We start from the raw sequence: 57,671 nt of genomic DNA, 5'->3' as shown, positions 1-57,671 counted from the left end.
GTGACTTTGGCGCGAATGCCATCCGGAATGGATTCGGACTGCATACGCAGCCCTTTGATCTCGTTGGTGCCAAGCACTTCGTTGCCGCTGACCAGTATGAGACCGTGGGTATCGTTTTTTAAATCCTGAACTTCACCGCCGCTTTCGGAGTAGGCTTCGGCCAGGGCTTCAAATTCACTGGTAAAATCAAACATTCTGTATCACCTCCTCGCGCGGATCGTTGACATGGGTGCAGGGTTGACAGTGATTGCGGAAAATACGGGTGACTTTTTCCGGATCGCCGGTGCGCAGAATACGGCCGCTGCACAGCGCCGAAGTCCGGTCGGCGATGGACGCGACGTCATCGTGATGCGTAATCAGCAGCACCGTCGCGCCGCGGCGCACCAGGGTCTGGATGACGGTTTTGATATAATCAATGGACAAAGCATCAATACCGGAATCGGGTTCATCTAAAATCGCCAGTCTGGGTGTCATGGCCATGACCGCGGCCAGTTCAATGCGTTTGCGTTCGCCACCGCTCAGGGTTTCATCGACAAAGCGGTCCAGGTACAATTCCGATTCCAGGCCCACCTGTTCCAGCAAGGTTTCGGGGTTGTCTTTGCTTCCGTTTGAAACGCCGAGCTTTAGATAATCACGCACCGAAATGCCTTCCAAAGCGTGCCGGCTCCTGCCAGGCCACGGTAATACCCAGCTTGGCGCGTTCGGCGATGGACAATCCGGTGATTTCTTTTCCCTTCCACAGGATTTTTCCGGTATCCGGTTTGTAATCGGGCAGTCCCATGATCACATAAGCCAGTGTGGACTTGCCGGTGCCGTTGCGGCCCAGTACACTGTGTATTTCGTTGGGATGCACCCGAAGATCTATGTTTTCTGATAATGGTGCTGTCTCCGCGTTTCAAAGAGACATTTTGCAATTCAAGCATGGATCATCTCCTTTTAAAGGATTTTTAATTTCAACCTATAATTTGCACATTTTTAGGCGGAGGAATCAACATTAATTTCCAGGGGACACCCACAGATATAATTCGAATAAGACGATTTAAATAATGTTTCCGTACTGGAACGAAAAAACGCAGATACCCTGTCAAATTCGGTGTATCTGCGTTTTTAAAGAATTCCGATTGGGCAGTGAGGTTTAACGTCCCATCCAGCCGCCGTCAACTGTGAGCACGGTACCGTGAACATAGTCCGAAGCCGCGGACGCCAGAAATACCGCGGCGCCGGCCATATCACCGGGACGCCCCAGCGTCGTGCCGGATGCGCGCCGTTATGGCGTTATAACGCTCGGGATTGTCGCGCAGGGCCTGGGTATTGTCCGTGGCCATATACCCCGGAGCGATGGCATTGACATTCACACCTTTGCCGGCCCATTCATTGGCCAGGGCCCTGGTCAGTCCGGCAATGCCGTGTTTGCTGGCCGCATAACCGGGCACGGTAATCCCGCCCTGATAACTGAGCAGAGATGCGGTAAAAATAATTTTACCATAGCCGCGCTCAACCATGTGCCTGCCGAATTCCCGGCTGAGGATAAACTGGGCGTTCAGGTTGACCTCGATCACCTTGTCCCAGTATTCATCTGAATGTTCGGCGGCGGGATTGCGGAGAATCGTACCGGCGTTATTCACCAGAATATCGATCTGATCGATATCTTTTTTCACCTGTTCGATAAACCCATACAGCGCCTCGCGCTCGGAAAAATCACAGGCATATCCTTTGAACCGGCGGCCTGTGTTTTCCACCTGTTCCTGAATCTCACTGCTTGCGGGGTCCAGGGTCGCGCTCACGCCCACGATATCAGCGCCGGCCTCGGCCAGACCCTGGGCCATGCCGTATCCGAGTCCGCGCTTGCAGCCGGTCACCAAAGCTGTTTTCCCGTCAAGCTTGAATTGGTCCACTATCATATCGTTTTCCTTTTATCTTGTAAAAATGAACCGGCGTTATGATCATGGCGCCGGTTCAGAGTTTAACTATTTGAGATCATTTAGCGTCAGGGCATCCATATCACTGAAATCCTGATTTTCGCCGCCCATGCCCCAGCAAAAGGCGTAATGACGGGTACCGGCGCCCGAATGAATGGACCAACTCGGCGACAGCACCACCTGGCGATCGGATATCACCAGATGCCGGGTTTCATCCGGCGCCCCGCAAAAATGAAAGACCTTGCCGTCTTCCAGACCGAAATACAGATACGCCTCCATGCGGCGTTCATGGGTATGCGGCGGCATGGTGTTCCAGACCGAACCCGGAGCCACAACCGTATAGCCCATCACCAACTGACAACTCTGAATGCCATTCGGGTGAATATATTTGAACAACGAGCGTTCATTGCAGGCCTCTTTGCTGCCCAGATTGGCCACTTCGGCATCCTCCTGAGCGGCCTTTTTCACCGGGTAATCGGTGTGCGCGGGATAGCTGAGCAGATAAAAACCGGACGGTTTTTTCGGATCAGCACTGGAGAACTGGATATCTTTCGAACCCCGGCCGATGTACAGGCATTCCAGGTTATCCAGATCATAGCTCGTGCCGTCCACCTCAACACGTCCGGCATGACCGACATTCAACACCCCCACCTCGCGGCGCTTGCAGAAAAATTCCGAGCGCATTTCTTCAGGCGCCGCCAGCTTTAACGGCGAAGACGTGGGCGTTGCCGCGCCGATAATCGGCGGTCCAGATCGGTATAAACCAGCTTGACCTGACCGGGCAGGAACAGATTGCGTACAATCAGGTTGTCCCGCAGCTCCCGGGTATCCATTTTCTTGAATCGAACCGGATCCGGTATATAACGTGTTTCCATGTTTTCTCTCCTTTTTATTTACCTTTTTTATAATTCACTTTATAAACTATTTAAATTTGGTTTATATGCTGCCGGTTGTTCTTAAAACCGGACCTTGTTTCTGGTTATTAAACAATATTTCTGCTTTTCATTCATCCGGTAAATCCTATATATCCCGTCTATTGTCTTTAATCATTCAGCTTGCTCTGCAGTCTGTCTGCAGCACGACGCACGTCATCATAGATCTCCCGCTCCATGCCCGGTTTAAACGATAAAGCCGGAGCTGTAATGCCAAGGGCGGCGATAACATTGCCATGCACATCAAACACCGGCACCGCCAGACAGCGGACGCCGGGATGATATTCTTCGTTATCCACGGCATAGCCGAGCCGCTGGACAAAATCGATCTCGCGCCGCAGTCCGTCCAGATCTGGTGATCGAATGGGGTGTGCGCGCTTCAAAGGAAATATGATCCAGCACATCCTGCACATGCTCACCGAAATGAAAGGTGAGCAGCACTTTGCCGGTGGCCGAATTGACCAGGGACGCGAGTGTGCCGGGACGTGAGGCCACGTGCACCGGATTGGGTCCGTCGCAGACTTCGAGGATCAAAGCTTGAAATCCTTTCAATACCGCCAGATGCGCCGTTTCTCCGGTGCGGTCCGCCAGCTCCTGCAGCACCGGCACCGCCAGTTTGCGCAGCCGTTCATTGCCGCCGCCGGAGGCGCTGCCCTGCAAAACCGGCCCCGGATAAAGCAGTCCCTCGCGTTTCTGCACCATGTTTTCGTGTTCCAGGGTTTTTAGTATACGAAACAACGTGCTCTTGGGGATATCCAGATCCTGTTGCAGATTGACAAACGAGCGTCCCTGCTCGCCGTGCAGCAGCAGGTCCTTGATTACCTGACAGGCGTTGCTTAAATTGGGGATGAGATATTTATTCATAGGTTTTTCCAGGTTTCATATATGGAATATAAGATTTATATATGAGAAAATCAAGGGTAAATTACCCAAAGCCTAAACAACACCTCTTCCCCTGTGCGGTCATTGCAGTCGGTTATTGGACAGGATCACAGGATACACGGGATTGACAGGATTAAAACTCGTAATTATTTTGATTCGACTGTTATAATCATTAAATTCAGGACTTGTAGCAAATCATAATGTTTGATCATTGAATCGTATAAAATTCGGTAAACCGATCCGATACAAAACCTGAAAGATGCCATGACACTGAAAAAAGGAAACGAGATCACTCTCAAAATAGACTCCCTGGCCTACGGCGGACAGGGACTGGCGCGTGCCGATGATTTTGTCATCTTTATCCGCTACGCCATACCGGGACAAACCGTGCGCGCCCGCATTGTCAAAAGACGCAAGAGCTATGCAGAAGCGCGACTCCTGGAAGTATTGAAAGAAAGCGAACACACCGTACAAGCGCCGTGCGAGCATTTCGGCGTGTGCGGCGGCTGCGCGTTTCAGCAGCTGGATTATCAAGTGCAGTGCCGGGAAAAAGGCCGCCAGGTGTTTGATTTGATTGAGCGCGTGGCCGGTCTGCACGAGTTTGAGCGTCATGACACGCTGCCCTCCCCGGATGTATTCCGCTACCGCAACAAGATGGAATTCTCATTCTCGGATCAGCGCTGGCTGACGCGGAAGGAAATTGATTCCGGCGCGGATATCAAAAAGGAACCGCTGTACGTGGGCATGCACGCGCGCGGGTTTTTCGACAAGGTGGTGACCATCAACGAGTGTCATCTGTGTCCCGCTGTCACCAGCGACATTTTGGCTCGGGTGCGCACCGTGGCGCTGGACAGCGGCCTCCCTGCGTATTCGACGCGCACGCACACGGGATTCTGGCGCTTTTGCGTGATCCGCACCAGCCACAACACCGACGATATTATGGTCAATGTGATCACATCGCGTCACGAACCGGAGATTGCCGACGCCTTGAAAACCGAACTCGAGGCCGTGCCGCAAATCACCAGTCTGATTAACGGCATCACCGCCAGCAAATCGAGTGTGGCCTATTGCACAACCGAGCATCTGCTCAAAGGTGAATCCGTGATCACGGAAAACCTGGGCGGATTGAGCTTCCAGATCTCCAGCAACTCGTTTTTCCAGACCAACAGCAAGCAGGCCGGGCAGCTGTACGCCATTATTCGCGAGACCGCTGATTTTACACCGGACGACACGGTGTTTGATCTGTACTGCGGCGCCGGGTCCATTGCCCTTTACATCAGCGACGATGTCCGGCAGGTCATCGGATTCGAGTCCGTGCAGGCGGCCGTGGACAATGCCGTGACCAACGCGCAGCTCAACAACATTTCCAACTGTGAATTCGTCTGCACCGATCTCATGCACGCGCTCAAAGACGCGGACGCGGTGCTGGAACGCTACGGTCAACCGGATGTGGTTATTCTCGATCCGCCGCGCGGCGGTATGCACCCCAAAACCGTCGAGGCGGTGCTGCGCTACCGGCCGCAGCGCATTGTACATGTGTCCTGTAATCCCGCCACCCTGGCGCGCGAACTGCAGACCCTGTGCGCCGAGGATTATCGTCTCATCTCCGTGCAGCCGGTGGACATGTTTCCGCATACCGCGCATGTGGAAAGTGTGTCGAGGCTGGAGCGGGTAATGGAATAAACGGACGGAATTGTGCGGAATCCTGTCCACCACGTGAATACCTTACCCGGAAACCTAATTGCCAACTTTTGATTTGGGAATCCATTGGGACGAAACGTTGTTTTGGCAATGCCCGGCAACAAACGTTTCAACATGATTGCCAAAACGCATTCACTCGTTTAAAGGGGGAAGCATCCCCCTCGCTACAGCCAGGCTGCCCACCCCGTGAGAGAGGTATTTGCTATAGTCGTAAAAGCGGCAGGAATATTTTTTTAAAAGTTTACAGTATCTCACGGGGCGGTCACCGCCTCACTAAGCCGGCATTTAAATAGTTATTGAAAAGCATACTCTCAGCTTGCCCATCAACCCACACACCGAAAATTCTTGTTAGCCGGTTTGCCGTCCTGCTGAAAAACGCAGGCCGGCCGCTCGGCTGCCTGTCTTCCGCTACCCCCTCTCTTTTCACATCCTGCAAGCACCGCAAAGGATACCGTCAAAATCATCTCAACACGTTGCGAATTCCCAAACCACAAGTTTGAAAGCTTATTTTTGCTTTGACATCCTGGTAGCTGCATTTACAATATTAATAACACCTTATTTCGGCCGAGCGGGAAGATATCCGGGGCGAACTTTGGCTTGCGCTGGTGTACCAATTGTCCAGCTGTTGGCCTTTTCAGCATACCCATTTCCGTTTAATAAGCTAATAAGCTTGAATTCAATGGGGTCTCCTGGCTACTAAGCTTAAACACCATGGAAATAAGGTTTTACAGAACCGTTTTTTACTAAAATAGTGTATTGCAACAAAATTTAGTTGGATTTATTGTGTTTTAGCAGATAAATATTTTGTTTGAAAGCAGAAATTGACTTTGGATAAGAAGTCACTTTTGCGAAGTATTGCTAGAGATTTTCTTGATATAAAATACTTTTTAGATGTTGATGTTGTTGTTTTTATATTTTCTCGAATTTTTTCAATATCAATTTTGGAAAATTCCTGAGCAATATTTTGTTTTTTCCTTCTCACGCCTTTTCTTGAATTGTTTTACATTGTTGTACGCCTGGTTTTGAGTTATCTTGAAATTGATTTTGGCTATTGTTTTCGTGGAACTATTGATAGGGAGTCGAATTGATGCGCACTGTTGATGTATAGTTTTGGTTTTATCACATTTCGACTTTCAAACCCATTAATCTTTGATTTTTCTCTTGTATTTACCTGAAATATCATTAAATTATGTTATGTTTATCATGAAAAGGAGGGTACAATGGCAAAAGTTGCTGTAATTGAAAAACCGTTGCGAGAAAAGTTGGGAGAAGAAGGCTCTCAAAGTCTTGTTAATTTGATGAATGTGAGTAAAGAAGAGCAAAAACAAGAGATGCTGACGATTGTTGAAGCCAAATTTGAGCATCGCTTGACCAAAGAAATCGGTAAATTCAATGAACGGATTACCAAGGAAACAGGAGAGCTTAAGCTTGCGATATCACAAACGGAACAGCGTCTGGATAACCGGATCACAGTAGAAATCGGCAAGGTCAACGAACGTATCACCATAGAAAGTTCCAAAGTCAATGAGCACATGACGGAAGAGATTGGCAAAGTTAATGAGCGCATGACAGAAGAGATTGGCAAAGTCAATGTCAATATCGCCCATGTAGAACGTAATATGATCCGCTGGATGTTCATCTTTTGGATCGGGCAGATCGGGGCGATTATGGGGTTGTTGTTCGCGTTTTTCAAATAAACTCGTTTGTAAACGGCTAACAACGTATAACATGATAAAAAATAAGGTAATAAGGTAGTTGATGCGATGTCTTGCAGCACCTAAGCTTGCAAAGATAAAAATAAGGTAAACACCCGGACAGGGGATAAAAAATGCAAAGGTATAAACTGTCGTTCCCCGATAAACATCTGCCGCTGTGTGCTGAAATCGTATTATTGAAAAGCTTATTTCAGGCGTTTTAGCTTGCAGCAATATCGCAAAACCTGTAAAATCAGATATGTACTGTGCTATAAATGCGAGGGGCAGAGGTGTCCGTGAGAATCAATAGCGGAACCTCGGAGAGGTTTAATTATTGTGTGCGGATACGGCACAGGATTGCCACCAGGGCCAACCGCCCACGAATGAATCCGTGGGCTCAAAGATGAAAGAGGGCTCAAGCCCCCTATGTTTGTATCGCATTTTGGAATTGTACGACGAGGTTGGCATATAGAGTTCAGTAGACGTGATGTTGCCGTGCAGAATCTGCAGTCAGCGGTACAATTCACCGTCAGAATCCGTGCTCTGTATACGCGGGGCTTGCGATGAATGCCGTCCATGAAAACTCGTGGATATTTCACTCCAAAACGGAACCGAATTTTTGACTTGCCGACCTTCTGACTTGAGCACGCCCAACAGGATTCGAACCTGCGACCCACGCATTAAAAGTCGGTTGCTTTGTTCCATATATCTTGCGCAAATATCACCCTGAAATATAAAAAGGCATATCTGCTGTTTGAGCAGATATGCCTTCTGACTTGAGCACGCCCAGCAGGATTCGAACCTGCGACCCACGCATTAAAAGTCGGTTGCTTTGTTCCATATATCTTGCGCAAATATCACCCTGAAATATAAAAAGGCATATCTGCTGTTTGAGCAGATATGCCTTCTGACTTGAGCACGCCCAGCAGGATTCGAACCTGCGACCTACGGATTAGAAGTCCGTTGCTCTATCCAGCTGAGCTATGGGCGCGTAACAATTACAGCGACTATTTTAAGCATTATTTTTCAAAATTTCAAGACTTTTGTTCGCAAAACAGTCTGATGGGTGAAAAGAATTTGGAATGTCCCCGGGTAGCCGATTGTTTTTAAAAAAAGAGCAGTATTGCAACCCAATGGTGATAGTATGGCACATTCTCAATATACAGCAGAGGCACAGCCTCTCACACAACAAGAAATCAAACAGCTGCCGAAAGACGGCGGGCAGCATTACAACCGGCTGATCTTTGAACAGAGTCCCTATTTGCTGCAGCACGCAGACAATCCTGTGGACTGGTATCCGTGGGGCGACGAGGCGTTTGAACGCGCCAAAGCAGAGGACAAGCCGGTATTCCTGTCCATCGGCTATTCCACCTGCCACTGGTGTCATGTAATGGCGCATGAATCTTTTGAGGACCCGGAGACAGCGGAACAGCTGAACGAGGCGTTTATCTGCATCAAAGTCGACCGGGAGGAACGCCCGGATCTGGATCAGGTGTACATGTCCTCCTGTCAGCTTATGACCGGCAGCGGCGGCTGGCCACTGACCGTGATCCTGACGCCGGACAAACAGCCGTTTTACGCCGGCACCTATTTTCCCCAAACAAACCGGTTCGGACGCATCGGGCTTTCTGAGCCTGATCGCCGGAATTACGGACATTTGGAAACATCAGCGCAATAAGGTGCATGAAAGCGCACAGCAGGTATTGGAACATCTGCACAAAAACAGTCAGAGTGCAACCGACACCACGCCTGATGAATCGACGGTTGACACGGCTTATAAGCAGCTGGTTAGCCGCTTTGACAGCACCTACGGCGGATTTGGTAACGCACCCAAATTTCCATCACCGCACAATCTGCTGTTTTTGTTGCGCCGCTGGCATCATACGGGAGATGCCCGGCTGCTGCATATGGTTGAACAGACCCTGCAGAGTATGCGGCACGGCGGTGTGTATGATCAGATCGGATTCGGCTTTCACCGCTATTCCACGGACGCCCAGTGGTTGCTGCCGCATTTTGAAAAAATGCTCTACGATCAGGCGCTGATGGCGCTGGCCAACATCGAAACGTTCCAGGCAACCGGGAAGGAGGAATACGCACAGACCGCGCGCCAGGTGTTTGAGTATGTACTACGCGACATGACGCATCCGGAGGGTGGATTTTACTCCGCCGAAGACGCGGACAGCCAGGGCGAAGAAGGGTTGTTCTATCTGTGGACACCGGAAGAAACCAAACAGGTTCTCGGTAAAGACAAAGCCGAGCTTATCAACGACATTCTGAATATCAGAAGCGGCGGTAATTTTGTCGACCAGGCCAGCCGCCAAAAAACCGGTCGCAGCATCCCACATTTCACCTCAACCGCAGAAGAGGGGGCACGGCATCACAATCTCACCCCGGATGAACTGGAAGTTAGGTGGCAGAGTGCGCGTCAGGCCTTGTTTGAAGCGCGCGAACAGCGGGTGCACCCGTATAAAGACGACAAGATTCTCACAGACTGGAACGGTCTGATGATCGCCGCCCTGGCCAAAGGCGCAGCAGCGCTGGACGATCCGCGCTACGCCGACGCCGCTCGAAAAGCCGCAGCGTTTGTTCAAACACATCTTGTTGACAAACACGGGCGGCTGCTGAAACGATGGCGCCGGGGTCAGGCCGGACTGCCCGCACATTTAAATGATTATGCGTTTACCGTTTGGGGACTGCTGGAACTTTACGAAGCGGTGTACGATGTGCAGTATCTGAAATGGGCCGTTGAACTGAACAGTCAGATGCTGGACCGGTTTTCAGATAGCGAGTCCGGCGGATTTTATTTTTCCGCATCCGATCAATCGGACTTGCTGGTACGGCCGAAAGAAATCTATGACGGCGCCATCCCCTCGGGCAATTCCGTGGCCGCCATGAATCTGCTGCGCCTGGCGCGCATCACCGGCGAGTCCCGACTGGAAATCGAAGCGCAGCGCATCGGTCAGGCGTTTGCGGAACAGATCAAACGCATTCCCCTGGGTCACACGCACTATTTGTCCGCCCTGATGTTGGCCCTTTATCCCCAATTTGAAGTGCTTATTGCAGGATCACCTCAAGCTCATGACACCCGCGACATACTGCGCGCCCTGCAGCGGCAGTACATCCCCAATGCAGTAACGCTGCTGCGCCCGACAGACACCGACGACCCGGATATCAGCTATTTGGCCGAATTCACCCAACAGCAGACCGGCATCGACGGCCAGGCAACCGCCTATGTGTGTCAAAATCACGCTTGTCAGTCCCCGACCACTAATATTGAGGAAATGTTAGAGATGCTGAGGAATGGCTGATCACCGCCCCGCTTTGCCGGTCATCTCATCAATCTCCAGTTTGAGCACTTGCATACGCTCCCATGAGCCGGCTACATTGCCGAACAGCCGCTCAATCTGGGACGCTGTGCTTTCCAGATGCTCGATGAGCACCCGCATGCCGTGCTCACGCTCGCCCTGTTCCTTGACCACGGACAGCCCTCCCCAAAGCACAACCGATCGGTAAGCGTGTGCGCATTCATCGACAATATAACCGCCATCCTCGATAATTGTGGCGCAGACGCGCGGATTGTCATGTATAAATTCGAGCTTGAGTCCCTTTGTGGCGCAATGAAAATACAAGGCACGCCGGGACGCGTCATAGCCGTAACTCATCGTCACAATATACGGCTCGTTACCGCGGCACAAGGCGATGGTGACAAACTTGCCCTGTTTCAAAACACGGTTAATCTCCGGTTCAGAGGTGATTTCGCGTTCGCGGCGGTTCTGCATGTGATAACGGCTCATAGGGGTTCCTGTTCAAATAGAATCAATGACAGTTATTCTGAATACAATATTCAATTTCAATCCTGATGGATCAGGCAACATCTTTGTTTAATTGCGTGCGGATTTTTGTTTCCGCCTGCGCATAAAATTCCGGGGTCAAACGCGACTGCTGCACCTGTCGCCTGGAAAACACAATGGCATTCTGCGGGCATTGGTGCACGCACCTGAGACAAAACTCGCAGCTGCCCGGGCTGAATACCGGCGTCATATCTGCCGATGAAAAACAGCCGCGTTCACAGGCTGCCACGCAGCGACCGCAGTTTATGCACTGTTCTTTCAGCACATGGATGCGCTGTTTCAGCAGATGTGAGGTCAGCATACCGAGATATTTGTTGGGCGCGTTCAATGGCGCATACCAGCTGAATGCCGGTGCGTTTTCTCCGCATGATTGTTTGCGCAATATGGCGTCAATTTCGGAATGCGAGCGCAACAGCCTTGCGGCGGTATCTTTACCGTACCGGTATAGAATACGAAAATCAATCGGCGACATGACCACCCCGTCGCTGGCGGGGCCACGGATTGTGGCATGTCCGACGGTTAGAACATTCTTTTTGCGCAGTTCCCGGGCCAAAATCCTGATGCTGTTGCCACGAAACCAGCCGCAGGTGGTGAGTATAAAAGCGCGTTGCGGCTGCTCGCGAACCGGCAATGTTCGCACAAAACGCAGCATGGAATCCGATGGATGACAGTGATAGGTCGGGAATGCCAGAATGAGCAAATCCGAGGCAGCCAGCGCAGCATGATCGCGGACCCGGTTGACGGATGTGTGTTTAATCGGAAAATGATCAGCCAGCGGATCACATAAAATACCGGTAATCATACGCGTACTGCCGGATCCGGAATGGTAAAGACAATAGAGTTCAGACACGGTTATTTCCCTCTGCAGCAGCCCCCGGACTCGGATTTATCCGGAACGCGGCAATTTGGAATATGCTTTTCTATTCAATGAATGGTTTATAAAATATAAATTTTTATCGTGAAAATCCAAAGTAATTCCCCCAAAAAAACATTTTCACCTTATCGTTCCGGCAGAGAGACAAATATCCGTACTATTGACTTGACACGCCGGGCGGCGCTCCCGCCGCCCGGCGGTTCTTATTTCACCAGCATCATCTTGCCAGTATGCACACGATTTTGCGGCGCATCTTTATACAACAGCCGGTAAACATACACACCGGACGCCACACGGCGTCCCGAGTGGTCCGTGCCGTCCCACACCACTTGATGCACGCCGGCGTCTTGTCTATTGCTGATGAGAACTTTAATACGGCGTCCGGTCATAGCGTAAACAATCAGACTGACTCGTGCGCCGTGCGGCAGTGCGTATTCTATGGTGGTTGCCGGATTGAACGGATTGGGATAATTTTGTCGAACATAAAACTGCATCGGCAAAGAACCTTCCGCTGCCGGATCCTCATCCACGCCTGTCACCAGGTCAACACCGGCCCAGAATCCGGCCTCTATGCGGTAGTTTTCGCTGAGCAGCATGCCTGCGGAAACGGGTTCACCGGCAGAGCTCCAGGACGCGAACTGTCCGGACGCCATGCGACCGCCACCGGCATCTGTCACCGCCCGTTTTAACATATAGGTATCGCTTGTTTGTGACATCAGACCACCGGAAACACACAGGAGGAACACCAGCAGAAACAAACAAGTTCTTTTATCTGAATAGCTCATGACTTTTCCTTTATAATTATAGTTTATTTCTGATTCATCTGATAATGAATACCCTGCGTCTCTGACACACTGTTTTCCTCGGGATACAGATACCGGCCGCTTTCTTCTCCCTGTTTGTTAACTTCCACCTGGATTCGGTGCTGTTTCGCCCAGGGGTCCTGTCGTATACCGGTGATCTGCCAGGACACGGTCATACCGGGGGTTCCGCCGGCAATGACAAAACGGTTGTCCTGCACCTCCTCAGAAATATGCAGGTTCGGGCCCGGTTCACCGATGGCCGTCAATTGATAGCGGAAATCGCGATTCAAGACCTCGAACCAGTCCGGCAGTTCAACCACAGCCCGACCGCCGGCGTCCAGCTCGACATTGCCGTTGTAGACGTTCATCATATCCGGGGATTCGACAAAGGAATGCTGCAGATACTTGTTCTCAGGATCCAGGGGATGGTCGATTTTGAACGCGCCGCCGCCCTTGGACAAGGCGCCGCTGATATCCACATCTCCGACAAACCACCCGGCCCGGTAAGAACCCTGTGCTTTGACACCGACCTCGCCGTCGCCGTACACGCCGATATCCGTCTCGCTCTCACCCCACACGCCGACACCCTCAAAACTGTAGCCAAACACGCCGTTATCAGGCTGAGCTGAATAGCCCGGATGCGTACCGGCCAGCGCGCCCCAGCAATGCAGCCGCGGATTTTCACCGAATACAGCAAAATTTGACCATTCGGTATAGCCAAACACCGCACTGGTATCTCCTGCCAGAAATGCGTAATTTCCATTATTCGGATTCTCGCCGTATACCGCAGCCGTATTCCCGCCTAAAAATCCAAACTTTCCATGCCCCGGCATATTTTCTACACCAGCCTCGCCATAAACGCCATAATCACCGCCTAAATACCCATAGTGGCCGCTATTTTGGCCAAAGACTCCGGCACTCTCTAATCCTCCGATCCCGTAGACACCATGGTCCATCTGGCTGAATCCCACCACACCGTATTCTTCATCCATATGATAACTGCTTGCCAGCGCACCCCAGCAGCTGCCTTTCTCTCCAAGGACTGCATAATGCGGACTGCTCATCGGACTACCGGCTGAGCCGTATACACTGACACTGTCGCCGCCGAGATAAGCATAGGTGTTTTTACCTGCATTCTCACCATAAACAGCATACTCGGAACCGCCCAGATAACCGTAAAATCCGTTAACCGTGTTTTTTCCATACACCCCGGTATTGGAATCACTCGAACCGTAGATTCCGCGGCCGTGGGGACTGTATCCCCTGATACCGACATCATCGCCGCCAAGTCCACCCCAGTTCCCGTCCACAGCGTTTTTTCCCAGCACGCCCCAGGTATCCAGGTCACCGATGGTCTCTCCGTATACACCATAGAGCAGACTGCCCAGATAACCAAAACCGCTGCCGCAGCTGCCGAGGATGACGGTATCCTGATCCGAAGACAGATGCAGGGGCACGTTCACATTCAGCTGCACATCACCGGCATCGCCGCCGCCGTTCAATCCGGCTCCCGCCGTCACAGCGGTAATATCGCCGCCGCCCTGTCCGCCGGACGCGGATATGGTGATCGTGTTGGCAGCATCATCCGGGACAATGTTCACATTGCTGCCCGCCACCAAATCCACATTCCCGCCGTCATGGGATACACCATCAATACTGCTGACAATGTCCGGACCAATCTTGTCTGCGGTCACGGCATCATCCGACAGCATGAGTGTATTGACGCTGTTTTCCTCGCCTTTCTCTACAAAATCCGCTGCACTGTTTCCGGCCAGACTGTCGCTGTTCAGCGCCTTGAACGCATACCCCACACTGACCAGCGGCTGACGCGGCTGCATTTCTTGATCTCCGGCTACCTTGAGGGTCAGATAAAGAGAAGCACCGTCGAATATCGAGCCCGGGATCGGATTCACCGCCCCCAGGAGCACACTGAAATGACCGTTTGTAACCTGCAGGGTATCATACGATTCCTGCCAGAGAGCGGCACCACCGGTCACACCGGCATACAGATAAAACGTTACGGACAACCGATCATTCACCGGTTCCCCCGCGCTGTCATGCAGCATCCCCTGATAATGGATTTGCGGCGGTATTTGACTGAAAACAATCGCCACAACCAGCAAAATCACGAGAAGCACAAATCCCCAAAACAATGTTTTTTGTGACATGATTTTTACCTCCACATAAAATGAACCGAACAACGGTCTGTTACATACCGTTACGCTGCCACAGCCGGTATTATCTGAAATGCAATTGCGCTCAGAAATACACAGATTCTGCGCCACGCGGAAAAACAACATCTTTTTGATGTTAACAGGATCGGAAATTAGAAACAGAACTGCCGGTTCGGGGTCGGAATCATATCATCAAATGACAGGAAAGAAAAATTCGTAAAGGAAACGGGGGGTCAGAGTATGCTTTACTGATGATATAGGTCTATCTTAATTAACAATCTCTTTAAAATAAATATTTCACCAGCATCGAGTTGCCGGTTCTTACCCACGCAGCTCCGCCGTTGCCGGTGTGTATTGGTCTCAAACAAATCATATTTTATAACCCCTTTGCAACGCCGGTCATTTTAAAACAATCAGTTTGGCGGTTTGGGCATAATGCCGACCGCTGACACTACAAAAGTAAATGCCGCTTGGCAGCGCACGGCCATTATCATCGACTGCTGTCCATGCAATATGATGACAACCCCGTCTCTTTTGACAATCCAGGATTCGCGCCACCAGCCGTCCCTTTATATTAAACATGCAAACACGAATGTGTTGCGGTTTTTTTAGGATGAACCGAATAAACGTACGCCTGTTAAAAGGATTTGGCGCAATCAAAAGTTCCTGTTCCGGTGTTTGCGGCCGATTTTCATATACCGAACTGCGCAGTTGATGAAGCGTCTGCGCAAACACCGGCAAGCCCGGTTTGGCAGCGTCCGAATCTCTGCGAACCAATCCGCAATAGCGCAAATGCCGGTCCAGAGCCGGCGCGTTTTCATCATCATTCTCTACTGTGGTCAGCGTGTAATAAAAAAAACCGCGCGCGCCGTTTTCAGCCGCCGATTGCAGCGCGTCACGGATATAAGCAGCCTGTCGGGATTCACTAAAAAATCCGCTGTCCTCTGTCAGCGTCAGACTGTCCGGCGGATCTGTACTCTCTTTTCCCGGATAGCCGGTTTCAATCACCCACACCGGCAGATCCGGACGTCCCAGTCCTGTTAGTGCCCGCCGTACCGCCCAGACATAGTCGCCGACACCAAATCCGAGCACCGGCAAGGCTGTCATGGCGTTGGGATAAAAATTCACGCCCACAATGTCCAGATCATCCAGCCAGGCATGCAATGCCGGCATGATGTCGAGTATGTGAAAATCATGGGCAATACGGGCTGTTGCATCCTCTGCCCGCACTGCACTCACCAGAGTCGACCACACCCGGTCTCTAAAACCCGCATCCAGCCACAAATCGCCTTTGCGCCACCACATTGAATCGGCAGCTGCCCAGCCCGCCGCATTGAGTTCATTTTCCAGCTGCCAGACGTCCACTTTATTTGCATACCGGCGAACTACTGCATGCGCAAGCAGTTTCAGATTGTACAGATATTCGTCTGCATTCACACCGCTAAAACCCAAAGCCATCCAGGTTTCCGTCGCAGGAGCAACAACACGGCCGTCATTCAGGAGAGGCAGTGCATCCTCATGCCCGGTTCCCAGGATCATAAGCGGCACCAGTTCGGATGAATTGCCTTTGTCCAGAATCCTCTGCAGACGGTCAAATTCATCGCTGTTCCAAATTGCCGTATCCGCGAGGCAAGCATTAATCATGGCAGGCGTCAGGTCATCCGGGTTCAGGTCCGGACCGTGTAGAAAGTATTTCTGCAGATCACGCCAGCGTGCTTCCACTCGATATCCTGTAATGCCGTATTCCTGCATTACATTGAACACGGCATTAACCCGCTGCGCTTCATCCCAGTTTGTATGCCATGCAAATGCATGCTGCAAAGTCCAGTAATTACAAGCAAAACCTCCATGCCGCAGCAATGGCTCTGTGACCAGATCCGGTTCAATACCCACAAAGGCCTGCGGATTTTCAACTGTGCCCGTCAGAATATCAAAATGCTGTACCAGCTGCACGGTATCCTGATCGTTGTCGTATTGTGTATACAGCCTCATGTGCATGGGAAAACCTCGCACAGCCGCAGCCAGCAATTCGGGGTTATGAATTCCCAGAGACTGGATGGGGTTGAGACGGGCAAGCAAATCCCGGGATAAAAACGACACAACTTGAGAGGAAAATTCTTCAAGATATTCCATAATAGCTTCTTTGAACAGTTCCTGCAAAACCATCAGCGACAACTCGCCCAATCCGCAGCCGCTGTCATACACCACCACCTCAGGTTCCAGTACCCGCAGAGGATTCAAATGCAGTTGATAATCGCCCTGATTGAAAGAACTGTTACCGCTGAACTGCAACCCAGTACAAGATACGTCTGCATACAGGTCACAGCCGAATCCGACCATGTACAGCTTCACCGCATCCAGAATGATTCGGCCTGAAAACATATCTGTACCAGAACTGTCGACCAAATACAGGAGCATCAGACTGTCCGGCAGCCGTATTTCAAGAACATCCAGGCCATATCTCAGGTCAAATTTGGAAACCAGACTGTCCATATGTGCGATCAATGCTGCGCTGTCAAATGACGCTTCATACCATTCCTGCACAGCACGTTGAACAAGATCTTCAGGCATGTTATGTTTGTGCCCGTTTATGTTGAATGCAAAGGTGGAAACACCGGAATGGGCAAGAGACACAGTACCTGTTAACAATAAAAACAATACAACCTGTTTTTTCAACATGATAGAACTCGTAATTATTTTACTTGAGAAACAAACATTTATGCACTGAGGTAAATCCATCCGCCTGCATACGGATCAGATAGGTGCCTGACGACAGGTTCTCAGGCTGCCAAATTATTTTGTATGATCCTGCATTTTGACGTGTTTGAATGAGATGGCTGACAAATTTTCCATTGATATCATATATCGAGATACAGACCTCGGCGGATTCCGGCAAATCATACTCGATTCGTGTATACAGATTGAACGGATTCGGGAAATTGGCTTTGAGTTGATACGCGACAGGTCGTGCGGGTGAATCCAGGACCCGGGTAACGCCTGATATAACCGTTTCGCTGTAACGGCTCTCATTTTCATGGCCATCCACGGCAGTGACGCTGTAGGTGTAGGTCTGATCCGGCATCACATTCAAATCGGTATACTGAGGACCGGCAGCCAAATCATACAACTAATAGACATGGTAATGCGACAAATCCGACTCGGCGGATTCTAACCATTCAAGCACAACAGCCTGCTCAGACAGGACGGCTGATAAACCGACAGGCAACCGGGGGGCAAGAGGGTAAGTACAAGCAGAACCGGCATCATTGCCATTCTCATCATCAGCGCCAATTATGGGATAATCTGTATAAATCGCCCCCGCAACTCCAAATCCGGAGTAAGCATCCAAATCATCGGGCACTCGCTTGGTTTCAATGCGTGCGTAGATATGATTCTCCCCGATCAAAATCAGGCAAAACAAGATAAAAAAACAGACGATACATCATTCACCTCCCTGTAAAAATCCAGTTTTTTGATAACCAATCATATTGAATACTCACAAAAGGTCAAAGGATCAGTAGGGAAACAGATGATTTAAGCGAGGTCGTAAAAAATCATTCATTTGGAATGTGGAGGCAGTAAAACAATGTTCGGTTTGACCTGTACTTTATTATACATTTAAAAAAACAGATTCATTCCCGTATCACATGAAATCAGTTTTTAAAACACAGGTTATGCTGCGACATAATCCCCCTGCTCAGGATTATTGCAAACATTCGGTTCAACCCGGAAGGGTTTACTCTCTGGACTGTTCCGGCAAGCTGTTCAACGTGCATTAAAGCCGATTACTTTGCCATCAATTTAACCAGAATCGCTTTCTGGATATGCAGCCGGTTTTCCGCTTCGTCAAACACCACAGCATGTTTACCATCCATCACCGAATCGGTAATTTCATCCCCGCGGTGCGCCGGCAGACAATGTTCAACAATGACGTCGGATTTGGCATGTGACAACAGCTCATCGTTCACCTGAAACGGCTGAAAGATCTTTTTACGCTGAGCCGCTTCTTCCTCCTGTCCCATGCTGGCCCACACGTCTGTATACACCACATCCGCATCTTTGACGGCCTGCACCGGATCATGATAAATAAGAATATCGCAATGTGTTTCAGCACGCGCCCGCGTCAGCAGCTCGGCATCCGGCTCATAGCCTTCGGGACAGCCGATGCGCAGGACAATGTTTAACCGCGAAGCCAGATTGATCCAGGAATGCGCCACATTATTGCCGTCGCCCACATAGGCAATGCACAAATTCTCTACTTTGCCCTTGTGTTCCTGAATGGTGAAAAGATCACCCAGCACCTGACAGGGATGCGTCAGATCGGACAGTCCGCAGATCACCGGCACCTCCGCGTGTTGGGCCAGTTCCCTGACAATATCATGCCCGAATACCCGGGCCATAATGCCGTTGCAAAACCGCGAAATCACCCGCGCCACATCGGCCACGGATTCCCGTTTGCCCAGCCCGACTTCATTCGGACTCAAATACAGAGCATGACCGCCCAATTGATACATACCCACTTCGAATGAAATACGGGTCCGGGTCGACGGTTTCTGGAACAGCATAGCCAGGGTCTGCCCCTTGAGTAAATGATGCTCTGTCCCGGATTTGGTTTTGCGTTTAAGCTCTGCGCATGTATCCAGTATATCCAGGATTTCATCCCGGGTAAAATCCGTAATTTGCAGAAAATCTCGTTTCATAGTACGCCTCCATTACAAAATATACTGACTCAGGTCTTCATCCTGGACCAGAGCTTTAAGTTGTTCTTTGACCGTTTTTTGGGTGATCTTTATTTTTTCCATCTCGGTGTCCGGTAATTCGAATAGAAAATCTTCCAACAGATTGCTCATCATGGTATGCAGTCTGCGGGCGCCGATATTTTCGCTGCGGGCATTTACCTGGGTGGCAAACTCGGCGATTTCCGAAATGGCGCCACGGGTGAAAGAAAGCGATACGCCTTCTGACTTTAGCAACGATTTGTATTGTTTGATCAGGGCATTGCGCGGCTCGGTCAAAATACGTTCAAAATCTTCTTTGGTCAAATCATCCATTTCCACCCGGATGGGGAACCGGCCCTGAAGTTCCGGAATCAAATCCGAAGGTTTTGACATGTGAAAGGCGCCGGATGCAATGAACAAAATATGATCGGTTTGCACCATACCGTATTTGGTAATGACATTGGTACCTTCGATCACCGGCAGCAGATCCCGCTGCACACCTTCGCGGGATACATCCGGATTATCGCTATCGTTCGAACCGGCGATTTTATCGATCTCGTCAAGGAACACAATTCCGCTTTCCTCAACGCGTTCGATGGCCTCCTGAATGATCTGCTCCATGTCGATCAGTTTCTCGGTTTCCTGCTGCTGCAGGATCACCATCGCTTCACCCACCTTGACACGGCGTTTTTTTCGGCGTGTTCCCATAAACGGGGATAATAAATCCTGGATATTCAGGCCCATTTCTTCCATTCCGATGGGGGAAATGATCTGCATCATGCCCGACGGTTCGGCATCCACATCCAGCTCTACCATGAGATCATCCAGTTCGCAGTCTTCGAGTTGCGGCCGCAATTCCTGCCGCAGATCATGCAGCTGACGTTTATCAACTTTAGAGTCGTCCGGGGTCTCGAGCTGCTGGGCACACAAGAGGGTGAGCAGATTTTCCAGCGCCGCTTCCAGAGCGGGCTGTTCCACAGCGCTCACATGCTCGGAACGCATATAATTCACCGAGTGATCAACCAGATCGCGAACAATGGATTCCACATCGCGTCCGACATATCCCACTTCGGTAAATTTGGAGGCTTCTACTTTGATAAACGGAGCATTATCAAGTCCGGCCAGACGCCGGGATATTTCTGTTTTGCCCACACCGGTTGCACCGATCAGAATAATATTATTGGGAAGTATTTCCGCGCGCATATCATCAGAAACCTGCTGACGACGCCAGCGGTTGCGCAGGGCAATGGCGACCGCTTTTTTTGCATCATCCTGTCCGATAATATATTTATCCAGCTCGGAAACAATTTGCCGTGGTGTCAGATTCATAGGCTCTCGCGAAAAGTCTAAAGGGTTTCTAAGTGAATACGGTCATTGGTATAAATACACATCTCTGCCGTCAGTTTCATAGCCTCTTTGGCGATTTGCTCGGCGTTTAGCGAAGAATGGGTCATGAGCGCTTTGGCGGCGATACGCGCAAACGAACCGCCGGAGCCGATGGTGACGATTTGATCATCCGGTTCAACCACGTCACCGTTGCCCGAAACGATCAACAGTGTTTTTTTATCCATGACCGCCAGATCAGCATCCAGGCGCCGCAGATAGCGGTCGGTGCGCCATTCCTTGGCGAGTTCAACAGCAGCGCGTCCCAGATGTCCGCCGGCATCACCCAAACGGTTTTCAAAGCGTTCAAACAGCGTGACCGCATCGGCAAGCGTCCCGGCAAATCCGGCCAAAACACTGTCATTGAAAATTTTCCGCACCTTGCGGGCGCCGGCTTTAAGCACGATATCGCCATAGGTAACTTGACCGTCACCGGCCATCACAGCGGTCCCCTTGTGAAAGAGGCCCAGAACTGTGGTGCCATGTAAGTTTGCTGGATTCATAAATCCCCTTATATGCTGCGCCGCATACGGGCGACAGGTATGTTCATTTGTTCTCGGTATTTTGCCACCGTGCGTCGGGCAACCGGAAATCCCTGTTCTTTTAACATATCAGATATCTTTTGATCATTATAAGGCTTCCCAGCCGGTTCCGTGTCAATCAAATCCTTGATGAGCATTTTAATCTTTTTATTGGAAACATCCTCACCGTCATCCGTACGGTATTTTTCACTAAAGAAATATTTTAATTCAAAAATACCATATTCAGTCTGGATATATTTTCCATTGGTCACACGGCTGATGGTGGAAATATCCATATTGATATCATCGGCAATATCCTTTAGAATCATCGGCTTGAGATAATTGGGGCCTTTTTCAAAAAAATCATATTGCCGGGTAATGATGGCTTCAACCGTGCGCATGATCGTGGCACGGCGCTGATGGATCGAATTGATCAGCCAGCGTGCGGATTCCAGACGCTGGCGTATAAAATCCCTTGTTTCCTTGGAGGTCTTTTTCTTGTCCAGCATCATCTTTTTATACTGCTGATTAATCTGCAAATGTGGAATATTATAATCGTTCAGATAGATGCGGAACTCGCCTTCTTCCTTGCGAACTTCAACATCGGGAACAATATAATTGTTTTCCAGGGAAATATATCCTTCACCCGGTTTTGGATTGAGCTTGATGATATGATCAATTGTGTCCTTGACACGTTCCAGACTGGTATCCATATTTTTAGACAATTTCTCATAGCGTTTGTTTTTAAAATCATCAAACTGATCCCGGATCATTTCGATTGCTTTAGCATGAACCGGATCCTGCTGATGCAGCTGGATCAACAGACATTCCTGCAAATTTCTGGCGCCAATACCGGGAGGATCAAACTGTTGAATGACACTAAGGACCTGTTCAATGGCCTCCGAATCTTTTTCCAGATTTTCCGCAATATTCTCGATGGATACGCGCAGATATCCGGCCGTATCGATGTTCCAGATAATATATTCACCGATGATAACCTGTTCCGGTGTCAGATCGGACATTTTCAATTGATCGATCAAATGGTCGGTCAACGTTTGCTGATAGACCTCAACGCGTTCATTATCATCTTCCTTTTTTTCACGCGGCGGTTTATATTCGTAATTGTCTTCATCATTCAGGATCTCATCCCAGTCAATTTCATCATTATCCTGTTCCAGGCCATTATCCTCTTCCGCCTCGTCTTCAAGAGCCGACTCTTCCTCCTGCTGTTCCAATTCGTACTCTTGTTCAATTTCCAGCAAGGGATTAATTTCCAACTCGGTCTGCAGACGTTGCTCCAAACTCATAATGGGTAGCTGCAACAATGAAGACAATAGCACCTGTTGAGGTGATTGTTTCATCTGTAAACTGATCTGTTGTCCTAACCGTACCATCAGGTGCCTTCTCCTTGATACTTCATAGATATCCTCTCCTTAACGGTTCAGTTTGAAATTATTACCGAGATATAGTTTACGCGCATCAGGATCATTCGCAAGATAATCGGCATCACCGGTTTTCAGGATATTGCCCTCAAACAGCAAATACGCGCGATCGGTTATGGAAAGCGTTTCATGAACATTGTGATCTGTGATCAAAACGCCAATGCCGCGTTGCTGCAGACCGGATACAATATTCTGAATATCTTCGACGGCAATGGGATCCACTCCGGCAAATGGCTCGTCCAGTAAAATAAATTTTGGATCCGTTGCAAGCGCGCGGCAGATTTCAACACGTCTCCTTTCGCCGCCGGACAGGGTTGAGGCTTTGTTTTTGGCCAGATGTGTAATATTCAAATCCTGCATCAGGGAATCTGCTTTTTCCCGCCGCTGCTGTCGGTTTAACGGCAATGTCTCTAATATAGCAAACAAATTATCCTCTACAGATAATTTCCGAAAAACTGAAGCTTCCTGAGCCAAATACGAAATACCTTTGCGGGCGCGTTTGTACATCGGCAGTTTGGTGATATCCTCGCCGCTGAAATAAATGTGGCCCTGATTGGGCCGAATCATGCCCACAATCATATAAAACGTCGTGGTCTTGCCGGCGCCATTGGGGCCCAACAGCCCGACGGTCTCTCCACGGCGAATATTGATGCTCACATCATTGACAACCCGTCGTTTGCCGTATATTTTAACCAGATGCCTGCTTTCCAGGACATCAGTTTTGCTGTCATGTTTTATCATGGTGTCTCTTCCAAAACCCTGTACTGATTCAGCTTTTCCAGCATCTCATCTTCCAGACGACCCTGGGTTTGCTTCGGATGAAACTCTCCGTTCGAAACTCCGGGATCGCTGAACAAATGTACCTTGCTCAGTTCATTTCCGGAAAATTTAATCTTTAACAGATCGCCGAGCGCCTTGTTCACACCGTTTTCACGTCCTTCATCAATCACATGATAATAGCTGGTTGCCTGGCGTCTGACAATGATCGAATCGATCGCTTCATCTGTAATATATACTTTCATATCACCTCCGGTGAGCAGATCATAGGGTACGCGGGTTTGAATGGCCGAGTCCACTGCCGTCACAGCAACCGCATTGTTCAGAATATCGGCAGATATGAGTTCAGAATCCTGCAACTGCAGTAAAATGGTTTCACCGGTTAAATAATCTTTATCCTGCCAAACGCGGGGGACCGGACGCAGGGTAACCCGTTCGGACTCTGTAAAATACTCAAGCGTATCGCAGCGTGCCGTCATAGTGCCGCGCTGCATGCGAACATCGCCTGTAATCAATAGTGTATCACCGTTATGGAACATTTCAAACCGGGTGCCGTGGATGTACAGCGTATCCGCATTGCTCGTATCCGCCTGTGAAAAAACCGGATTTCCTGTACACAGCGCATACCCGCGAGGCTGCTCATATACAGCAGCCTCGCAGCGAATGTGCAGATCATTCGCTGTATCCGCCAATAGCACTTTCATCCGGGCCTCGGCTCTGTCACTCGATCGGTCATAAGAAATGGATTTCGCCGTCAAAATCTTGGAAACTTCCGCTAATCGCGCGTTGCCGTCCAGGACAAACAGATCGCGCGGACGATAGAATGTCAGTCGTCTGCCGGTCAGCTGTTTGACCGAGTCCTTGTAAAAAACATTGCCCTGCAGCACCGATTTACCGGATTCAACAAACTGAATCGCGCGCTCGCAGGTCAACACAGCATCGCCCTGACGAAACTTTACATTACCGACCAGCTCGCGCACCGTCTCATTCACATCCGGGCGGCCTCGGGCCATATCCGCATGCACCAGCGATAGCCGGTTATCAGGCGTCTGTGCCCATAGCTCTTGACAAAGAACAATCAAACTCAATGTTACAATGAACCATCGATTTGCAGTCATTGCATCAACCCCGGCTCTGTAACTGTATCTATTTTCGTTGAATCCTCATCCGGACTCTTTTCACGCTGAATGCTCAAATCCATAGGCTTGTGATAAACACCGTCATGGGGGTTGATAATCTGCCAGCGGCTCAATTGCGCATCGGATTCAAATCCTTTTCCTGACAGTGTGTCACCGTCCAGGGTTGTTACTTTGACATCAACATTCGAATAAATGCGGTCCGCTTGCTGATCGTAAACCAGTTCCTGCGTATACAGCGAAATACCGCTGTCCGAATGCACCTCCACATGACCAAGCGCCCTGACGTTCATGTTGGATTCATGAAATCTGCCGCTGTCCGACGTCAGCCGGGATGTATGTTCGCCTTTTTGATAAAAATCGATCTCTACACCGTCTTTGAACATAGCCAGCGCCTGATCCGCATACCGCTGCATATAGCCGGCCTGGATGATGGCATTCAGTTGACCCTGATTGGTGGCCTTGACTCGAAAATTCCACATTTCCTGGTCCGGAACTTTTTTTTGTCTCGCGCTGCCGATCCCGGATGATTCGTCGCGTGAACAGCCGGAAAAGCTGATTAAAAAAAGACCGGCGATCAAAAACATATATTGTTTATAACAGTACATCATAACTTTCCAATGCCGGATTCTAAAAGATCATGCAAATGCACCATGCCCACGGGCCTGTTTTGAGCATTAACCACAATAATCTGCATAATATTGTGCTGACTCATTATTTCAAACGCTGTACGGGCCAAAGTGCCCACAGATACGGTTTTGGGTGATGGATGCATAATATCACGCGCCCGACTTTGCTTAATGTCCATATCACGCACCCACAAACGCCTCAGGTCACCGTCGGTAATAATCCCGACACAGACTCCGTTTTTATCCACCACACAGGTACCGCCAAACCGCTTGGTTGACATTTCCAACACCACCTGCCGCAAGTCGGCATCATCATGAACCACCGGAATAAAATCGTTGGTAAACATGATTTCATCAATTTTTATAAACTGTTTACCGACCGATCCGCCGGGATGCAGGAATGCAAAATCTTCGCGGTTGAAATTGCGTTGTTTCACCAGAGCCACGGCCAGCGCATCGCCCATGGCCAGCATGGCCGATGTACTGGCTGTGGGAGCCAGGTCATTGGGACAGGCTTCATTTTCAACACCGACATCCAGCACAATATCACTGCGTTCCGCCAGCGCGGATCGGAGATTGCCGGTCATGGTTATGATCACCACACCCAGCTTTTTCAAAACAGGAACAATAGCGCTGATTTCATCGGTATTGCCGCTTTTGGACAGACAAAGCACAACATCAGTTTGCGTAACCATCCCGAGGTCTCCATGACTGGCATCCGCCGGATGCAGAAAAAAAGCGGGGGTTCCGGTACTGGACAGAGTGGCAGCGACTTTTTTCCCGATCAATCCGGATTTGCCGATACCCGTAACAATTACCCGGCCGCTGCAAGCCAACATTGTGTTCACAGACTCTACAAATTCATCACCGATTCGTTCAGTCAGGAGTGCAATGGACCGGCTCTCTATATCAAAAACCGTTTTTGCGCTTTGCAGGATGCTGTCTGCATTGGTCTGAACATTTTGCATTGCTTTATTCAAATTCTGCTCTCAATTCATCAAATCGTTTAATCTGCAACAAAAGAGATTCAAGTTTTTCTAAAGGCCACATACTGGCCGCGTCGCACAAGGCTTCACCACAGTTCGGATGGGTTTCGATAAACACAGCTTCGCATCCTGCGGCCACGGCAGCGCGCGTCAACGCCGGAACAAATTCAGGGTTTCCGCCCGCCGGATCGCTTGAAGAAATCCCGTAAACCCGAATCGCATGAGTGGGGTCAATGACCACCGGATATCCCAGCGCCCGCATCATGGGCAGAGATCGCATATCCACCACCAGATTATGATAACCGAAAAACGTGCCGCGTTCGGTCAGTAATATATTTTCATTGCCTTCAAATTCTATTTTTTTGATCACATTTTTCATATCTTCCGGATGCAGAAACTGCCCCTTTTTTATATTGACCGGTTTGCCCGTCCGGGCCGCTGCTACAGTCAGGGTGGTCTGCATGCAAAGATAGGCCGGGATCTGGAGCACATCCAGCACCTCGGCCGCCGGCTCTGCCATATGCTCATGATGGATATCGGAAACAACAGGGATGGAAAATTCTTTTTTAACCTCCTGTAAAATCTTTAATCCTTTTTCGAGTCCGGGACCCTGATAGCTCCGGGATGAGGAACGGTTGTCCTTGAGAAATGAGGATTTGAAAATAAACGGAAATTTCAGTTTATCCGCCAGTGTTTTAATTCCTTCAGCCGCTTTAAAAACAGTATCCCGATCTTCTATGACACACGGTCCGGCAATCAAGGCAATCGGTTGATTTGGGCCTATTTTAATTTTTCCAATTTCAACGGTCTTCATTCATACCCTCTTCTTCAATGTCCATATCACTCAGGATGGCTTTATGCTCGATCGCGGCATTAATAAAATCACGGAACAGCGGATGCGTATCCAGAACACGTGATTTCAGCTCCGGATGAAACTGAACACCCACAAACCAGGGATGGTCTTTAAGCTCTATGACTTCTACCAGCTTGGTTTTTGGATTTATACCTGAAATGACCAGTCCCTGCTCTTTCAGCTGATCGACATAGTCTTTATTCACTTCATATCGGTGCCGATGGCGTTCAGATATATTTAGCTTGCCATAGGCTTTATGTGCTATGGTTCCCTTACTCAGCAGACATTCCCAGGCGCCCAGCCGCATAGTGCCGCCCATATCCGTGACATCGATTTGAGTTTCCATCAAATCGATAACCGGATGCGGAGTATCCGGATTAAATTCCGTGCTGTGCGCATCTTCAAGTCCGCACTTGTTACGGGCAAATTCAATTACCGCGGTCTGCAGTCCCAGGCATAACCCCAAAAATGGAACAGAATGAGTACGCGAATACTCAATGGCTGCAATTTTGCCTTCTACTCCCCGGTCACCAAATCCGCCGGGAATCAGCAGGCCGTGTATATCATTAAAATATTCGGCAAGTCTGGACGTATCCAGATTATCCGATTCAATCCAGGTCAATTCAACGCGGGCGTCATTATCGACTCCGGCGTGAACAAACGCCTCAATGATGGATTTATAGGCATCTTTCAGTTCAGTATATTTACCACAGATCCCGATTTTTACATAGCGGGACGGATCATTGACTTTGTGTACAAATTTTTTCCAGCCGGACAAGTCAGATTCCCGAATCGGTAAGGCCAGCCGCGATGCGACTTTATCGCCCACCCCGTTCTTCTCATAGAGAAGCGGAATTTTATAGATAGAATCAGCATCCCGTGCCTCGATCACCATCTCTGAAGGGACCGAGCAGAACAAAGCGATCTTGTCGCGGGCTGCTTCTTCAAGCGGCTTTTCCGTCCGGCATAACAGCATATCCGGCTGCAAACCGATCTCCCGCAGTTTGGTTACCGAGTGTTGAGTGGGCTTGGTTTTCATCTCTCCGGATGCGGAAATATATGGAATCAGGGTTAAATGAATAATCATCACATTCTTGTGCGATTGCTCCAGAATGAACTGCCGGATAGCTTCGAGAAACGGCAAGCCCTCAATATCACCCACAGTACCGCCCACTTCAACCATAACCACATCAAACTCATGATTAGCGGAAAGCGACAGGACACGCCGTTTGATCTCGTCGGTGATATGCGGGATCACCTGTACGGTCTTGCCCAGATATTCGCCTTTGCGCTCCCGCCGGATGATGGTCTGATAGATTTGACCGGTGGTCGCATTATTAAGCCGGCTCATATTGGTATGGATAAACCGTTCATAATGCCCCAGATCGAGATCGGTTTCAACACCATCATCAGTCACATACACCTCACCATGCTGATAGGGACTCATCGTACCGGGATCCACATTCAGGTAAGGATCAAGTTTCGCAATGGTCACCCGAAAACCGCGCGATTTTAACAACCGCCCGATCGAGGCTGCAGCAATTCCTTTGCCCAGAGAAGACACCACACCGCCTGTGACAAAAATGTATTTGGTTAATCTCGCATTCATGATTTCAACTCTTTGTTAACGCGTTCAAGGTCATCCGGAACATCAACGCATATCGGCTTGAAATCTCCAATACCGATTTTAATCGTATACCCGTTTTCCAGGGCGCGCAGCTGCTCCAGCTTTTCAACTTGTTCCAGCTTTGATTCTCTTAAATGTTTATAATTCAACAAAAAACTGCGTCTGTACGCATACATCCCAATATGAATATAATAAGGATACGCATTCAGCCAATCGGAACGCTCACGTATATCGCGGGCATAGGGAACAATTGAACGTGAGAAATATAATGCGCGATGCTGATGATCGAAAACAACCCGCACCATATTCGGATTTTCCAGATCCTGCACATCTGATGCTTGACAGACAAGCGTTGCCATATCAGCTTGTTTATCCCCGGCCAGCGTCTGCGCCAGCAGATCAACGGCCTGAGGTTCGACCAACGGCTCATCACCCTGAACATTGATTATTATATCGCTGGAAAGTTCAGCAGCGACGACCGCGGCCCGGTCACTTCCGGAAGCACAGTCAGAAGGAGTCATCCTGACCTGTCCGCCGAAATTCTGCACAACCCGTTCAATACGCTCATCATCCGTCGCCACAATCACCTGATCGACGTATTCCGCCCGGCGGGTGCGCTCGTACACCCATTGAATCATAGGTTTTCCCTGAATATCCGCAAGCGGCTTGCCCGGAAACCGGGTAGATGCATAACGGGCAGGAATAATAGCGGTAATCTGCATCAGCCGATAACCTTGGGAACACTGAAATAACCATGCTTTTGACGCGGCGCATTTTTCAATGCCTCTTCCTGAGACAAGCCGGGCCGGCATTCATCCTCGCGCATGACATTGGTCAGATTCAAAGGATTATATGTCGGCGCAACACCTTTTGTATCAAGTTCATTTAGTTTTTCGATAAACGACAAAATCTGATTAAACTGATGAACAAATTTTTTCTTTTCCTGTTCTGTGAATGACAATTTTGCCAAACCAGCTATGTACTCTACATCTTTGATTGAAACTGACATATGATCTCCTGTTTAAAAAATAATATAAAAGTTCAGCAAACAAGAGTCAAGTTAAAAGTACTTAATTTGGCATAATTTTTGTTGAGTTCTGCTTCCCCTAAATTTTCCACACCTTCTCAGATATTTCCCAAACTCAGGTCTCCGTAAAGTTTAATCACATTGCCGTCCCGCTGCAGATTGAGTTCGCGGTTCGGGAAATAATCCGGCAACAGCTCGCGTATTTTTTCCATCGCATCTTTTTCAATCGCTTCCCGGGTTTCCTGATCTACGGTCTCCAAAGTTACAATTTTGATATCAATCGCATATCCTCTTCCATGCTGCGACCCCAGTCCAAGACTAAAATTAGATGTAACGCTGAACACGCCATCGTGAGACACGCTCGAGGTTTGACCATGTGGCGGACGGGCCGGATGACGTCTAAAATCATTACCATACTTTTCTTCAAGATAGTGATCCACATTGATTATGAGATTATAGAGTTTTTTTTCCCATTGAGACAGTGAATGATGTTTCAAATCTCCTCCTGTTCTTGTTGCTGCGCAATCATCGTAATTTCTCCCTGGTTTACCAACATAATTCCCGACAGGTATTATTTCCTCAGACCAGTCGGAATTCATTAAAAATGAAATCCCAGGTTCAGATAAAAGGTTTCTTGTTGTTTGTTGGTTCGCCCATAGGCCAGCGAAAAAGGCCCTACCGGGGTTTCAATATCCACACTGGCGCCATACCCGAATATAAAGTCCTGGGAAGTTATTTCTTCAAGTTCATCCCAGGAGCCGCCCAAGTCATAACGCAACGAGACATAAAACGGAAACATAGCCAATTTTAGGAAGCGGCAGCGATATCCCATACTGGCTTTGAACAAATATCGTCCCCACATCTGTCCCTGATGCAGTCCGTAAAAAGAATCATAGCCACCGATTCTGAATTGTTCAGAATAAGGGGTGGTGCGATCACTGATCCCCCAATGCAGCAGAGGATTGAATGTATGCCGTTTAAAGAATGTCCGATAACCTGATAATTGATTTTCGACCTTGTTATACGATTTGTCAGCACCCAGCATAAATCCTGAGGAGGCTTCATATGAAAAGATATGATAGGTACCTGACCGGGGAAACGGAAGTTGATCGCGGGTATCAATCGTGGTTTTAAAGCCAATGGTATTAATTGTCATATTGCCGCGGTCATAGCCGCTGCCGCGTAAACTGTCCAGATCAATTTCTTCAAACCGCAAATATCCGGAAATGGTTCCGAATCGGGCTATCTGCTGTCCCATTTGCAGCACAATACCGGCGGACTCGCGTTGATATTTTCCCACTTGTTTGAGCATTCGGTAGGACTTATGCTCAGACCGGTCATAATGCATATCCAATTGAGCGGTCAAATAGGTCTTAAAAATACGGTCTGCACGGAATTGAAACGAGGTATTAAAATCAATCATACCATACTGCAAATGAAAAACCGCATCATTTCCCAGGCCGCCTACGTTTTCATCAGAAAACTCTACAAATGCTTTGGTATATCGTTCAGACCCATATCGCAATCCCAGGCGCAGATTTTGAGGCTGAGATTCATGTGTATATATTTTTAGATCATACAGGTCCTGATTTTGCTTCCAACCCAGCAGGACGGAATGAAACAAATTGGTTGCATATATATTATCGATACCGGCTTCGGCTCTGGGTTTTTGAAAGATATCACCAGAGTTTAACAGAAATTCCCGGGATAGAATATAATTTCGGGTCGTCAAATTACCGATATAGCGTATATCCCCTATCCGTCCTTCGCTAACGGTAATCTCTGCAAATCCGGTTTGCGGATTAAGTTCGACAGAATCAATACGTGCCAAAGAATAGCCCTGCATTCTGTAAATGCGCAGGACATCATCCAATGCCTTGTCAAGTTGTTCAGAATAAACAGGTTGTCGCAGCAAGGGCTGAAAAGGCTCCAGTAAAACAGAGTCACTAATCACATGATTATCCAGGAAAATCACCCGGGACAACAAAGTAGACTCTCGTATTTTAAAGTTCAGTACCGTGTCCTGTTTACAAATCAATAGTTGCGCATCTATTTTTTGTGCGTTATTTTCCTTATTTAATGCACTCAGAACAGAATAAAGAGAATCCACGGCCAATGGACTTTGAAGTGCGGGTATGGATTTTATCCCGTTGGTTTCAACTTTGGAAAACTCTAATTTAGGCCCGGCATGCAGAAGAGAATCAATCATTTTGAGAGCGCGTTTACGTCCAATCAGGTAGAGAGAATCGAGTGCATTGTATTGAGTGGATATAAATTCAAGATCACTGAAATCGATCACATGATCCGCTTTTTTCAATTGCTCTTTGTTCAAAGATTTTTGCATAATTGTTGTGACTTGATCAGCAATTTCCCAGGGGGCATTTATTTTATCACGGGGACGAAGCGGAGATGTAGAGTTGACGGCAATGACAATATCAGCGCCGGACTTTCTGGTTTGCACAACAGGTATATTGCACGAAATACCGCCGTCAATCAGGATAGTGCTGTCTCTTTTAACTGGAGAAAAGAGCAATGGAATGGCGATGGAAGAGCGCACAGTTTGCACCAGATCGCCCTCCTGAATGAGTACTTCCCGGCCATTGAGCATATCGGTTGCCAGAATGGCAAGAGGAGGTTTCAGTTTTCTGAAATCATACTCATGATACGGAGCGTTGAGTAGAAAATCTGTGAGAATCTTGGTAATTTGTTGACCGGCTGAAAACGCTTCAGGAACGATCGGTTTAAAGTGTTTCATGGGTATACTGAGCAAGGCGCGATCTTTTTCGTTTTTTTCACCGAGAAAAAGCGAGCTGCGCTCGGGTTTGTCCTGAAACACACGGCTCCAATCCACAGAATGCACAAGCTGCATAATTTCCTTCGGCGTATATCCCGAACAGTAGAGAGCCCCTACAGCAGCGCCGATACTGGTCCCGACGATCATATCCACTTTGATATTATATTCATCAAACACATCGAGAACACCGATTTGCGCGACTCCCCGAATTCCGCCACCGCTGAGTGCCAGGCCAATGGTTGGAGACCCGGTAGAATCTGCTTTTAAAGCAGAATCATTGGTCACTTGAAATTCATCAGCTTTAAATTGTTGGATCACCTGCTCAGCTTCAACACAGGTGTAGGCAACAAAGACGAAAAATAAAAAGATTATTAAACGTACATAGTGCATGTAAAATCAGCAAATTATTGTCTGAATAATTAATGGAATATACGTAAATAACAGAAAAAGGATTCGAATACAAACAAAAAAAGCCTTCCGGCAAAGGCCAGAAGGCTTGATATTTAAAACCAGGCAGCGACCTACTCTCCCGTCTCGTCTCCAAGACAGTACCATCGGCGCTGGAAAGCTTAACTTCCGAGTTCGGAATGGGATCGGGTGGTGCCTTTCCGCTCTGACCACCTGGATTTTTTCATTACAATATGATAGTTGAAAGCACAAATATAATCTGCTGCAGCGATAAATAATTGGTCAAGTCGCTCGGACGATTAGTATCACTCGGCTAAACACATTACTGTGCGTACACCTGTGACCTATCAACCTTGTCGTCTTCAAGGGTCCTTCAGTTCCGATTGATCGGAAGGGATATCTAATCTTGAGGAGGGCTTCGTGCTTAGATGCTTTCAGCGCTTATCCCGTCCGAACATAGCTACCCAGCAGTGCCGCTGGAGCGACAACTGGTACACTAGAGGTTCGTCCACTCCGGTCCTCTCGTACTAGGAGCAGACCCTCGCAAATATCCTTCGCCCACGACAGATAGGGACCGAACTGTCTCACGACGTTCTAAACCCAGCTCACGTACCGCTTTAATTGGCGAACAGCCAAACCCTTGGGACCTTGTACAGCCCCAGGATGCGATGAGCCGACATCGAGGTGCCAAACCGCGCCGTCGATATGAACTCTTGGGCGCGATAAGCCTGTTATCCCCGGAGTACCTTTTATCCTTTGAGCGACGGCTTATCCACTCAAAACCGCCGGATCACTAAGCCCTGGTTTCCCATCTGCTCGACCTGTCTGTCTCGCAGTTAAGCTCCCTTATGCCTTTACACTCTGCGCACGATTACCGTCCGTGCTGAGGGAACCTTTGGGAGCCTCCGTTACTCTTTTGGAGGCGACCGCCCCAGTCAAACTACCCTCCTAGCATGGTCCCCAACCCGGTTCACGGGCCCAGGTTAGGATTCCAACAGAACAAGGGTGGTATTTCAACAGTGACTCCCCATGAACTGGCGCCCATGGTTCACAGTCTCCCACCTATCCTACACATGCAATGCCAAAACCCAATGCTAAGATATAGTAAAGGTTCACGGGGTCTTTCCGTCCCGTCGCGGGTAGCCGGCATCTTCACCGGCACTACAATTTCACCGAGCCTCTGGTTGAGACAGTGCCCAAGTCGTTGCACCATTCGTGCAGGTCGGAACTTACCCGACAAGGAATTTCGCTACCTTAGGACCGTTATAGTTACGGCCGCCGTTTACTGGGGCTTCAGTTCAAAGCTTCTCGCAGATAAATCCGCAATAACTCATCCCCTTAACCTTCCAGCACCGGGCAGGTGTCAGTCCCTATACAGCGTCTTACGACTTGGCAGAGACCTGTGTTTTTAGTAAACAGTCGCCCAGGCCTGGTCACTGCGACCACGTTCTCTTTCACTCGTAAAGAGCTTCCAATACTTGTGGCACTCCTTCTCCCGAAGTTACGGAGCTATTTTGCCTAGTTCCTTAACCAGAGATCACTCGAGCACCTTAGAATCCTCATCCCGTCTACCTGTGTTGGTTTGCGGTACGGACACCTATATAACTCACATAGTGGGTTTTCTTGACAGTATGTTTACGGCCAGTTTATGGGACCTAGTCCCTCCCATTCGTGTCTCGGCCTTAGACAGGCGGATTTGCCTACCTGTCCAGCCTACGCACTTAGACCGGCTATCCACTATCCGGATGGCCTTTCACTCCTGTGTCACCACATAGCTCGAACATTATATCGGTGGTACGGGAATTTTTGCCCGTTTCCCATCAGCTACGCCCTTCGGCCTCGCCTTAGGACCCGACTAACCCTGAGAAGATTAACTTTACTCAGGAAACCTTAGACTTTCGGTGTAGAGGTTTCTCACCTCTATTATCGCTACTCATGCTGGCATACTCACTTCTGATACCTCCAGGTAATCTCACAATTACCCTTCTACAGCATACAGAACGCTCCCCTACCTATCAACCTTACGGTCGATACCGCAGCTTCGGCTCCAGACTTAGTCCCGTACATTTTCGGCGCAAAATCACTTGACCAGTGAGCTATTACGCACTCTTTAAATGAATGGCTGCTTCTAAGCCAACATCCTGGTTGTCTGGGCAATCTCACATCCTTTTACACTTAGCCTGAAATTGGGGACCTTAGCCGACGGTCTGGGTTGTTTCCCTCTCGGATCAGAAGCTTATCCCACTGACCCTGACTCCTGTGAAAAATATGACGGCATTCGGAGTTTGGTTGGGGGCAGTACCCTGGGTAGGGCCCTAACCCATCCAGTGCTCTACCTCCGTCACTCTTATCACAAGGCTAACCCTAAAGCTATTTCGGGGAGAACAAGCTATCTCCGGGTTTGATTGGCCTTTCACCCCTATCCACATCTCATCCCCCAGATTTTCAACTCTGGTGGGTGCGGACCTCCACGCAGTCTTACCTGCGCTTCATCCTGGACATGGATAGATCACCCGGCTTCGCGTCTACCGCACGTTACTAATCGCCCTATTAAGACTCGCTTTCGCTTCGGCTCCTGTGCTGAACACATTAACCTCGCAACGCACGCGTAACTCGCCAGCTCATTATACAAAAGGCACGCCGTCATTCGCCAGTTGGCGAACTCCGACTGCTTGTAAGCATATGGTTTCAGGTACTATTTCACTCCGGGCCACCGGTACTTTTCACCTTTCCCTCACGGTACTAGTTCACTATCGGTCACAAGTGAGTATTTAGCCTTGGATGGTGGTCCACCCAGCTTCACGCGGGGTTCCTCGTGTCCCGCGCTACTCGGGAGTATATCGTTTAGTTGTCGTCATTTCGCGTACAGGACTATCACCTTCTATGGTCTGACTTTCCAGACAACTTCCACTATGACAACGCTTAAACATACGATATATCCCACAACCCCGACTCACATCAGCAAGCCGGTTTAGGCTCCTTCCCGTTCGCTCGCCGCTACTAGGAAAATCTCGATTGATTTCTCTTCCTGCAGGTACTTAGATGTTTCAGTTTCCTGCGTTCGCTCTGTACTGCCTATAGATTCAGCAGCCAGTGTTAAGGTATTAGCCTTAACGGGTTGCCCCATTCGGAAATCCCCGGTTCTGCAGTCGTTTGCACCTACCCGAGGCTTATCGCAGCTTACCACGTCCTTCTTCGCCTTCTTGTGCCTAGGCATCCGCCATATGCTCTTAATAACTTGACCAAATATCTACTACCCGCAGCAGATTATATTTGGCTCTCTACTATCATATTGTCAAAGAACAAACTGACGCTTGTCAGCTGTGTGGGCCTAACTGGAATTGAACCAGTGACCTCACGCTTATCAGGCGTGCGCTCTAACCAGCGAGCTATAGGCCCTTTGTAATTGAACCTATAAACCAACCAGTGATCTTCCCGACTACTCGGGGCGCTCTAACCAGCTGAGCTATAGGCCCTTTTTAATTGAACCTATAAACCAACCAGTGATCTTCCCGACTACTCGGCGCTCTAACCAGCTGAGCTATAGGCCCTTTTTAATTGAACCTATAAACCAACCAGTGATCTTCCCGACTACTCGGGGCGCTCTAACCAGCTGAGCTATAGGCCCTTTTTAATTGAACCTATAAACCAACCAGTGATCTTCCCGACTACTCGGGACGCTCTAACCAGCTGAGCTATAGGCCCTTTTTAATTGAACCTATAAACCAACCAGTGATCTTCCCGACTACTCGGGACGCTCTAACCAGCTGAGCTATAGGCCCGAGAAACTCAAAACCTTTTATCACGAATGATTAAAAGGTCATAACTTTCAAACAACCCAAGTTCAACCAGCGGCACTCCTGGTCCATTGGACCTTGCAAACCCTGGTTCAACCAGCGGTTTAATTAAAAACAAGTGAACGTACGGTCAAGTCAAAAAGGTTTGGGTTCTCCTTAGAAAGGAGGTGATCCAGCCGCACCTTCCGATACGGCTACCTTGTTACGACTTCGCCCCAGTTATCGGTCTCACCTTCGACGGCTCCCTTCCCGATAAATCGAGATTAGGCCACCGGCTTCGGGCACTACCGACTTCCATGGCGTGACGGGCGGTGTGTACAAGGCCCGGGAACGTATTCACCGCGGCATGCTGATCCGCGATTACTAGCGATTCCAACTTCATGAAGTCGAGTTGCAGACTCCAATCCGAACTGAGATCGGTTTTAAGGGATTCGCTTCACCATCGCGGCGTCGCTGCCCGTTGTACCGACCATTGTAGCACGTGTGTAGCCCTGGACGTAAGGGCCATGAGGACTTGACGTCATCCCCACCTTCCTCCACGTTCGCCGTGGCAGTCTCCCTTAGAGTTCCCAGCTTTACCTGATGGCAACTAAGGGCAAGGGTTGCGCTCGTTGCGGGACTTAACCCAACATCTCACGACACGAGCTGACGACAGCCATGCAGCACCTCTACTAGTGTCCCGAAGGAAAAATTGCTTTCACAATCTGTCACCAGCAGTTCAAGCCCAGGTAAGGTTCTTCGCGTTGCATCGAATTAAACCACATGCTCCACCGCTTGTGCGGGCCCCCGTCAATTCCTTTGAGTTTCAACCTTGCGGTCGTACTCCCCAGGCGGGGCACTTAATGCGTTAGCTCCGGCGCTGAAGCTCAAGGCTCCAACACCTAGTGCCCATCGTTTACTGCGTGGACTACCAGGGTATCTAATCCTGTTCGCTACCCACGCTTTCGCGCCTCAGTGTCAGTTTCGGGCCAGGAAGCCGCCTTCGCCACCGGTGTTCTTCCTGATATCTACGCATTTCACCGCTACACCAGGAATTCCGCTTCCCTCTCCCGTACTCAAGAATAACAGTATCCAAGGCAAACTTGAGGTTAAGCCTCAAGCTTCCACCTCAGACTGATTATCCCACCTACGCGCCCTTTACGCCCAATGATTCCGGACAACGCTTGCCCCCCCCGTGTTACCGCGGCTGCTGGCACGGAGTTAGCCGGGGCTTCCTCTGGAGGTACCGTCAATCAAATACCCTGTTCGAATATCTGACCTTCGTCCCTCCTAACAGTGGTTTACACTCCGAAAAGCTTCTTCCCACACGCGGCGTTGCTGCGTCAGGCTTTCGCCCATTGCGCAAGATTCCTCACTGCTGCCTCCCGTAGGAGTCTGGGCCGTATCTCAGTCCCAGTGTGGCCGATCGCCCTCTCAGGCCGGCTACCCATCGTCGCCTTGGTGAGCCGTTACCTCACCAACTAGCTAATGAGACGCAGGTCCATCTATAAGCACGAGCTTCTCCGAGAGGCCCGCTTTAACATTAAATATAGTATAGCTTAATGCCACATCCCGTATTAGCACCGCGTTAGCAGTGTTATCCAAAACTTATAGGCAGGTTACCTACGCGTTACTCACCCGTCCGCCAGTTTACTGGTACCGCCGAAGCAGTACGGTCTCCTTGACTTGCATGTGTTAAGCACGCCGCCAGCGTTCGTCCTGAGCCAGGATCAAACCCTTCGTTGTTGATTGATTCAATTCCTGTGCTCCAAACTCAATTTGTGCTTGGGTCCGCACGCTCACTTTTCAAAGAACATTACTACTCAAATCTATTACTCACTTTGCTGTCCCGCTGTATCCCGTATTCCTCGTCCCGTTTCTTCCTTATTAGCAAAGCCTTATAAGATATACATTTTTTTTCCAATTGTCAAGCGTTTTGTTCATCCTTTTGAACTTTTTCGCCTCTTCCTGAATCTAATCCGCTTCACAATCACCCGGTCAGCTACTCCCGTTCCTGTACCGGGCTCATAAAGATACACTTTTTTCGCTCTTTTGCAAGAGATTTTTATAAAATCGTTGAATTATTTTTAAGCAATCTTTACAATGCCCTTATCGAGCAAGTAATTAACGACTTTATCAGCGCTTTGTTCCAAATCCAGTTTGGATGTGTCAATTTCGATCTCGGGACTTTCCGGTTCTTCATACGGCGCAGAGATACCGGTAAATTCTTTGATCTCTCCGGACCTGGCTTTTTTATAAAGTCCTTTGGGATCACGCTCCTCAGCCACATCAAGCGGTACCTTGACAAATACTTCTATAAACTCGCCATCAGGACGCAACTCGCGCGCTTTGTCTCTGTCTTTCCGGTAAGGGGAAATAAATGCTGTCATGGTGATCAGACCGCTGTCCGCAAACAAAGAAGCCACTTCCCCAATCCGGCGTATATTTTCTTCACGGTCTTCCGGGCTGAATCCTAAATTCTTGTTGAGACCATGACGAATATTATCACCATCAAGAACATAGGTCAGATTCCCGTTCGAGTATAATTTTTTCTCGACGGCATGTGCAAGGGTTGATTTTCCAGACCCGGAGAGACCGGTAAACCAGATCACAACACCTTTTTGCTTTATTAATTTTTCCCGGTCTGCTTTATAAATATCCGCTTGATGCCAGGTAATATTGGTTGCTTTTTGTTCAGTCATAAATGAACTCTCCTGCTATTTCAATGATTGATAATAGTCCATCAATATATCCACTACCTCGGGCCGGCTGAATTCTTTCGGAGGACGCTCTCCGTTCGCCAGCATTTCACGCAATGCGGTTCCGCTGATTAACACACGGTCATCTTTCCCATGGGGACAGGTCTTCATAGAGGCCATACCATCACATTTGTGACACCAAAAGGTCCAGTCGATTTTCAGTGGTTTGATCTTGAGCTCATCTTTGCTGAATTCATCAAAAATAGACTGGGCATCGAACGGCCCATAGTAATTTCCAACTCCGGCATGATCACGACCGATCACAAGATGGCTGCATCCGTAATTCTGACGGAATACAGCATGCAGCACCGCTTCCCGTGGGCCTCCATAACGCATTTCCATAGGGTAAACGCGAAGAATTACCCGGTCTGTCGGGTAGTAATTTTCCAAAAGCACATTGTAACACTTCATACGCGTTTCAGCCGGAATATCTCCGGGTTTAAGCTTCCCGACCGAACGGATGAATCAGCAGACCGTCACTGACTTCCAGTGCAATTTTGGTGCAATACTCGTGTGAACGGTGCAGCGGATTGCGAGTCTGGAATCCGGCCACAGTTGACCAACCCTGTTCTTCAAACGCCGCACGGGTTTCAGCCGGACGTGCATAGTATTCACCGTAGGCCTGCGGATACATGCCTTCGGACAAAGCCTTGACCGTCCCACCCAGCAATATCTCATGCTGAGCATATACCTTGGCCACACCAGGATGCCGTTCATCTTCAGTCCGGAAAACCTGTCTGGCTTCTTCCTTCTTGTCATAGCCATACTTTTCTTCAACCTGCAATGTTCCCATCAACTCATCGCTTTCACCATCTAAAAGAGCAACTTTATCTCCTTCGCTGATGGTGTCTGCCTGCTCTTTCGACACGGATAGAGTAATCGGTATGGGCCACACTGTTCCGTCAGCCAAATGCATGTCCCGAACCACACCTTTATAATCCTTTTCACGCATAAATCCATTCAGTGGACTGAATGCACCGACTGCCAGCATAATAAGATCCGAGGTTTCTCTCGATGTCATGCGTACAACCGGAAGCGATTCCGCCTGTTTCTTTTCCGCGGCAAGCTCATCACCGGTCAACAACAACGGTTTCAGAGCGCCACCATGAGGAGCTACTAGACTCATATCCATCTCCTTTTTGTCAATTATGATATTTATTTCAAAGTAAAAACAACAAATATTCAATCGTCACATAATTTCAATAAAGATTGTGTCATTCCCGATACTCTTGAAATACAGACTATAAATATCGGTATTTTTTTGCAAAATAACAATAATCATCTTTTCATAAAAAGGAGAGATAGAAATCAGGCGCCAAACAACAGCATTGTTGGCGCCTGTACAAAAGCCGTCTATTCGCTTTCAGCCACCATCTTTTCAGCCTCCATAGCCGATTTGCACCCGCTTCCCGCAGCTGTTATGGCCTGACGATAGATATCATCCTGCACATCACCACAGGCAAAAACACCCCGTATGTTGGTATGGGTTCGTTCATTGGTTTTGACGGTTCCGGATTCGTTCAAATCAACCTGCCCCTCAAACAAATCCGTATTGGGAATATGACCGATAAAAATAAAAACACCGTCCACGTCAAAATCAGTCAACTCGTCCGTTTTCTTGTTTCGCAGTTTTAAATGTGAAACTCCCTGATCTCCGACAATTTCCTCAACCACGGTATCCCAAATAAAATCCACTTTTTCATTCTTGAAAGCACGTTCCTGCAGTATCGGATCAGCGCGCAGCTGATCACGGCGGTGTATGATGGTCACCTTGTCGGCAAAGCGAGTAAGAAACAATCCCTCATCCAGGGCGCTATCTCCCCCCCCAATGACTGCTACGTGCTTGTCTTTAAAAAAGAAACCATCACACGTTGCGCAATAGGACACGCCCTTTCCCGTCAATTCTTTCTCCCCGGGAACATCCAGTTTTCGCGGGTCCGATCCTGTGGCAATGATCACCGTTTGGGTTTCATATTTTTCGTTGGCTGTTTCTACTCTTTTAATATCACCCTTGAGATCAACCCTGGTTACATCTTCGTACAGTACAGTTGCACCGAATTTTTGTGCCTGCTCTTCGAATTTCTGATACATCTCCATTCCGCCAATCCCTTCCGGAAAACCCGGATAGTTTTCCAAATCATCAGTTAACGTAACCTGTCCGCCCCGATCCGTCCCGGATATGACGAGGGGCTCCATATTGGCGCGGGCAGCATAGATTGCCGCCGTGAGTCCGGCCGGACCGGAGCCAATGATAATCACTTTTTTCATAATTTCCTCCAACTCTTTCTTTTTTTCATTCGTTAAATAGGATGGGTTCGTCAGGAGAAAGATTCAACTATTTGATCAGAGCGGATAATTTTTTAAATTTTTCCGTACCCGCTTTTACCAGCCATTCGAAAAGAACTGATTCACTGGTGGTCACCGTAATCTTTTCCTGCTGCATTCTCTGCAACGCGGTAGAGTGATCAATGTCGAAACGTGAACCAACAGCATCTCTTACCACACAGACCTGAAATCCATTATGCTTTAAATCAAAAGCCGATTGCAAAACACAGACATGCGTTTCGATACCAACCAAAACGATTTGTCTGAACGAACTGGTTTTTAATGCATGAACCAGATCAGCATTCATACAGATGGAAAAACCGGTTTTTTCGAATCGCGGGGCATCATGACAATGAACCGCAAGCTGCTCGATGGTCGGCCCGAGACCTTTTGGATATTGTTCTGTGTACCACAATGGAATACCCAAAACCTTGCAGCCTTCAAGGAGCCGCTCTGCTCTATCGGCAATTTTCACAGAATCCGGCATGACACGAAACAGCTTTTCCTGTATATCAATGACAAGGAGCAGCGAATAATCCGGGTTAAGTAATTTTGGATGTCGATTCATAAAACCCCCATACGAGGTTATTTGATATCCAGGACTTTATAAGTGATGGTTCCGGCAGGAACCTGGATTTCTACAGAATCTTTAACTTTTTTTCCAACCAGAGCTTTTCCGACCGGAGAATCAATAGAAATGGCATCCAATTCACTGGTGATAAATTCAGCCGAAGGCACCAGTTCGTATTCTATTTCTTCTTCATGCTGCGTATCAAGTACCTTAACCCGGCTTCCAATCCGAACAACCGGATTTTTCTGCATCTCCTGAGTTATAACCCGGGCGCGCGACAATGTATCTTCCAGACGAGCGATTTTAGCCTCAATTAATGCCTGACGTTCTTTGGCGGCCGCATATTCGGCGTTTTCTTTCAAATCACCGTGATCACGAGCTTCTTCGATATCATTGATCACCTGCTTCCGATCCACACTTTTCAGCTGCTTGAGTTCCTTGTTCAATTTTTCAAACTGTTCCTTTGACAAATACATTGCCTTCATAAATAAACCTCGTTCTATTTGAGAATGGTACGATTCATCTGTTTGAGATTGTGATCAAAAAAAACGAACCGAATCGCCGGTGACGATTCGGTTCGTTGTATACAAACTAATAAAAAACCGCCATAAAGTCAAGACCTTTATAGAAATACAAGCTGTAAATGTCCGTTTCGGACTCCTTTACAGGGTTTTCAGTATTCATGTGAATTTTAGCAGATAAATTTGCACGTTTTGTCAGCCGAACTTTATTTTTAAAATGGAAGCGTGGATATTCGCTGCGGAACCCCGGACAGATCGATGCGGATGGCCCCTCGCCGCTTATGCAGCAAATTGGGGCAAAGAGAGAAAAAATGATGAATGACTAGTACTTGACATTGTACACTGTCCTTGATTTCCTGCCCGAAAATCCGTATAATAAAATCAAAAAAGGAAAGTCAATATGTATGTCGCCATTCTCGCTGACAGTCACGATAATCTTCCGCAACTCGAAAAAGCCGTGACATGGTGTAATAAACATGAGATTGAACATGTCCTGCACGCCGGGGACCTGATCGCGCCGTTTGTTTATCGGGTCATGAAAAAACTCGAGATGCCGTACACAATTGTGTTCGGAAATAATGATGGCGAACGCACCGGCTTGTCCAATACCTTCAAGGGAAATATTTTCCCCCCTCCGCATAGCCTGCAGCTCGATGACAAAAAAATTGCGATGCTGCATGAACCGGACTCCCTGGAAGATCTGATAAAAACAGGACAATATGATCTCATCGTCTATGGCCACACACACGCAATCGATATCCAGACCGAAAAGAACCCCCTGATTATCAATCCCGGGGAGATCGGTGGCTGGCTCAACGGCCGCAGTACGATGGCAGTATGGAACACTCAAAACAATAATGTTCAAATTATTGACCTGAATGTTTAAGATTCCGCTTGCAAAATTGTAGCATATCCCCTATATTTTTCAGAATCTTAATCAATAATTGACAGGAGATGCTATGGAACCCACCAAAACTTCTCTTCCGGAGAATGCATACCGGCCGCTCAAAGAGGGAGAAGAGTATATTCCGGTTGTTCCGGCTGATAAACCTCTGCCGGAAATCACTCCCTGGTCCTTGACCTGGGGACTGTTGTTTTCAGCAATTTTTTCAATGGCAGCAGCTTATCTGGGATTGAAAATCGGTCAGGTCTTTGAAGCAGCGATTCCCATCGCGATTCTGGCCGTCGGTTTGTCTGTTTTTTTCAAACGTAAAAACACCTTGTCTGAGAATGTCATCATTCAATCCATTGGTGCTGCCTCCGGTGTTGTGGTCGCCGGCGCCATTTTTACCATCCCTGCCATCTATATTCTGCAGCTGGATGCCAAATTTTACCAAATTTTTCTCTCGTCTCTGTTCGGCGGTTTTCTGGGTATTCTTTTTCTGATCCCGTTCCGCAAGTATTTTGTTCAGGACATGCATGGTAAATTTCCGTTTCCGGAAGCCACCGCCACCACTGAGGTCCTGGTTGCCGGGGAATCCGGTGGAGACCAGGCAAAAATCCTGTTAAAAGCCATGGCCATCGGCGGGATTTACGATTTTATCGTCGGTACCTTTCACTGGTGGTCAGAAGTATTTACCAGCCGCGCTATCCCGCTGCTCACCGGTGTGGCGGATAAGGCCAAACTTGTTTTCCGGTTAAATATCGGCGCTGCTGTCATGGGATTGGGCTATATCGTGGGCCTGAAATACGCCGCTATAATTGCAGCCGGCTCGTTTGTGTCCTGGTTTGTATTTATCCCCATCATCTCTTATTTCGGCCAGCACGTTGATATCATCGTCGGCTCGACAGCTATCGGCATGATCAGGGATATGTCCGCCGAACAAATATTCGCGACGTATGTCCGCCATATCGGTATCGGCGGTATTGCCTGCGCGGGAATACTTGGAATTTTAAAATCATCAAAAATTATCGGCGGTGCGCTCAAATTAGCATGGGTTGAAATCGTCGGTGGCAAAGTCAAAGAAGTGGAAGGCGCATCCGCCGTACGCACGGATCGTGATATCCCGATGGGGCTGGTCGGCGGTCTGGTTGCCGGACTTGCTGTTCTGATATTTGTATTCTTTTTTGCCGGTGTCGTCAACACGGTCTGGCATGCCGTTGTTGGTCTACTCATCGTGCTGATCGTATCCTTTTTATTCACCACCGTCGCCGCCCGGGCCATTGCAATTGTAGGCACCAACCCGGTATCCGGGATGACTCTGATGACGCTGATTTTGTCATCAGTCATTTTGGTCAAAGCCGGACTCTCCGGTCCCACAGGGATGGTTTCCGCACTTGTAATAGGCGGCGTGGTATGTACGGCATTGTCCATGGCCGGAGGTTTTATCACCGATTTAAAAATCGGATACTGGCTGGGCACCACCCCGCTCAATCAGGAACGCTACAAATTTTTAGGAACCCTGGTTGCTGCTGCATCTGTGGGACTGGTTATCATGATGCTGAACGAAACGTACGGGTTTGTGGGCAAAGGCGCACTGGTTGCTCCGCAGGCCAACGCCATGGCCGCTGTGATCAAACCATTGATGTCAAATCAGCCCGCCTGGATGTTGTATATCGTCGGTGCGATATTCGCATTGATTCTGCAAATGATTGGAATATCACCGCTGGCGTTTGCTCTGGGAATGTATATACCTCTTGAGCTCAACACCCCCATACTTGCCGGCGGCATCATTTCACATCTGGTCATTAAAAGCACAAAAAATGAAAAACTTTCTGCAAAACGCCGGGAACGCGGTACATTAATCGCATCCGGATTCATCGCTGGCGGTGCGATTATGGGCGTTTTATCCGCCTTTTTAAAATTTGTCAAGTTTGATGAGCTCAGCTGGATTCAACCCATTATTACCACCCATTGGGCCGAAAGCGATGCCGGTGAAATTTTGGGTCTGATCTTTTTTCTGGTCATTTGTTTCTATATGTATTATGACTCAAAGAAAGCAAAATCTGAATCCGTGTCATAAATGATAAAGAGCCGGTATCCATCACCGGCTCTTTTATGAGGCTGTTTGTGAATATTGTCTATTATATAACAGGGCATGGTTACGGTCATGCAATTCGTGCCTTTGAAATCATAAAGGCTCTGCTCGAATATCCCGACATTTCCCAAATCACGATCAAAACAACTGCACCGGAATGGCTCTTCAAGCCGAAACCCGATGCACGATTTTGTTATATTAAGAATGAACTCGATTTTGGCTGCATCCAATCGGACAGTTTTTATATAGACAAAAAGCAAACTTTGGCAAGATACGCTGAACTCCTGGAACAGAAATCGGTTCTTGTAAATAAAGAAACAGAGTTTCTTAAATCACAAAACATCAATCTGATACTCTCGGATATTACCCCGTTTGCATTTGATGCGGCCCAGCGTGCAGGTATAAATTCTGCCGCTATCGGCAATTTCTCATGGGACTGGATATATACTCAATGGCTTGCCGAATTCCCGCAATATGAATTCGTCGTTAACGATATCCGGGCGTCTTATTCAAAAGCAGACATTTTATATCGTCTGCCATTTCATGGAGACCTGTCTGCCTTTTCCAAAAGCATCGATACGCCGCTCGTAGGGCGTCGATCCAACCTTGCGCCGGAATTCGTTCGCGATCAGATCTTTAAACAGATTTCTGCGGACACAAAACTTGTTTTTTTAGGATTGCGCACGACCGATCTGCTCGGTATCGACTGGGATCAATTGGAGTCCGGAAAGCATTTTACATATTTATCACAGAATCGCGACATCCCCGGCAGCGGTATCATCAATATTCAAAACTCGTTTGAATTTTACGATTTATTATCCGCATGCGATGCAGTGATCACAAAACCGGGCTACAGCATGGTATCCGAAGTCATTATCAATAAAGTTCCAACGCTGTACGTACCCCGATATGATAACATTGAAGATCAGCCTCTAATAAAAGGACTCGAGGATTATGCTGTGAGCCGGGAACTGCCGCCTTTAGATTTTAAAACCGGGAACTGGCATCCACATCTCGAGACTTTGTTTTCCAAACCGAATCGATGGCCTCGTATAAAAGATGACGGCGCCTCGTTTATCGCAGAGACAATTATGGAAGGAGTGTGATACTATGGATATTCAGGAAATCATCACACAAAAACAAAACGGCAAGGCACTCAGCAGTGAACAAATTGAATACTTTATCCAAGAGTACGCCCAAAACAAAATTCCTGATTATCAGGCAGCAGCGTGGCTGACTGCAGTCTATTTGAAAGGCATGAATCCACAGGAAACAAGCGACTTGACCCGGGCGATGCTGCACTCGGGCGGGCATATGGATTTTCGCAAAGTTTCCGGACCCAAAATTGACAAACACAGCACCGGCGGAGTCGGGGATAAAATTTCATTAATTTTGGCGCCTCTGGCCGCTGCAGCCGGAATCCGGGTCCCCATGATATCCGGACGTGGTCTGGGACACAGCGGCGGTACGCTGGATAAACTGGAATCCATTCCGGGTTTGCAAACGAATCTGAGTATCGATGAGTTTTACCGTTTGGTCGAAGAAATCGGTGTGGCCATGATCGGACAAACCCCAAAGATCGTACCGGCAGACCGCAAACTGTATGCACTTCGTGACGCCACTTCTACGGTCGAGTCTATTCCTCTTATAACAGCCAGTATCCTGAGCAAAAAGCTGGCAGAAGATCTGGATGGTCTGGTTCTGGATATCAAAGTCGGACGCGGCGCCTTTATGAAGAATACAAAGCAGGCAAAAAAACTGGCAGATTTGCTTATCAAAACCGCTGCAGAAAACGATTTGGCAACCACAGCGCTCCTGACACGCATGGATCAACCCCTGGGATATATGACAGGGAATTGGCTGGAAATACTCGAAGTTATTGACTGTCTGAAAGGCGAAGGGCCGCAGGATATTATGCAAGTGACCCGTGAACTGGCGCTGCACATGCTCTTGATGGGGCGTATCGTGACTGATTCTCAGCAGGGATACGAACTATTAACAGAACTCATAGAAAGCGGCAAAGCTTTGGACAAATTCAAACAAATGATACACGCACAAAACGGCGCTCTGGACGTGATTGAACATCCCTCATCCTATCCCCAGGCGGAACACATCGAATCTATAAAAGCGGAAAAAGACGGCTACATAAGCGATATTGATGACGAAAAATTGGTCAGGCCGTGGTTAAGCTGGGCGGCGGACGCCGTTCAATAGAAGACAATATCGATCATATTGTAGGTGTGCAATTTACAGTGAAACACGGAGACACCATTCATAAAAATGATACAATCGCTCTGGTACATGCAAAACACAAGCAACAAGACGACTGCTTTGAACTCGTACGCTCCGCTGTATCAATCACCGGCAAAAAACCCAAACCGCTTTCAATTATATTGGACACCCTACAAGGAGCTTAAATGCAGTTTATCCCCACAACGATCCCGGACGTTATTCTGATAGAACCCAAAATCCACGGAGATCAACGTGGATTTTTCATGGAAATCTATAAAAAGCCTCTGTTCTTTGAAAACGGAATCGCAATTGATTTTGTACAGGACAATTTCAGCTGTTCCGTCAAGGGTACATTGCGGGGTCTGCATTATCAGTTGGAACCGCACGCCCAGGGAAAACTGGTGCGGGTGTTCAAGGGGTCAGTTTACGATGTAGCGGTTGATATTCGACAGGATTCTGAAACGCTGGGACACTGGGTGGGGGTTGAACTGTCGCAAGATAATGCGAAGAGGCTTATATCGTTCCGCCCGGATTCGCGGCATGGCTTTCTACGTCATGTCGGATATTGCAGAATTTACGTACAAATGCACGTCTGTTTATGCGCCGGAGGCGGAACGCGGAATTGTCTGGAATGACCCCGACCTCAATATCACCTGGCCAATCGACAATGATGCGTTAATTTTATCTGAAAAAGATAAAAATAATCCCCTGTTCTGTAAGACGCAGACCTTGAGTAAAAAGAGAGGAGGAAAGCATGCCAAATCGTCAAAACATGAAAATAGGACAGGTGTATGTATGCCCGCAGTGCGGATTCGAGATCAAAGTCATTAAAGAGTGTACCCATGAGTATTCCAAAGATACCGGGCATAACGAGTGCGAAAATGGATTAACCTGCTGCGATCAGCCCCTAACATTGAAAAAATAATACGGCACAACCTCTCATTCCGCCTGCACATATTATCAGAACTCGCAAAATCATTCGTAAAAAAGGCAGAGCCCCCATTAGGGACCCTGCCTTTCTGAAAATGGAATTACTTTAACAAGAGCATGCGTCGCGCCGCTACTGTTTTGCCATCAATGGACAATGTGTATATATAAACGCCACTGGCGGTCATTTTGCCCGTATTGTTCATGCCATTCCATTCTGCAGTATACTGTCCAGCCTGGAATTTGCGACTCACAAGCGTTGAGATTTCGCGTCCCAGGATGTCATAAACCCGTATGGTTACATCTGCAGATTGTTTGAGACTGAACTGAATTCGGGTCGATGGATTGAATGGATTCGGATAATTCTGCTCAAGCCGATACTGTTGCGGCAGACCGCTCATAACAGATTCATGGGCAGCGGTTTGCATCTGTTGTTTGCGCACAACCAGCGTGCTAAAATGAACAACCTGGGCGTAAATACGATTGGCCACCGTATCCACAACCACATTTTGGATTCCTGCATCTGTATAGCTCCCGGTGCCGGTAAAGAAAAACAGACCCAATTCTTCCGCACGGATACCCAGTTCATTCAGCAGGTCCTGTTTGTATGGAAGAATAATATTGAGCGGTTTTTCAAAATAAAACGGTTCCACTACACTGTCGCCCTGCATTCACAACAAACTGCACTGCGTTCACACTGCTGTCGCTGAATACGACTCCGGCAGAACTGTCTTCCGTTGCCAGCGTGGGCAGCAGCATATGTAGGGTGATATCATTCTTTAAAGAGCCATACGGAAAATGCAACCGTCCGCCGTTGAACAAGCTCAACGGATAAGGCAAACCGCCTATTTGATAGGTATCCCCTTCCTTTACCATTACAGGTGATAGAACGTGTCCATCCGGAAGTACTCGTGAAATTTTAACCGTGTTCACGCTGTCCGGATCCGCAACCGGATCGACCACCGTCGATCTGTTGTGGTTCCTACTGAATCACCGACAATGGCTTTGATAATCGCCACACCGGGCGTCATGGTTCGCGACACGCGCCATTGCTGTCGATGGTTCCGACTTTGTTGCCCGTGGAGTTGCCCCAGACTGCGGATGTATCCTGAAGCAGGCTGTCCACACGCAGCTGAACCGAGTAACTCACTTGAGCCCCGACCGTGACAGTGGTATCATCCGGCGTAATGACCACCGGTGATTTGCGTTTGTCATTTCGGATACCCGGCTCGTCATCTTTGATTTTCACCTTGACTCGGTCTCTAAAGCCCTGGTATTCAGCATAGATAAAGCCATTTCCTTCCACATTGGCGTAGAACAATCCGGAAGCGCTATCAGCTGAGCACGCCCAGTTCAGGAGGATAGGCCGCCAGGTCAATCCTGAATCAGTTTCCGTCCCGGAACTATCGACGAAAACGGCATAAAGCTGTACGGAATCACCCGGGGATAATTCCACGCGATCCGTAACAATTTCAACATGCGGATTGTCTTCGTTTTCATCACTTTTACCGCGGCTCCATTCGCCTTCGACCTCAACCTCAGCAGCATCTGTCAGATTGCGGTATCTTGCAACAATTTTACCTTCACCCGGGTATTTAGCGGTAAACAAACCGGTTTGATCAATACTTCCGACAAATCCCGGTGCGACCCGCCATTTCAAATCGACGTCCACGGTATCCCCGGTTTGATCCAGATAAACAGCTTTTAACTGTTCTGATTCTTCAGTCTGCAGCTTTACTTTTCCGTAAGAATTTCTACACGCGGCCTGCCGTCACTCAGGATCATCGCGCCCCGGCAGCTTTAATCTCAATATCAACCTGATCTTTCAGTCGACCAAGCTGGGCACGAATCTTACCGTTTCCGGGTTGTTGCGCATGAAACCATCCGTCCGCTCCAAAAACGCCCAGTTTACCCGGAATGACGATCCAGTTTGCAGTCGTGTCCGTTTCTTCACCGGAAGTATCTCTGAAAATTGCGGAAAATTGGATAGAATCACCCACAGCCATTTCCACATCATCATTACAACGGTAAGCTCGCCTTTTTCTCTGCCGTCATCCTCGTCGTCATCGTCATCAGTATCGCTCTCAATCTCCAAATGGGCAGTATCAGCAAGAGCGTCAAGTTCAGCAATAGTATCCGTTTTCCGGGTCGAATGGGGGCTCAATTTCTCTCGCCGAATGTAGCGCCGATCGGCAGGCTCTACAGACCAATCCGGATTTTTATCCTGTTCAGCGCCGGTGCTGTCTTTGTAGACGGCTTCAAGGATGACGGTGTCACCCACAGTTACCTCATATTCGTCCTCTTTAATCTCTAACTCCGCCTCATCTGCTGCTGCCGGCAATGCCACGGCAACACACAAAAGCACAAAGCTCACGAATTTGTAAGCATTTCTCATTGTACAACCTCTTTTTTTAATGAACCATCACCTGTAATCTGTAACATAATCAATCAATAAATTATTTGCAATAGTAATACCAAACTTCTCCGAATAGATTTAAAAGTCACAGGTATTGAAAATTTCAGCTTTATTAGACGATGCAGCGTAAGAGACTGATATTTTATGTTATTACAGAGAAAATTTTCTTAAACCATAATAATTGTTGTGTTTTGAATCTGTACACAGGCAATATATTCACAAATAATTACCAATACTGTATCATTATTAGACACGTTGACATTTTCGTACTTTGACATGAATACAAACTTTTAAAAGTACTATTTTCAAATCAGCGTCCAACGAAGCACAAACAATTCCTCGGTTTTATATGTCTGGCGTTTGCGCTGATCCAGTTTATCGATCAGCGTGCTGTCATCAACCAATGTCATCCTCGCTCTGGAACAACCTTTGCCGCAGTTCCCGCTTGCGTTTTTCCATCTGTCGCACCTGAACCTGCAGCTTGTGCTGCTCCGACGGCTGCTCTGTTAATCGCGCCTGCATGGACACCGTGCGAACCTGGTTTCAAATTCCCCGGTACCTTTCAGAGCCAGCACCGGTCATACCGCCACTGATGCTGCAGTTTTGGCACTCTTTTTTAAAAAATTCGCGGTTCAATTCCGCTGATTTTTTCACACGCTCGTCAACGTTTTTTTCTACAAGCGCCTGCAATGTTTTCAGGGTTTTGTCGTCAGGGAGCACGGATTTTCCCACTGCGCCTCTGAGTTGAAAAAATTGTTGTCATCGTCCGGATTTCATACCCTTGTATCGTAGGCCGCAACCAGATAATCTTCGGGTTCAAACGAATCAATGGTCAGAGCAGTCATCAGCATCCAGCCGGACTGTCCGGAAAGACGCCCGATGGGGGTGATTTTGCCGTTAAAGCTGCTGTAATCGAACCGTATATCCACTCCATAATTGTGTTTCCCGGCGCGATCATATTCTGCCAGCCAGATGCGCCAGACGATACAGATACTCACCGGGATGAGCTGGATGCAATTTCGATACCAGATGATAGGCGCCCTCGTGAACCGATGGCAAGGGAGAACGTGACAAATTGAAACACAGACGACGATCATCATCGGCCGCCTGACGTACAGTTCGGTAGCGTGTCATTGCAAAACATTCTGCCCACATGATCAGAATGCTTCACACGTTTCCTCAAGATTCACTTTCAGCCGGGAATGCACATCGCGGTCAAAATGCTTGAGCAGCAGTTGTTTGGTGCTCTGCATTTTGTTTTCGATCACCTGTTCCATCTCTCGCCGCAGACCGTTAAACGCGTCTCTATTTTCATCTGTCTGCGGCATGCATTGTAAATATTCAGCACCTGGCCTTCAATGTCAAATTGATCCTCCACTGTCCCGATGTTCATCTGAAGTTCCGGAACGCGCCATTCGATCTATTCAGCTTTTCATCCAAAAGCTCGTACACCCGGCAGTCGGTTTCATTGATTTTTGTTGAGGAAATCACCACATCAAACTGCTGCCCGTATCGGTGGCAACGGCCGATCCGCTGCTCGATGCGCTGAGGATTCCAGGGCAGATCGTAATTGATGAGCAGCGATGCAAACTGCAGATTAATTCCCTCTGCTGCAGCTTCAGTGGCAATAAATATTTCGCCTTTTTCGCGGAAATCGTGCCGCCAACGCCCAGCGCATATCAACCGCTTTGGAGCCGCTGCTTTTGCCGGTATCTCTGTTTTTGTCCAGCCATACCAATTGGGTCTGCTGCGATGCCGGATCGGTGTTGGTGCCGTTAAAGGTGACCACTGTATCCCGGAATCCCCTGCTGCGCAGCAATGCGGCCAGATGCTCCTGTGTACGCCGCGATTCCGTAAAAACCACCACCTTGCGACGAGCGCCCATTTGCTCGAGTTCATGAAAGGCAATATCAAGCGCCTTAACAAGACTCGGATTTGGTATCCACAGAAATCGTTTCAGCCAGATGGATAAGGCTTTGCAGTTCTTTGATCTCTTTATCCAAATAAAGCGGGATCGATTTCCAGCTTCTTCGGATTCTTCCGGCAACTCGTCGTACGCTTCCAGTAAATCGTCGTCCAGACTTTCCTCACGAATAAACGCTGCAGGATCGCGTTCGGAGCCAAAATGCCTCGCAGGGTCGAGCAAACAACCCAGCATGGTCTTTTGCCGTTCGCCTGCGGTGGCAATACGGGAAGACGCCAGTATTTTTCGCAGCACCAGGATCATCAGATGCCGCTGCTCGGACGGGATGGAATAACTGTCTTTGCGGTGAATGAATTCCGTGATCCGGTCATACAGGCGCTGCTCTTCGTCCGTGGGATAAAACGGGGTTGTAATAGACCGGCGCCGGGTATAGCGAATATACTCGGTGACCTGTTCACGCCGGGTGCGGTGACAAAAAACGGTAATACGCCGGCGCAGTTCATCTATCCCGCCCGCTGTATTAATGAATTGCCTGCGGAAAGAATCCACATCCCCGAAATAATGTTCATCGATCAGCATGGCCAGCCCGAACAATTCTAAAAGTGAATTCTGTATCGGCGTAGCGGTCAGCAGTATCTTTTTGAATGGCTGCAGCGCCCATTTGATACTCTGGGCCATTTTGTTCTTTTTCCGGAATACATTGCGCAGCTTGTGCGCTTCGTCAATCACCACCAGATCCCAGTCCACCGTGCGAAGCCGGATGCTATAGCGCGCGGCAAAATGAATGGACATCAGATAGACCTGCTTTTCATCAAAGGGATCTTTGTTCTCCTCTTCAGCGCGCTGAATTGCTGCTGATCGGAATGATTTTCTCAAATGCGGGAACTTTTCAATCAGTTCATTGCTCCATTGCTTTTAGCAGCGACGCCGGACAGATAATCAGCAATTTGCGTTTGCGCTCCGCCCAATACTGACACAGCAGCAGCCCCGCTTCGATGGTTTTTCCCAAGCCGACTTCATCCGCTAATATAGCGCCCTGGGATAACGGCGATTCAATCGCGAATAAAGACGCCTCAATCTGATGCGGATTTAAATCGACACACGCATCAAACAAAGAATGCGTGAGCTGCTGAACGGTACACCAGTGCGATGACGGGAGATTTCATAGGCAAAATATTTGGCGTGATACGGTGTTGACATCGGTTTCCTGATTTCAAAAACGTGGTGAACAGTTTCATTCGGTACATGGCTTATTTGAAATTATATCGTTGGGTATGGGGACATCATGATGATACAAAGCAGTGGCAGCATTTGCCAAAATCCCGATTTTTTCCATCCCAATCGACCTTTTTGCGGCCGAATTGCGGTTGTTGGTCGGTACGGTTTAATCTTTATCATTAAACGTTTCAATATATATGATCTCGATGTTCTAATTTTCAGCCCCTAAAATAATAACAAACACATTTAAACCCAAGGTGTTTTTTTATTCATTTATTTTTTTCCTTGATTATTAGAAATGGAATGATTATTGTGATTGTCACTAAATGAGGAAGGTTATACAATGATAAGCAAAAAGAAAATAAAAGCAGAAATCAAATTAAAGTTACATGACAAGCATCTCAATATTTTTTATATAAAATAATTAAAACTCTTGAAACTCCGGAATCAGGAACGAAAACTGGAAAATTGGTATTAGCAGGATCAAAAATTACGGTGGCGGAGGCTATGCACTAAAACCTATGGCTGTTTAGCCGATGCTCCCATTCGACGCGGCAATCAAGGTGAATACGATCTACGCGAGGAATTTGAATGATCTATTTATTGGATACCAATATATGCATAAAATTTGGTCAAACATGTACGAATGTATAAATAGGTGTTGTCAACACAGCCCCAGATACTTTCAATATCTCAATCGTAAAAGCAGAACTGATTTATGGTGTCTGGAAAAGTGCAAAGCCCAAAGAAAACCTTGAGAAATGTAATGACTTTATAAACCATTTTATTTCACTGCCCTTTGATGATAGAGCGGCTGAAGATAATGAAATGATCAGATATCATTTGGAAAGCAAAGGGAAACCTATAGGTCCAAATGACATGTTAATAGCAGCTATTGCTCTATCTAACCATATTACATTGGTTACTAACAATACACGTGAATTCTGCAGAGTAAAAGATCTCAATTTAAAAGACTGGGGAATTTGAAATTTCTCGATGGATGAATAGAATTAATATTTTTGCCACATATTTATATTCATCCTAAAAAATAGAGATACAACATGCAGACAGTATGACACTGTCTACAATCTGATAACATGTTGCTCAAAAACAAACCAACCTTAAACGTCCGCCTGTTTTGATCTTCCGGATCGGGATGTGGGGCTGAATCAATTTATCATTCAGAACAGCTTTGCGAATGACAGGTAATGGAGAATCGCCGAATTTTGTTTGAATCCTGAACAACGCGGGCTCGACCCGGATACGGATATCCCTGAACACCGGCGGCTGAATCAAAAAGTGATCCGGATCAAGCGGATACAGACCCAGCATCTGCCACACCAGCCAGGCGGAGACCCGGCCGTGGTCGGCTGTCGGTAATCCATCGCGTTCATGTGTAAACCGGCTCCGGATATTGGAGAGATAACGAAATGTCCGGGCGCTGTCTCCGTTGAAAAGATACGAATAAGGCGCATGCAAAAGAGAATCTGTTGTTAAAAATAGCAGGGAATCTGTCTGCAGGAACAGAGGTTTTGAAACGACAGGCATTTCTGCGATGATCCCAGCCGGAATTTGGCCGGGCGCAACGAGTTCAGATAAAGCGGTCAGCATGGGGGATGACTGTAGACAGAATTTAACGTCGGGAAATGCTTCGAATGCGGGCATCGGTGTGCGCAAGGCCCGGTGAAGCGCGCTGTAAAATACGATTTTATCATAGTGCGGCGTACTGACCACAATCCGGTTCAGACATTGATTCCAGAGCGATGCGCCGAGCAGCATTTGATATTCAAACGCGTGGGTATCGAGGTCTTTGCCGTCCAGGCTTTTGCCTGTTTGCGGATACTTGAAGGAGACCCAATTTGCAGAGCAATGGTTTCTTTATAGCGAACCAAATCCAGGCAAAGTGGTGCGCCAGTTTGATGCGGCGGCCGGAATCAGCAGGCTGATTTTTTAGGTCAACCCGATATCAACATGCTGCGGTTTTATATGCAATTCAAGATAATAATACACCGTCCCTGTATCGCCGCTGCTGCCGGTGAAACTTGGTGGTGCCCCGGGCGCTGTTTGATGAAACAACCCTGAATTCGCCCGGGAATTGCAGATTTGCGCTTTCCATCCGGGTGTGAACCGTTTCGACCAGAAGGTTGGCGGGACGGTCTTGCGGAAACGTATAGCGGTGCAGGGCGGTGTGGCGAGTCGCAGTGATATCCACATGCACGTGTGCATCCGATAACTCGACACCATAATATCCGGGCTGTGCCCGTGGTTATTCCGATACGATGACAGTGAGACGGAATTACCGTTCGTGAACGGGTTGATCCGATCTGCACTTGAAAAGCGAGTCGCTGTTGAGGTGGGTGAATCCCAAAACAGGATGATCCGCACAATAGCCATCACCTGCAAAAGACTCAGTTTCAGGACCGCACTGGACCAGCCCGAACGGGACAGAGGCTGCCGGTGACACCTGACCGGGACCTGCTGACCCGATCAAGGGATCACATATGGGTCAGGGGTTTTTCTGCTGACGTCAAGGTAATCGTCCATGAGGATCAAGCGGCGATGATGATCAACTGGTCGTTTGAGCGTTATCCTTCTTGGCCGTCCACGTGGTGGTGATCAAGGTGAACCTGTTTGGTGTTTTTCTTGGCCCACCAAGGTGACGGTGGGCTGGACTTGGTCGGCGGCGTCCGGGAGAATGGAACGAAGCCCTGGCGCATTTCCCTTGCCAGTGGTAAATGGAACTGGATGATGAAACGTCGGCGCGTCGCCGATCATCAATACTGAACGTGGCGATAAACGTTGGCCTGATCGTCGATCCAGCGTCTTTATTCTTCATCCTGCCTCTTTCAAGACCGTGGTCAGGTCCTCTCTGGGATTCTCACGCCCACGACAA

General features: G+C 48.4%; 55 protein-coding genes, 2 tRNA genes, 3 rRNA genes and 4 pseudogenes (1 of these 64 running past the window's edge). 12 read left to right on the top strand and 52 right to left on the bottom strand.

Annotation, left to right across the window (positions count from 1 at the left end; genetic code table 11):
* The 8 genes and pseudogenes from U5R06_08690 to U5R06_08655 form a co-directional block, all read right to left on the bottom strand.
* Positions 1 to 194 carry the beginning of a SufD family Fe-S cluster assembly protein gene (locus U5R06_08690; protein MDZ7722870.1) on the bottom strand. Its footprint begins 757 nt before the window's first position, so only the first 194 of its 951 coding nucleotides appear in the window; it begins with the start codon at positions 192 to 194; its stop codon lies off the left edge, out of view.
* Positions 187 to 654 (bottom strand): ATP-binding cassette domain-containing protein, encoded by a 468-nt coding sequence (locus U5R06_08685; protein ID MDZ7722869.1) that lies wholly within the window; start codon positions 652 to 654, stop codon positions 187 to 189. Before U5R06_08685 ends, U5R06_08690 begins: the two co-directional genes overlap by 8 nt.
* Positions 632 to 853, bottom strand: coding sequence for an ATP-binding cassette domain-containing protein (locus tag U5R06_08680; protein ID MDZ7722868.1), 222 nt, complete (start codon positions 851 to 853; stop codon positions 632 to 634). Before U5R06_08680 ends, U5R06_08685 begins: the two co-directional genes overlap by 23 nt.
* A 282-nt stretch (positions 854 to 1,135) precedes the next feature.
* Positions 1,136 to 1,901, bottom strand: a pseudogene (locus tag U5R06_08675) (SDR family oxidoreductase).
* Positions 1,902 to 1,967: 66 nt separating this feature from the next.
* A complete protein-coding gene (gene kduI / locus U5R06_08670; protein MDZ7722867.1) occupies positions 1,968 to 2,657 on the bottom strand; it encodes a 5-dehydro-4-deoxy-D-glucuronate isomerase in 690 nt (229 codons plus the stop codon).
* Positions 2,624 to 2,794: a hypothetical protein gene (locus U5R06_08665; protein MDZ7722866.1), complete on the bottom strand. Its 171-nt coding sequence runs from the start codon at positions 2,792 to 2,794 to the stop codon at positions 2,624 to 2,626. The genes kduI and U5R06_08665 overlap by 34 nt, the downstream gene beginning before the upstream one ends.
* Before the next feature lie 167 nt (positions 2,795 to 2,961).
* A complete protein-coding gene (locus tag U5R06_08660; GenBank protein MDZ7722865.1) occupies positions 2,962 to 3,150 on the bottom strand; it encodes an IclR family transcriptional regulator C-terminal domain-containing protein in 189 nt (62 codons plus the stop codon).
* Positions 3,143 to 3,715 (bottom strand): helix-turn-helix domain-containing protein, encoded by a 573-nt coding sequence (locus tag U5R06_08655; protein ID MDZ7722864.1) that lies wholly within the window; start codon positions 3,713 to 3,715, stop codon positions 3,143 to 3,145. The genes U5R06_08660 and U5R06_08655 overlap by 8 nt, the downstream gene beginning before the upstream one ends.
* Positions 3,716 to 3,997: 282 nt before the next feature.
* Between U5R06_08655 and rlmD the strand changes: the two genes are divergently transcribed.
* Both rlmD and U5R06_08645 read left to right on the top strand, forming a co-directional pair.
* Positions 3,998 to 5,416: a 23S rRNA (uracil(1939)-C(5))-methyltransferase RlmD gene (rlmD, locus tag U5R06_08650; GenBank protein ID MDZ7722863.1), complete on the top strand. Its 1,419-nt coding sequence runs from the start codon at positions 3,998 to 4,000 to the stop codon at positions 5,414 to 5,416.
* A gap of 1,238 nt (positions 5,417 to 6,654) precedes the next feature.
* Complete coding sequence (locus U5R06_08645; GenBank protein MDZ7722862.1) at positions 6,655 to 7,131, top strand: hypothetical protein; 477 nt, start codon at positions 6,655 to 6,657, stop codon at positions 7,129 to 7,131.
* Positions 7,132 to 8,045: 914 nt separating this feature from the next.
* On the opposite strand, the gene U5R06_08640 is transcribed toward U5R06_08645, so the two are convergent.
* Positions 8,046 to 8,119, bottom strand: a tRNA-Arg gene (locus U5R06_08640).
* A gap of 153 nt (positions 8,120 to 8,272) precedes the next feature.
* Between U5R06_08640 and U5R06_08635 the strand changes: the two genes are divergently transcribed.
* Both U5R06_08635 and U5R06_08630 read left to right on the top strand, forming a co-directional pair.
* Positions 8,273 to 8,806, top strand: coding sequence for a thioredoxin domain-containing protein (locus U5R06_08635; GenBank protein MDZ7722861.1), 534 nt, complete (start codon positions 8,273 to 8,275; stop codon positions 8,804 to 8,806).
* A 1-nt stretch (position 8,807) separates the two neighbouring features.
* Positions 8,808 to 10,436 carry a thioredoxin domain-containing protein gene (locus U5R06_08630; GenBank protein ID MDZ7722860.1) on the top strand — a complete coding sequence of 543 codons (1,629 nt, stop codon included), beginning with the start codon at positions 8,808 to 8,810 and terminating at the stop codon, positions 10,434 to 10,436.
* On the opposite strand, the gene U5R06_08625 is transcribed toward U5R06_08630, so the two are convergent.
* From U5R06_08625 to greA, 30 genes and pseudogenes are all read right to left on the bottom strand, one after another.
* Positions 10,437 to 10,922: a pyridoxamine 5'-phosphate oxidase family protein gene (locus U5R06_08625; GenBank protein ID MDZ7722859.1), complete on the bottom strand. Its 486-nt coding sequence runs from the start codon at positions 10,920 to 10,922 to the stop codon at positions 10,437 to 10,439.
* Between the two features lie 70 nt (positions 10,923 to 10,992).
* Positions 10,993 to 11,829, bottom strand: a complete 837-nt coding sequence (locus U5R06_08620) for an EFR1 family ferrodoxin (protein ID MDZ7722858.1) — start codon at positions 11,827 to 11,829, stop codon at positions 10,993 to 10,995.
* 227 nt (positions 11,830 to 12,056) lie between these two features.
* Positions 12,057 to 12,638 carry a FlgD immunoglobulin-like domain containing protein gene (locus U5R06_08615; protein MDZ7722857.1) on the bottom strand — a complete coding sequence of 194 codons (582 nt, stop codon included), beginning with the start codon at positions 12,636 to 12,638 and terminating at the stop codon, positions 12,057 to 12,059.
* A gap of 23 nt (positions 12,639 to 12,661) precedes the next feature.
* Complete coding sequence (locus U5R06_08610; GenBank protein ID MDZ7722856.1) at positions 12,662 to 14,824, bottom strand: hypothetical protein; 2,163 nt, start codon at positions 14,822 to 14,824, stop codon at positions 12,662 to 12,664.
* 405 nt (positions 14,825 to 15,229) lie between these two features.
* Complete coding sequence (locus U5R06_08605) at positions 15,230 to 17,509, bottom strand: hypothetical protein (protein MDZ7722855.1); 2,280 nt, start codon at positions 17,507 to 17,509, stop codon at positions 15,230 to 15,232.
* A 19-nt stretch (positions 17,510 to 17,528) separates the two neighbouring features.
* On the bottom strand, positions 17,529 to 17,957 hold the full coding sequence (locus U5R06_08600; protein MDZ7722854.1) for a T9SS type A sorting domain-containing protein: 429 nt from the start codon (positions 17,955 to 17,957) through the stop codon (positions 17,529 to 17,531).
* Complete coding sequence (locus U5R06_08595; GenBank protein MDZ7722853.1) at positions 17,958 to 18,191, bottom strand: hypothetical protein; 234 nt, start codon at positions 18,189 to 18,191, stop codon at positions 17,958 to 17,960.
* Between the two features lie 424 nt (positions 18,192 to 18,615).
* Complete coding sequence (gene argF, locus U5R06_08590; GenBank protein MDZ7722852.1) at positions 18,616 to 19,530, bottom strand: ornithine carbamoyltransferase; 915 nt, start codon at positions 19,528 to 19,530, stop codon at positions 18,616 to 18,618.
* A gap of 12 nt (positions 19,531 to 19,542) precedes the next feature.
* Positions 19,543 to 20,877, bottom strand: coding sequence for an ATP-dependent protease ATPase subunit HslU (gene hslU, locus U5R06_08585; protein ID MDZ7722851.1), 1,335 nt, complete (start codon positions 20,875 to 20,877; stop codon positions 19,543 to 19,545).
* Between the two features lie 17 nt (positions 20,878 to 20,894).
* Positions 20,895 to 21,434 (bottom strand): ATP-dependent protease subunit HslV, encoded by a 540-nt coding sequence (hslV, locus tag U5R06_08580; protein MDZ7722850.1) that lies wholly within the window; start codon positions 21,432 to 21,434, stop codon positions 20,895 to 20,897.
* A gap of 8 nt (positions 21,435 to 21,442) precedes the next feature.
* Complete coding sequence (gene rpoN, locus U5R06_08575) at positions 21,443 to 22,846, bottom strand: RNA polymerase factor sigma-54 (protein ID MDZ7722849.1); 1,404 nt, start codon at positions 22,844 to 22,846, stop codon at positions 21,443 to 21,445.
* Between the two features lie 39 nt (positions 22,847 to 22,885).
* Entirely contained in the window at positions 22,886 to 23,635 is a 750-nt protein-coding gene (gene lptB, locus U5R06_08570; GenBank protein ID MDZ7722848.1) for an LPS export ABC transporter ATP-binding protein, read from the bottom strand.
* Positions 23,632 to 24,789: an OstA-like protein gene (locus tag U5R06_08565; GenBank protein ID MDZ7722847.1), complete on the bottom strand. Its 1,158-nt coding sequence runs from the start codon at positions 24,787 to 24,789 to the stop codon at positions 23,632 to 23,634. Before U5R06_08565 ends, lptB begins: the two co-directional genes overlap by 4 nt.
* Entirely contained in the window at positions 24,786 to 25,418 is a 633-nt protein-coding gene (lptC, locus tag U5R06_08560; protein ID MDZ7722846.1) for an LPS export ABC transporter periplasmic protein LptC, read from the bottom strand. Before lptC ends, U5R06_08565 begins: the two co-directional genes overlap by 4 nt.
* Positions 25,415 to 26,416, bottom strand: a complete 1,002-nt coding sequence (locus tag U5R06_08555) for a KpsF/GutQ family sugar-phosphate isomerase (GenBank protein MDZ7722845.1) — start codon at positions 26,414 to 26,416, stop codon at positions 25,415 to 25,417. The genes lptC and U5R06_08555 overlap by 4 nt, the downstream gene beginning before the upstream one ends.
* The gene (gene kdsA / locus U5R06_08550) at positions 26,409 to 27,236 is read right to left on the bottom strand and encodes a 3-deoxy-8-phosphooctulonate synthase (GenBank protein MDZ7722844.1); all 828 of its coding nucleotides are present in this window, start codon (positions 27,234 to 27,236) and stop codon (positions 26,409 to 26,411) included. Before kdsA ends, U5R06_08555 begins: the two co-directional genes overlap by 8 nt.
* Positions 27,223 to 28,884, bottom strand: coding sequence for a CTP synthase (locus tag U5R06_08545; protein ID MDZ7722843.1), 1,662 nt, complete (start codon positions 28,882 to 28,884; stop codon positions 27,223 to 27,225). The genes kdsA and U5R06_08545 overlap by 14 nt, the downstream gene beginning before the upstream one ends.
* The gene (gene kdsB / locus U5R06_08540) at positions 28,881 to 29,624 is read right to left on the bottom strand and encodes a 3-deoxy-manno-octulosonate cytidylyltransferase (GenBank protein MDZ7722842.1); all 744 of its coding nucleotides are present in this window, start codon (positions 29,622 to 29,624) and stop codon (positions 28,881 to 28,883) included. The genes U5R06_08545 and kdsB overlap by 4 nt, the downstream gene beginning before the upstream one ends.
* Positions 29,624 to 29,911, bottom strand: a complete 288-nt coding sequence (gene gatC, locus U5R06_08535) for an Asp-tRNA(Asn)/Glu-tRNA(Gln) amidotransferase subunit GatC (GenBank protein MDZ7722841.1) — start codon at positions 29,909 to 29,911, stop codon at positions 29,624 to 29,626. The genes kdsB and gatC overlap by 1 nt, the downstream gene beginning before the upstream one ends.
* 116 nt (positions 29,912 to 30,027) lie before the next feature.
* Entirely contained in the window at positions 30,028 to 30,426 is a 399-nt protein-coding gene (locus U5R06_08530) for a hypothetical protein (protein MDZ7722840.1), read from the bottom strand.
* 101 nt (positions 30,427 to 30,527) lie between these two features.
* Positions 30,528 to 33,113 (bottom strand): patatin-like phospholipase family protein, encoded by a 2,586-nt coding sequence (locus tag U5R06_08525; GenBank protein ID MDZ7722839.1) that lies wholly within the window; start codon positions 33,111 to 33,113, stop codon positions 30,528 to 30,530.
* A 118-nt stretch (positions 33,114 to 33,231) separates the two neighbouring features.
* A 5S ribosomal RNA gene (gene rrf / locus U5R06_08520) occupies positions 33,232 to 33,348 on the bottom strand.
* Between the two features lie 61 nt (positions 33,349 to 33,409).
* Positions 33,410 to 36,375: ribosomal RNA gene (locus U5R06_08515) — 23S ribosomal RNA — on the bottom strand.
* An 82-nt stretch (positions 36,376 to 36,457) separates the two neighbouring features.
* A tRNA-Ile gene (locus U5R06_08510) sits at positions 36,458 to 36,530 on the bottom strand.
* A 558-nt stretch (positions 36,531 to 37,088) separates the two neighbouring features.
* A 16S ribosomal RNA gene (locus U5R06_08505) occupies positions 37,089 to 38,653 on the bottom strand.
* Together the 16S, 23S and 5S rRNA genes with 1 tRNA gene alongside form the textbook arrangement of a ribosomal RNA operon.
* A 341-nt stretch (positions 38,654 to 38,994) precedes the next feature.
* Positions 38,995 to 39,609 (bottom strand): adenylyl-sulfate kinase, encoded by a 615-nt coding sequence (cysC, locus tag U5R06_08500; GenBank protein MDZ7722838.1) that lies wholly within the window; start codon positions 39,607 to 39,609, stop codon positions 38,995 to 38,997.
* A 15-nt stretch (positions 39,610 to 39,624) separates the two neighbouring features.
* Positions 39,625 to 40,792, bottom strand: a pseudogene (gene sat / locus U5R06_08495) (sulfate adenylyltransferase).
* A gap of 227 nt (positions 40,793 to 41,019) precedes the next feature.
* Positions 41,020 to 41,934 carry a thioredoxin-disulfide reductase gene (trxB, locus tag U5R06_08490; protein MDZ7722837.1) on the bottom strand — a complete coding sequence of 305 codons (915 nt, stop codon included), beginning with the start codon at positions 41,932 to 41,934 and terminating at the stop codon, positions 41,020 to 41,022.
* 67 nt (positions 41,935 to 42,001) lie between these two features.
* Entirely contained in the window at positions 42,002 to 42,559 is a 558-nt protein-coding gene (locus U5R06_08485) for a hydrolase (protein MDZ7722836.1), read from the bottom strand.
* Between the two features lie 17 nt (positions 42,560 to 42,576).
* A complete protein-coding gene (gene greA, locus U5R06_08480) occupies positions 42,577 to 43,047 on the bottom strand; it encodes a transcription elongation factor GreA (GenBank protein MDZ7722835.1) in 471 nt (156 codons plus the stop codon).
* Between the two features lie 436 nt (positions 43,048 to 43,483).
* Between greA and U5R06_08475 the strand changes: the two genes are divergently transcribed.
* The 7 genes and pseudogenes from U5R06_08475 (at position 43,484) to U5R06_08445 (ending at position 49,218) form a co-directional block, all read left to right on the top strand.
* Positions 43,484 to 43,969 carry a metallophosphoesterase gene (locus U5R06_08475; protein ID MDZ7722834.1) on the top strand — a complete coding sequence of 162 codons (486 nt, stop codon included), beginning with the start codon at positions 43,484 to 43,486 and terminating at the stop codon, positions 43,967 to 43,969.
* A gap of 73 nt (positions 43,970 to 44,042) precedes the next feature.
* Entirely contained in the window at positions 44,043 to 46,046 is a 2,004-nt protein-coding gene (locus U5R06_08470; protein MDZ7722833.1) for an oligopeptide transporter, OPT family, read from the top strand.
* A 47-nt stretch (positions 46,047 to 46,093) separates the two neighbouring features.
* Positions 46,094 to 47,167: a glycosyltransferase family protein gene (locus tag U5R06_08465; protein MDZ7722832.1), complete on the top strand. Its 1,074-nt coding sequence runs from the start codon at positions 46,094 to 46,096 to the stop codon at positions 47,165 to 47,167.
* 4 nt (positions 47,168 to 47,171) lie between these two features.
* On the top strand, positions 47,172 to 48,275 hold the full coding sequence (locus tag U5R06_08460) for a thymidine phosphorylase (protein ID MDZ7722831.1): 1,104 nt from the start codon (positions 47,172 to 47,174) through the stop codon (positions 48,273 to 48,275).
* Complete coding sequence (locus U5R06_08455; GenBank protein MDZ7722830.1) at positions 48,242 to 48,478, top strand: hypothetical protein; 237 nt, start codon at positions 48,242 to 48,244, stop codon at positions 48,476 to 48,478. Before U5R06_08460 ends, U5R06_08455 begins: the two co-directional genes overlap by 34 nt.
* Positions 48,479 to 48,992: pseudogene (rfbC, locus tag U5R06_08450) on the top strand (dTDP-4-dehydrorhamnose 3,5-epimerase). It begins immediately after the preceding gene.
* A gap of 55 nt (positions 48,993 to 49,047) precedes the next feature.
* Positions 49,048 to 49,218 carry a hypothetical protein gene (locus U5R06_08445; protein ID MDZ7722829.1) on the top strand — a complete coding sequence of 57 codons (171 nt, stop codon included), beginning with the start codon at positions 49,048 to 49,050 and terminating at the stop codon, positions 49,216 to 49,218.
* A gap of 106 nt (positions 49,219 to 49,324) precedes the next feature.
* On the opposite strand, the gene U5R06_08440 is transcribed toward U5R06_08445, so the two are convergent.
* The 11 genes from U5R06_08440 to U5R06_08390 form a co-directional block, all read right to left on the bottom strand.
* Positions 49,325 to 49,873, bottom strand: coding sequence for a T9SS type A sorting domain-containing protein (locus U5R06_08440; GenBank protein MDZ7722828.1), 549 nt, complete (start codon positions 49,871 to 49,873; stop codon positions 49,325 to 49,327).
* Entirely contained in the window at positions 49,854 to 50,153 is a 300-nt protein-coding gene (locus U5R06_08435; protein ID MDZ7722827.1) for a hypothetical protein, read from the bottom strand. The genes U5R06_08440 and U5R06_08435 overlap by 20 nt, the downstream gene beginning before the upstream one ends.
* Positions 50,154 to 50,247: 94 nt before the next feature.
* Positions 50,248 to 50,892 (bottom strand): hypothetical protein, encoded by a 645-nt coding sequence (locus tag U5R06_08430; GenBank protein ID MDZ7722826.1) that lies wholly within the window; start codon positions 50,890 to 50,892, stop codon positions 50,248 to 50,250.
* 153 nt (positions 50,893 to 51,045) lie between these two features.
* A complete protein-coding gene (locus U5R06_08425; GenBank protein ID MDZ7722825.1) occupies positions 51,046 to 51,615 on the bottom strand; it encodes a hypothetical protein in 570 nt (189 codons plus the stop codon).
* Positions 51,616 to 52,032: 417 nt separating this feature from the next.
* Positions 52,033 to 52,158, bottom strand: coding sequence for a hypothetical protein (locus U5R06_08420; GenBank protein MDZ7722824.1), 126 nt, complete (start codon positions 52,156 to 52,158; stop codon positions 52,033 to 52,035).
* A gap of 251 nt (positions 52,159 to 52,409) precedes the next feature.
* A complete protein-coding gene (locus U5R06_08415) occupies positions 52,410 to 52,634 on the bottom strand; it encodes a hypothetical protein (GenBank protein ID MDZ7722823.1) in 225 nt (74 codons plus the stop codon).
* On the bottom strand, positions 52,591 to 52,791 hold the full coding sequence (locus U5R06_08410) for a hypothetical protein (protein ID MDZ7722822.1): 201 nt from the start codon (positions 52,789 to 52,791) through the stop codon (positions 52,591 to 52,593). Before U5R06_08410 ends, U5R06_08415 begins: the two co-directional genes overlap by 44 nt.
* 109 nt (positions 52,792 to 52,900) lie before the next feature.
* Positions 52,901 to 53,029 (bottom strand): hypothetical protein, encoded by a 129-nt coding sequence (locus U5R06_08405; protein MDZ7722821.1) that lies wholly within the window; start codon positions 53,027 to 53,029, stop codon positions 52,901 to 52,903.
* On the bottom strand, positions 53,026 to 53,319 hold the full coding sequence (locus U5R06_08400; GenBank protein MDZ7722820.1) for a helicase-related protein: 294 nt from the start codon (positions 53,317 to 53,319) through the stop codon (positions 53,026 to 53,028). The genes U5R06_08405 and U5R06_08400 overlap by 4 nt, the downstream gene beginning before the upstream one ends.
* The gene (locus tag U5R06_08395; protein ID MDZ7722819.1) at positions 53,255 to 54,436 is read right to left on the bottom strand and encodes an SNF2-related protein; all 1,182 of its coding nucleotides are present in this window, start codon (positions 54,434 to 54,436) and stop codon (positions 53,255 to 53,257) included. The genes U5R06_08400 and U5R06_08395 overlap by 65 nt, the downstream gene beginning before the upstream one ends.
* A 22-nt stretch (positions 54,437 to 54,458) precedes the next feature.
* The gene (locus U5R06_08390; protein ID MDZ7722818.1) at positions 54,459 to 54,674 is read right to left on the bottom strand and encodes an SNF2-related protein; all 216 of its coding nucleotides are present in this window, start codon (positions 54,672 to 54,674) and stop codon (positions 54,459 to 54,461) included.
* A gap of 758 nt (positions 54,675 to 55,432) precedes the next feature.
* Between U5R06_08390 and U5R06_08385 the strand changes: the two genes are divergently transcribed.
* The gene (locus tag U5R06_08385) at positions 55,433 to 55,765 is read left to right on the top strand and encodes a type II toxin-antitoxin system VapC family toxin (GenBank protein MDZ7722817.1); all 333 of its coding nucleotides are present in this window, start codon (positions 55,433 to 55,435) and stop codon (positions 55,763 to 55,765) included.
* Between the two features lie 117 nt (positions 55,766 to 55,882).
* Here U5R06_08385 and U5R06_08380 read toward each other — a convergent pair whose 3' ends face one another.
* Positions 55,883 to 56,557 (bottom strand): glycoside hydrolase family 92 protein, encoded by a 675-nt coding sequence (locus U5R06_08380; protein MDZ7722816.1) that lies wholly within the window; start codon positions 56,555 to 56,557, stop codon positions 55,883 to 55,885.
* A gap of 214 nt (positions 56,558 to 56,771) precedes the next feature.
* A pseudogene (locus U5R06_08375) lies at positions 56,772 to 57,269 on the bottom strand (hypothetical protein).
* Positions 57,270 to 57,671: the final 402 nt, after the last annotated feature.

Source organism: candidate division KSB1 bacterium (assembly GCA_034521575.1).
GTDB lineage: Bacteria > Zhuqueibacterota > Zhuqueibacteria > Residuimicrobiales > Krinioviventaceae > JAXHMJ01.
The sequence above is the reverse complement of the archived record's forward strand: the minus strand, read 5'-3'. Positions and strand labels throughout refer to the sequence as shown.

Excerpts from the sequence above, each read along its gene's own strand:
- U5R06_08420 (MDZ7722824.1), bottom strand. The coding sequence starts at position 52,158 with ATGCAGGCGCGATTAACAGAGCAGCCGTCGGAGCAGCACAAGCTGCAG.
- U5R06_08460 (MDZ7722831.1), top strand. The coding sequence starts at position 47,172 with ATGGATATTCAGGAAATCATCACACAAAAACAAAACGGCAAGGCACTC.
- U5R06_08425 (MDZ7722825.1), bottom strand. The coding sequence starts at position 51,615 with ATGAGAAATGCTTACAAATTCGTGAGCTTTGTGCTTTTGTGTGTTGCC.
- U5R06_08565 (MDZ7722847.1), bottom strand. The coding sequence starts at position 24,789 with ATGACTGCAAATCGATGGTTCATTGTAACATTGAGTTTGATTGTTCTT.
- lptC (MDZ7722846.1), bottom strand. The coding sequence starts at position 25,418 with ATGATGTACTGTTATAAACAATATATGTTTTTGATCGCCGGTCTTTTT.
- U5R06_08545 (MDZ7722843.1), bottom strand. The coding sequence starts at position 28,884 with ATGAATGCGAGATTAACCAAATACATTTTTGTCACAGGCGGTGTGGTG.
- U5R06_08485 (MDZ7722836.1), bottom strand. The coding sequence starts at position 42,559 with ATGAATCGACATCCAAAATTACTTAACCCGGATTATTCGCTGCTCCTT.
- kdsB (MDZ7722842.1), bottom strand. The coding sequence starts at position 29,624 with ATGCAGATTACCGCTATTATTCCTGCCCGTTATGCATCTACCCGGTTT.
- cysC (MDZ7722838.1), bottom strand. The coding sequence starts at position 39,609 with ATGACTGAACAAAAAGCAACCAATATTACCTGGCATCAAGCGGATATT.
- hslV (MDZ7722850.1), bottom strand. The coding sequence starts at position 21,434 with ATGAATCCAGCAAACTTACATGGCACCACAGTTCTGGGCCTCTTTCAC.
- U5R06_08475 (MDZ7722834.1), top strand. The coding sequence starts at position 43,484 with ATGTATGTCGCCATTCTCGCTGACAGTCACGATAATCTTCCGCAACTC.
- U5R06_08470 (MDZ7722833.1), top strand. The coding sequence starts at position 44,043 with ATGGAACCCACCAAAACTTCTCTTCCGGAGAATGCATACCGGCCGCTC.
- U5R06_08605 (MDZ7722855.1), bottom strand. The coding sequence starts at position 17,509 with ATGTTGAAAAAACAGGTTGTATTGTTTTTATTGTTAACAGGTACTGTG.
- lptB (MDZ7722848.1), bottom strand. The coding sequence starts at position 23,635 with ATGATAAAACATGACAGCAAAACTGATGTCCTGGAAAGCAGGCATCTG.
- greA (MDZ7722835.1), bottom strand. The coding sequence starts at position 43,047 with ATGAAGGCAATGTATTTGTCAAAGGAACAGTTTGAAAAATTGAACAAG.
- U5R06_08665 (MDZ7722866.1), bottom strand. The coding sequence starts at position 2,794 with ATGGAAACACGTTATATACCGGATCCGGTTCGATTCAAGAAAATGGAT.
- U5R06_08655 (MDZ7722864.1), bottom strand. The coding sequence starts at position 3,715 with ATGAATAAATATCTCATCCCCAATTTAAGCAACGCCTGTCAGGTAATC.
- U5R06_08405 (MDZ7722821.1), bottom strand. The coding sequence starts at position 53,029 with ATGAACATCGGGACAGTGGAGGATCAATTTGACATTGAAGGCCAGGTG.
- U5R06_08410 (MDZ7722822.1), bottom strand. The coding sequence starts at position 52,791 with ATGTGGGCAGAATGTTTTGCAATGACACGCTACCGAACTGTACGTCAG.
- U5R06_08615 (MDZ7722857.1), bottom strand. The coding sequence starts at position 12,638 with ATGAGCTATTCAGATAAAAGAACTTGTTTGTTTCTGCTGGTGTTCCTC.
- trxB (MDZ7722837.1), bottom strand. The coding sequence starts at position 41,934 with ATGAAAAAAGTGATTATCATTGGCTCCGGTCCGGCCGGACTCACGGCG.
- gatC (MDZ7722841.1), bottom strand. The coding sequence starts at position 29,911 with ATGTCAGTTTCAATCAAAGATGTAGAGTACATAGCTGGTTTGGCAAAA.
- kdsA (MDZ7722844.1), bottom strand. The coding sequence starts at position 27,236 with ATGAAGACCGTTGAAATTGGAAAAATTAAAATAGGCCCAAATCAACCG.
- U5R06_08625 (MDZ7722859.1), bottom strand. The coding sequence starts at position 10,922 with ATGAGCCGTTATCACATGCAGAACCGCCGCGAACGCGAAATCACCTCT.
- U5R06_08645 (MDZ7722862.1), top strand. The coding sequence starts at position 6,655 with ATGGCAAAAGTTGCTGTAATTGAAAAACCGTTGCGAGAAAAGTTGGGA.
- U5R06_08635 (MDZ7722861.1), top strand. The coding sequence starts at position 8,273 with ATGGCACATTCTCAATATACAGCAGAGGCACAGCCTCTCACACAACAA.
- hslU (MDZ7722851.1), bottom strand. The coding sequence starts at position 20,877 with ATGAATCTGACACCACGGCAAATTGTTTCCGAGCTGGATAAATATATT.
- argF (MDZ7722852.1), bottom strand. The coding sequence starts at position 19,530 with ATGAAACGAGATTTTCTGCAAATTACGGATTTTACCCGGGATGAAATC.
- U5R06_08610 (MDZ7722856.1), bottom strand. The coding sequence starts at position 14,824 with ATGTCACAAAAAACATTGTTTTGGGGATTTGTGCTTCTCGTGATTTTG.
- rpoN (MDZ7722849.1), bottom strand. The coding sequence starts at position 22,846 with ATGGTACGGTTAGGACAACAGATCAGTTTACAGATGAAACAATCACCT.
- rlmD (MDZ7722863.1), top strand. The coding sequence starts at position 3,998 with ATGACACTGAAAAAAGGAAACGAGATCACTCTCAAAATAGACTCCCTG.
- U5R06_08380 (MDZ7722816.1), bottom strand. The coding sequence starts at position 56,557 with ATGCTGCTCGGCGCATCGCTCTGGAATCAATGTCTGAACCGGATTGTG.
- U5R06_08525 (MDZ7722839.1), bottom strand. The coding sequence starts at position 33,113 with ATGCACTATGTACGTTTAATAATCTTTTTATTTTTCGTCTTTGTTGCC.
- U5R06_08445 (MDZ7722829.1), top strand. The coding sequence starts at position 49,048 with ATGCCAAATCGTCAAAACATGAAAATAGGACAGGTGTATGTATGCCCG.